Here is a 52,184-nt window from a genome sequence, read left to right as displayed (position 1 = left end):
TTCGCCATAAAAAAACCCCCAATAAAGTAAACAGATTTTTTATTATTTCATCTGTCTACTTTATCGGGAGCATATCATTTTGACTCACGCTATTTTCTTTTTTTAGTTTAATTGGCATTCGAAAGGACACACTTATTTACTATGATAATACTTGTTTGTACAGTTAAAATATGTTTTCAATTTTAATTTCAAATCGAATCATTTTTAATGCATTAAACCACTTAAACTTAAAGCATCGGGTGCGGTTTCCAAAGGTAAATTCCATCAAGTCCAGTCCGAATAACCGCTGGATTCGGACACCCCAAGGTAATATCATGGAAGTCCAGTCCAAATAGCCACTGGATTCGGACATCCCAAGGTAATATCATGGAAGTCCAGTCCGAATAACCGCTGGATTCGGACCCCCCAAGGTAATATCATGGAAGTCCAGTCCAAATAGCCACTGGATTCGGACATCCCAAGGTAATATCATGGAATTCCAGTCCGAATAACCGCTGGATTCGGACCCCCCAAGGTAATATCATTGAAGTCCAGTCCAAATAGCCACTGGATTCGGACATCCCAAGGTAATATCATGGAATTCCAGTCCGAATAACCGCTGGATTCGGACCCCCCAAGGTAATATCATTGAAGTCCAGTCCAAATAGCCACTGGATTCGGACATCCCAAGGTAATATCATGGAATTCCAGTCCGAATAACCGCTGGATTCGGACCCCCCAAGGTAATATCATGGAAGTCCAGTCCAAATAGCCATTGGATTCGGACATCCCAAGGTAATATCATGGAATTCCAGTCCGAATAACCGCTGGATTCGGACACCCCAAGGTAATATCATGGAAGTCCAGTCCAAATAGCCACTGGATTCGGACACCCCAAGGTAATATCTTGAAGTCCAGTCTAAATAGCCACTGGATTTGGACCCCCCAAGGTAATATCTTAGAATTCCAGTACGAATAGCTTATGAACTACAGCCCTTGACTTAATAACCGAGCCTCCTCGCTGATCTCAACTGTATCCTCCAGTGGCGTTCTAAAAGAAGATGTTTGTTGAACAATTGAGTTAGAATTATTTCCTTGGAGTTTTTGAATTTCTGTTTCGATTTGCTGGATTTGTTTTTCAAGCTGTTGTATCTCTTTTTGCTTTTTGTCCTCGTCTTCTTTAGATGCTTTTACTTTTTCCATTTGATTTTGTAGTTGTTGCTTTTGCTTTTCTAATGCTGCAATGGAAGTACTTGATTGATTCATAGAATTATATGCTGTAGAACTTGAAGCAATGGAAGATACTTGCATAATTTTGTACACGCTCCTAAAACAATAATATTAAAAATTAAATAGGGATTTTATCCAGTCCCAAAATGACCCTGAATTTTCTGTTGATTGATCAGACGTTTGCATTGCTTGTTTATATTGTCCTTGTTGATTTTCTGACATGGTTGACTGAGCAACATTAGAATCGGTGGTTTTTGATACAGAAGCTTCGGTAGTTTCATCAGTATTTGAGGTTTCAGTAGTTTCTACTTCTTCTCTCTCTTTATCAAAAACTAAAACATATGTTTTACGGTCATCTCCGTTTGTAACGGCTACGGAGATCGCAGTTTTTGCTTGATCCGGTAGAGCAACTGTCGTACTCGTGCTTCCTTCGATTTCAACCTCTGCATCACTTTCATCAGTTGTAGCCGCAATCGTAACACTAGTTACGTCTGTACCGACAGCTATATGATATGTGTAGGTATCTGAATCAAAGGTTTTATTCCATTTTCCTGATGAAACCGTTAGTGCTGATAGATTAGCAGTAGTTGGAGTTTCCGTTTGTGCTCCTGAACTACTTGTTAAAGTTCCCTGAGCAGTCGATGATGTTCGAGTAGAACTAGACACCGTTTGTGCAGTTGAAACAAGATTGGTAATAGTCGGTTGGTCCTTAGTTGTTGTAGTTTGATTGGTATTGGTTTTTGTATTGTCAGTCGTATTAGTATCAGTAGAGCTGTTTACCATAGCCGCTCTTGTGATCGTAACAGTATACTTAGACTGATTTCCATTTTCTGCTATGCTAACGAATGACACGGTGGTTTTACCTACTGGGAGTTCAATGGTATGGCCATTCTTTGGATCCACAGTAATCTCTCCCACTTTAACAGTAGATGTGTCGACTGAGGTTTCAGGTTTAATAGTTATCGAGCTTATGGAATTTTCAACATCGACTGAGTAACTTGTAATAGAAGGTGAAAAATTAAGACCTCCACTAGAAACAGTAAGATTAGATAGGTTGCTATTTTCATTTAATGCTCGAAAAATTGTTAGTGTATATGTAGTTACTTCACTCCCATTTGTGAGCGTTATTGTAAAAATATTTTCACCTGTATTAAGTGAGTAGATCAACTGTTCTTTGCTTGTAACTTCCTCTCCATTTACCGTTAAAAGGGTGCCATCGATTTCAGTGTCCAGAAGTAAACTCATGCTATTTATCTCATTTGAAACAGTTGCTGTGTATGTGGTTACATCTTTCGAAAAACTTTGATCGAGCTCAAACTCAGAAGTTTCAAGTGCTGATAATCGTGTTGTGCTTTCTGCTGTTATGTTTTCCTCGGCACTAACGTGATTAATAGGGGAAGCAGAAAAAGTAGCGAAGGTAATCATGGATCCAACAATTGCTACGTTTAGCCCTTTTTTTATATGCATGTTGCACCTCATTTCGTAGTTTCTTTTAAAATATCATCTGGCCATGATATTCACGGCCAGTGATAAGTTATTCCTGACGAAGCGCTTGAATCGGATTTAGTTTTGATGCTTTGTTAGCTGGGAACACCCCAAAAACGACTCCTATTAATAGGGAAAATAAGAAAGCAAGTAATGTAACGGATGGGGAGTAAGAAATGGTGATGCTAGAGAATACTTCCATTAGCTTTGATACTCCTAATCCAATTACCACTCCGATTAAACCTCCGAGTGTACTTAAGACAACTGCCTCTATTAAAAATTGTAATAATATTGATCTACGATTAGCTCCAATGGCTTTTCGTATTCCGATTTCTTTCGTTCGCTCAGAAACTGAAACGAGCATGATATTCATGATTCCGATACCGCCTACAAGCAAGGAGATGCTTGCTATGCCACCAAGCATAAGGGTCATTGTATCGGAAACAGAGGTCATCGTCTCCATTAAATCCTCTTGGCTTGATACAGAATAATAGTCACTTGAATTCGGGAAAAGGGTAGTCATCACACCTTGTACTTGGAACATGGCACGATTTACATAGTCTTCGCTCTCAGCTTGAAAGTAGACTGTTCCAATTGCTGTACTCTGAGTTATTCTCTGGGTGGTTGAAAGGGGAGCGATAATAACATTATCCCCATTCGTACCGAGAGAGGTACCAACAGACTCAAGGACTCCCACTACTTGGAATGATACACCTTCAATTTGTACACTCTGTCCAACTGGGTTTTCATATGGAAACAAAGTGTCTGCAGTAGTTGATCCAAGGACGACCACCTTCTGTCGTAGTTCATCATCCATATCGGTAATGAATTGACCTTGACTCAGTGTTAAATTTCTAACGGATAAGTAAGAAGAGGTTGTACCTGTTATTGACACCTGTGCAGTGTTTTCCTGATTTTTTGCATTTATGCGCCCAGTAACAACAGGGGCCACCTCTGAAATAACGTTCAATTCCTGGAATTCTAGAATTTGGTCGTCCTTCAATTGGACTAATTCCGTATCATTCACACTCAAGGTAATCAGGTTCGTCCCTAAGCTTCCGATTTCATCCGTTACAGACTGCGAGGAGCCTTGTCCAACCCCGACAAGTGTGATAACTGAGGCAACCCCAATAATAATTCCTAACATCGTTAAAATGGCTCGGATTTTATTGCTCTTGATACTCTTGAGTGCCATTTTGATAGATTCGACTAGGTTCAAACCAATCACCTCCATTTTCGTAAAGCTGTCCATCATGGATTCGAACGATGCGATTGGTTTCCTTTGCAACCTCTAAGTCATGGGTAATAATGACAATCGTCTGTCCGCGTTTGTTTAATTCTTTTAACATCTGCAATAACTCTTTACTAGTTTTGCTGTCAAGTGCACCAGTAGGCTCGTCAGCAAGAAGTACAGGAGGATCTCCTGCTAAGGCTCTTGCTATGGCAACCCTTTGCTGTTGTCCACCTGAAAGTTGTGTTGGCATATGGTGGATTCGTTCACCTAGGCCCACTCTTTCCAGACTATTAATTGCTTTTTCTCTACGTTCCTTTACAGTTAATCCTCTATATACCAGAGGAAGTTCGACATTTTCAAGGGCTGTTAATTTATTTAGTAAATTAAAATTTTGAAAAATAAATCCAATTTTCACATTCCTTATGGCTGCAAGCTCATGATCCTTCATATTATTGACCTTTTTTCCGTCAAGCAAATATTCACCCGAGTCTGGTTTGTCGAGGCATCCGATCATATTCATAAACGTAGATTTACCTGAACCAGATGGGCCAATGATAGAAAGGAAGTCCCCTTCATTAATTTGAAGGGAGACCTCTTGTAGTGCTTTAACCGTTTCGCCGCCCAGTTCGTATGATTTGGACATTTGATTGATTTCAATGACTGGTTTTTTCATATTACTCGCCGCCTCTTCCTGCTCTATCAGTAGGAGGTGTGCCCATTCCACCACTTGGGAAGCCACTTGCACCGCCAGTTCCAGAGAAATCTTTCATTGCACCTCGATCGGTAGCTGAGTCAATGCTCGAAGAGATTGTAATAGCTAATTGAATAATTTGTCCTTCCTCTAGTCCGGAAACAATCTCAATATTTTGGTCATCATTGATTCCTGTTTCTACAACTTGTTGGGTTGTTACAGCTTCTTCATTTTCACTCGTCTCAGACTCTTGGATAGTTACATATTTTTCATTACCATTTATTTTTACAGCTTCAATCGGAACATAAAGAACACTTTGTTTGCTCTCGGTTGTGATATTTACTTCAGTTGACATTCCTATTAAGAGATCTTTTGGATCATCAAATTGGACAGTTACCTCAAAGCTAGAAACACCATTTGTAGAAGTTCCTTCTTTAGACACCTTTGTAACCGTACCAGTAAATGTCTCATCAGGATAAGCACTTGCAGTGATTTTTGCTACTTGTCCTTCTTTAATACTTGCAATATCTAACTCATCTACCCCAATCACTGTTTGAAGAGTTACATAATCGGTCACATGTGCAACAACTTGTCCGTTCTGTAGGTTGTCTCCAGCTTCCACATCAAGGGTGGTAACCGTTCCGGCATGTGGGGCAGTAATCGGATCACTTCCATCCGTAAAAGTAACTAACTCAGTTCCTTCTTCGACGACATCATTCTCACTAACAAGAACCTCGTCTACTTCTCCACCAGAGCCTGCTGTCACGTCGCTGCTATTAATGGAAGCAACGGTGCCAGAACCACTAACTTGTACCTCAATATCTCCTCTTTGTACGGTAGAAGTCATGACTTGTGCTTCCGCAGTAGCAACTGTTTGGTTGCTTTTATAAAACCAAAAGCCCCCTCCAGCTAACAGAATCACAACAACTCCAATAGACATCCATTTCTTCAAACCTTTTACCTCCTCAATATGAAAACATTGTTATGAATTCATTATTAAGAGGAAACCTTAAAAAAACCTTAAAGATTTGAAAAGGGAGAATGGAATTATCAAGAGTAAGGGGGATTTCAGTTAATAAAAAGGGAAGGTAATTATTTGAGTGGAATATGAAAATACCACAACATAAAGCTAATAATACCCGTTGATAACACATAGGTTAAAATTGGGCGTGAATAATGTAATCGAATCATGCTATACATGATTGGATAAAAGAAAAAATCCATCCAATAGTAATAATTGTTATGTAAAAGAAGCCTGTCGAATTTATAGAAAACATACTCGATTGCCATGGAGGAGATGACCCATTGGCCAATAAAACGGATTTGTCTAAACAATGGCTTAGCAAACGGATAGTATGATAAGTACAAAAGTGTAATTGCGGGCAAAGCAATAAACGTATATAAAAGATCAATGATAATGTGTGACTTAAGGATATAATCCGGCTTATATTCCCACAGCAATTTGTCATGACAAAAGAAGTTATATAGTAAATTGCATGTGATTACATAGAAAATAGTGTGGTTATATCTCAACCATTCTCGCCAATTGCCGAATCCGTAGGCAAGCAAGAATAATAGGGTAAATAATAGTAAGTGCATAGTTGTCTCCCTACAAATAAAAATGATTGTTTCGACTTTACTTTTTCCAATTAATTTACAAAATATGTTGAAAAAGTGTTGACGAAAGGGAAATTATTCTATATATTATCTAATAAATTACAATTTATTTTGCGATGAAAAGGACATGAATGCTACTGTACGGTTAACAGAGAGGGAAGACAAAGGCTGGAATCTTCCTAACGCAGCTGTCGCATTTACCACCTTGGAGCTGTATTGGTGAAGTCATAGTAATCAATACCGTAGCTGCTACGATACAGCAAAACGAAGCCGCCTCTTAATTTTTTAGAGGTGGGAAGTTGGGTGGAACCACGAGACAAACACACTCGTCCCTTGTTAGAGGGATAGGTGTGTTTTTTGTTTTTTTTAAGTAAATAATTCATGCAATGAAAAGGACATGAGTGCTACTGAAAGGTTAACAGAGAGGGAAGACAAGGCTGGAATCTTCCTAACACAGCAGTTGCATTTACCACCTTGGAGCCGTATTGGTGAAGTCACAGTAATCAATACCGTAGCTGCTACGATACAGCAAAACGAAGCCGCCTCTTAATTTTTTAGAGGTGGGAAGTTGGGTGGAACCACGAGACAAACACACTCGTCCCTTGTTTGAGGGACAGGTGTGTTTTTTTATTTTATAAAGGAGGCCATATTAATGGAAGTAAATATTCAATTCCCTGATGGAAGTATGAAAAGATATAAAGAAGGTGTAACTTTAGAGGGAATCGCTCAGGGAATAAGCCCAAGTTTGCGGAAGAAAGTGATCGCCGGAATGGTGAACGGAATGATGTTTGATCTTAAAAGAGAGATTTATAACGATGCAAGTATTCAATTGCTTGAAAGAAATTCAGAAGAGGGTATTAAGATTATGAGACACTCAACTGCCCATGTGTTAGCTCAAGCGATTAAACGGTTGTATAATCATGTCCATTTATCTATCGGTCCAGTGATTGAAAATGGATTTTACTATGATGTTGATATCCCAGAAAGTATTACAGTAAAAGACCTAGTAAAAATTGAAAAAGAGATGAAAAAGATCGTTGCTGAAAACCTAAATATTGAAAGGGAAGAGTGGTCACGAGAAGAAGCGAAGCGAGTTTTTGCTCATGACCCTTATAAGCAGGAATTGCTTGAGGCCATTCCAACTGAAGAAAAAATAACTGTGTATCGTCAAGGTGAGTTCTATGATTTATGTCGTGGCCCACATGTACCGTCCACTGGATATGTAAGAGAGTTTAAATTAACTCATGTTTCGGGGGCCTACTGGCGAGGGGATAGCAATAATAAGATGTTACAACGTGTGTATGGGGTTGCTTTTACTTCAAAGGAAGAACTCGATGAATACTTCCACTTTTTAGAGGAGGCTACTAAGCGTAATCATCGGAAGCTAGGAAGTGAGCTTGAACTGTTCATGTTTTCGGAAGAAGCACCTGGAATGCCATTTTACTTAACTAACGGACAATTGATTCGAAATGAACTGGAAACATTTTTAAGGAAGATTCAAAATTCCTTTGACTATAAAGAGGTTCGAACTCCTTTTATGATGAATCAGCGCCTATGGGAGCAATCTGGTCATTGGGATCACTATAAAGACAATATGTATTTCTCAGAAGTGGATGAACAAAGCTTTGCTTTAAAGCCGATGAACTGTCCAGGACATATGCTGATATTTAAGGATAAGCTTCGATCTTATCGTGACCTTCCGATTCGTATGGCGGAGTTTGGTCAGGTGCACCGGCACGAATTTAGTGGTGCACTAAATGGGTTGTTACGGGTAAGAAGCTTTTGCCAAGATGATGCACATATCTTTGTAACACCCGAGCAAATAGAAGATGAAATTTCTTCCGCTCTACAACTAATTGACTATGTATATAAAGTATTTGGGTTTGATTATAGCATCGAGTTATCGACAAGACCGGAGGATTATATGGGGGAGAAGGCGTTATGGGATCGAGCAGAAGGGTCTTTGATAAATGTTTTGAATAAACTTGGTCTACCTTTTCAAGTTAATGAAGGGGACGGGGCATTTTATGGGCCTAAGATCGATATTCACATAAAGGATTCTTTAAAAAGGAGCCATCAGTGTGCTACAGTTCAGCTCGATTTTCAAATGCCTGAAAAGTTTGATCTTTCCTATATTGATGAACAAAACAAAAAGGTCCGACCTGTTGTTATTCACCGAGCTGTATTTGGATCTATTGATCGCTTCCTAGGTATTTTAATAGAGCATTTTGGCGGAGCTTTTCCTGCATGGCTAGCACCAGTTCAAGTCAAGGTTATACCAGTTTCGAATGATGTTCATCTCGAGTATGTGGAGAAATTAAAACAGCTACTTCAAAAGGAAGAAGTTCGCGTGGAGGTTGATTTCCGTGATGAGAAGCTAGGATATAAAATAAGAGAAGCACAAATGAAAAAGATTCCTTATGTGTTAGTAGTAGGTGATCGTGAAGAGGAAAATCAATCGGTTAGTGTGAGGCAGTATGGTTCAGAGAATTCGGTAGATATGGATTTTGAACAATTTACTAACATGCTTCGCAAGATGATTGTTGATAAGACGTTATTAACATACTGAATAACTTTAAGAAAGTACTAAAAACGAATTGTAAAATGGAAGAGAATAGTATAGTATTTATGTTGGATACAGGGATTAACGCCTTGATCTATTGAATGATAAATGTAGGAAAATAATAATGTAGGTTAACGGACTCTAGATATATACGCTAGATTTTATAGCCACCGTAAGCAATAGGAATCTCTCCTATTGCTTACGGTGGCTTTTTATATGTTGTTTACAAAAATATATATAAGAAAGGAGAGTATCCTGCCCAATGGCTAATATTGGAGATGAAACTAAAAGCATTCTATTGAAGGAATTCATAGATATCAACATAAAAAAAGGCTTTTCTATCCTCTCAAAGAGCAAGGATACCTTTTTGGTAATCTGCTCTCAAGGAAATATTGAATATGCCAGCCAGCCTTGTGAAGACCTTTTTGGTTATTCAACCAATCATTTGCAGCGGCTAGGATTAAAAGACCTATTCGATACAGAGGTATTAAATGAAGGTCACTCTTTTTATGAAGGAAAATCACAGGGAAAACGAATGACCTTTGAATCAAGGGTAAAGGGGAAGGGCGACAAGACTACTGATGTAACCGTAACACTCATGCCGATTTACTTGAATGATCAATGGATAGGCTCATATATCATTCTCGAGCAGTCTATCAACAATAAAGATAGTAATGATGTCATCGACCAGTTAGCACAATTGTCAGAAAAGCGTGCAACTGCTGGACACTTAGCAGCTGGTATAGCTCATGAGATTCGTAATCCTATTACAGCAATAAAGGGATTTCTACAGCTATTAAAAGATGAGTATGAAGGAAATGAAATTTATTACGGAGTTATTGATTCTGAGATCGAAAGAATAGAACTTATCCTAAGAGAGTTGATGGTTCTAGCAAAGCCAAATACGCAAAAGTATGAAAAGGTGAATATTCAGTTACTACTTGATCAGGTGCTGACCCTAATGGAACCACATGCGCTATTAAACAATATTCAGCTACAGAGAAATTTTTATTTTGAAAACCCATTCCTCTTATGCGATAACAATCAATTAAAACAAGTGTTTATTAATTTTATAAAAAATTCTATAGAGGCAATGCCGGATGGGGGAAATATTCGTATTGAAGGTGGAGTATTAACAGACATGAGCATAGAGGTGTCAATTGTTGACGAAGGAAGTGGAATACCCAAGGAAGTTCTTGATCGGGTAGGGGAGCTATTTTTTACTACAAAGGAAAATGGAACGGGCTTAGGGATGCTTGTTAGTCAACAGATTATAAAGGAACATAAAGGAACAATTCATATTAAGAGCGACTCTAAGGGTACATGTGTGAAAGTACGATTTATGCCTGGAGAGAACCTCTTAGGAATTTGAATTAAATCTTGTGAACCGATGAGAAAAATGGTATGATAATCCTTGTCTAATGTCTTGCTGTCATTAGTTTTATAAGGAATAATACATTTATATACAATTTTATTATGACTTTTTATTTAAAATGGTAAATGGTAGAAACTATTATATAGTCGTCTTAACCGTGGCCTAACTTCTTTTTTGAGAAGTTAGGCCTTTTTATTTATGTAAGGGGGATTTGAATGCTGGCTACGCAAGATGATTTGCATGCTCTCAGTAGTTCATTTAGCAAGCTGCTTAAGAGAGGATTCGGGAAAGGACCAGAGACCTGTTTTACTGTTTTTAAGGGGAACAAGCTATACGTTTATATACGGAATTTTATGACACCTGCTGAAGAAATTCTTTATAATGATCACCAAAATAATTTAATCACAGAGTTTCGAACCTCTGTCATTAGATCACTTTCCGACGAGCTCTTACAAGAATCGTCCAGGTTATTAGGGATGCCATTCCATTCCTTTTATCAAGATTGGAATTATGATACGAATTCAGGTATGCTACTTCTCGTTTCTAATTCTGTTAACCTTGATTTAAAAACAGAGGAAAAGGGTAGTGATGGAGTGAACAAGGTGATTCGAAAAATTGGTACTCAGTTTCATAAAATCCCAGTTACTTTACGAACCGTCCCTTCCCCTACTAATAGCTATGCTGTTGAATCAAAAGGGGTGTTGCTACCACTTGAAAACTTCATTTATGAAAGAGGACAAATGGAGCTATTGCTTACCCAAGCTAGAAACGTTAAAAAGGGATATATGACACACAAGAACATAATTGAAGAAGCATTGAATCGCTCCATTGAAGATATATTTATGATGTGGGATTATGTGGAAAATAAAAATTATCTAATTTTTATTTTTGGTAGAATAAATTAACTATTACAAAGAAAGAAGTGGACGCAAGTATCCACTTCTTTTTGTTTTGAATGAAAAGATAAAATAAAAAAGCACTGGGCAACCTAATTCTACCTAAATAAATTTAATAGCTAAATAAGAAAGTGAGGTTAACCAATATGTCTACTGAACCCTTTCATGAAAAACTCATGAGCATAAGTAGTTTAACCAGTAAGATGTTACGGAAGAATTTTGGACGTGGTCCAGACTCTTGCTTTGCATTTGCTAACGGTCCATATCTTGTTCTTTACATAAGAAGGTTTCTTTCCCCAATGGAATCTGTATTGCTTGAAAGTGGAAACTCAGACAAGATAGACATGTCCCGCACAATAGTCATGGATAAAATTTTAACTCAACTGAAGGGAATGCTCGAAATCGAATTTGGGGCTGATGTAAAATCAGCTTATCATGATTGGAATTATAATCAAAATACAGGTATGATCACAATTGAATTTGAGAGTAATGTAACAGGGGCAGTTGCAAAAAGTGAAGAAAATCCTATCTTTAAAAATCTAATCGATGAGGTAGACCGAATAAGCATTATCGTACAGAAAAAACCGGAAAATACAGAAGCGTTTTTTATCACGCCAAGGGTGTATTTGGTCAAGAGAAAGGGAATTTTGGTTGAAATTGAAAAGTCTTTAATTGACAAAGGCTATGAGCAAACTCTACTTGTTACAAAAGATGAATTAGAAAAATCATTTTTGCATCATAATGGACATTTTGAAGAAATCTTTAGCCATCCAGTCGCGGATATTTTTGTGGATTGGAACTTGCATGATGATAACAGCATCATATGTTTTATACTAAAGAATTGAACAGAGGTAGATGACTTAGAGAAGTTATACCTTCAGAAATAGTAAGTCAAACAATCTATGTTTAAAAGCGATTCGGTTCGTTCATAAAGATAGTAGTATATTCTTCAAAGAGGTGTCTTAATGATCGAGCTTTTGCAAGAGCTTTTCCATTCCAATAATCAATTAGTGACTTTTATCATTGGTGTAGTCTTTATATTTATAATCGTTTCAATCGTTCGCTCTGTATTTCGAATGGTACTTCCATTTGTTGTCATTGGACTAGTAATGGTTGTTTTTCTTGGACATTCTCCTGATGATGTGATGAATAAAGGGAAGCAGTTTATTGCTCAAGGCTCAAATTTGATTCAAGACCTTTTGCCTTTTATTCAGTCAGGTGAAGGGGAAAAGGATGGGGAACTTTCGGAAACACCTCCAGGGTTTGCTCCCTTTTCTGAGGAAGATGAAAACAAAGAGATTTTTAAAAATGATGAGAATGACCTTGAGATAAATAAGTTTTAATTAGTCGTTATCGATGCCCCACAAACTGTACACAAAGAAAAGAAATCCTTTTTTCCTCCATAAGGTTTCATTATAATTAGTGAAGAGGTGAAAGCTTATGGCACGTGAACGGAAATTTTCCAATGAAGAACTGTTTCAGTTAGTAAAGAAAATGCTTCTTCAACATGGATATGAAGGATTCCATTTTGGCCTGTTAGCAGAGCAACTGGATGTTTCAAGAGGAGCCTTATATAAATATTACGAAAACAAAGATGAGTTAATTACGGATTTTATGCTGTATGAAATGCAGTTATTTATTGGAGATTTAGCTCAGATAGAAAATCAGGGAGACTTTGAAGCCCGGTTTGATTTCTTAATGAAGCTTATTTTTGATAAAGCAGAAGTTCATCAACTCATTACGGTTGTCCAACAAATGGGATCTAGTTCAAATGAAAAAGCAAAAGAAAATAAAGAACAGTTAGAAAAGCTTCCACTAGAAATGTATCGCTATCTGCAAAACTTTATTTCATTTGGGAAAAGGGAAGGTAAACTGAAGGAACATATTCCTGATAGTGTCATGCTCGGATTGATATTTCAATCCATAGCCATTCCAAATCATTTTGGTTTACCAAAGTCGGTTTGGGTGGATTCAATCAAGGAAATCATTAGTAAAGGAATGTTTGCACATTCATAATTGACACAACTGTCACTTACGCTTGATAATAAGGGTGGCAATTGTGTTTTTATTTTTACTCAAAGTTACACTTGTGTCACTATAAATTTTAATTAAGGGGAGAAAAGCATGAAATCAATACTCAAGAGAATTACTGACGGAGTTTCCACCCGAAAAGGAACATGGGTTACGTTAGGTGTTTGGGTCATAGTAACAGTCCTTCTTGCCATACTTGCACCGAGTGCGAAAGATTACGAATCATCCAATATTACTTCATTACCTAGTGATGCAAAGTCAGTTATTGCTCAAAATAAACTTGATCAATATTTTAAAGACAATGACGGAACTCCGGCGATTCTCGTTTTTCAATCAAGCGACTACAAGATAGTGAATGTATCTGAATTAGAGTCATTTATCAAGGAGGTTCAAAAGGTAGAGGGAGTTAAGGAAATTGTTCCAATAACCACTTTGCCACCACAAGCCACAGAAAGCTTCTTTTCCAAAGATAGAAGTACAGTCATCCTGCCAGTTACTTTTGAGGCTGCCTTTGAAGCGAAAGAGATGCGGACCTCTCAAGAAAAGATGATGGAGATTGCTGAGGAATCTACGGATTTAACGTTAACGATAACCGGACCTGGTGGTATTGCTGTAGACGCTCTTGATTTGTTCTCGCGAGCAGATGTTGTGCTCCTTTTATCAACTGTTGGCCTTATCCTTGTATTGTTAATAGTGATCTACCGGTCACCTCTACTTGCTTTAATCCCACTTCTTGCTGCCGCATTTGTATATGAAGTGGTGAATCAAGTGCTTGGTCTAATGGGGAAAGCGGGTTTACTTATTAACAACCAAACATTTTCGATCATGACGATTTTATTATTTGCAGCAGTCATTGATTATTCATTATTTGTCTTTTCTCGCTATCGTGAGGAGTTGAAAACATACGATAGTAAGCATGAAGCCATGAAAGAAGCAATGAGGGAGACGGGATTACCAGTATTCTTCTCTGGTGGTACAGTCCTTGCTGCGATGTTGGTATTATTCTTCGCAGAATTTGGAGATTACCGAAATTTTGCACCTATTTTTGCAACAGCAATGCTTATTATTATGTTAGCTTCGGTCACATTAGTTCCTGCCCTTTTTACACTATTCGGAAGAAAATCGTTCTGGCCTAAGATTCCTAAAGTTGGGGAGGAATCAGTTAAAGCAAATTCTTTCTGGAGTAAAATTGGTCGAAGTGTAGTGAAGAAGCCAGTTGTTTCAACTGTAGCGATTGGGATTATCTTGGTGATATCGGCATTAAATATGTTCAATCTGAAGTACGAGTTTGATACAATGAAGTCCTTTCCAGAGGATATGCCATCTAGGATAGGGTATGAAATCTTAGAAGAAAAGTTTGAAAAGGGAGATTTAGCTCCCACGACTGTCTTGTTAGAAGCTTCTGAGCAAGTCACGATGGAGCAACAGGATGCAATCATGAAAGAGCTACAGAAACAACCCCTTGTTAGCAGTGTTCGTCCAAGTGGTGTAACAGATGACCAAAAAGTTGTTCAATTTTCGCTTACCTATACAGAAAGTCCATATGATAGTGAAACGATGGATGCGTTGGAGAAAACAAGAGACAATTCGCAGCAAATTGTAAAGGATGCAGGTCTTGAGGGTGAGCTTTACTTCGCTGGCGAAACAGCGAATCGAATTGATGATCGTGCAACGAATAACAGAGATCTCATCGTAATTGTTCTGTTAGAGTCTATTCTCATCTTTGCTATGCTCATTGTAATGACAAAGTCGTTCAAGCTACCTTTATATATGATGGGGACCATTTTATTATCGTTCCTGGCAGCTGTTGGGCTAGGGATGTTCCTGACAAACCTATTTTTTGATATTGATACAGTTAGTAACCGCGTCCCACTTTACTCCTTCGTCTTCTTAGTGGCGTTAGGAATTGATTATAATATCATTCTTATTTCAAGGTTTATGGAAGAAAGAAAAATTCACCCAGTCAAGAAAGCAGTTGAAATTGCTGTAGCCAATACTGGTGGTGTCATCTCTTCAGCAGGAATCATTCTTGCTGCTACCTTTGCCGTGTTAATGACTCAACCGATTCAACTATTATTTGTATTTGGCTTTATTGTTGCGGTCGGGATTTTATTAGACACCTTCTTAATACGAGGGATTTTATTACCAGCATTGCTTGTTTTGTTTGAAAAAGATTCGTCTATGCAAAAAGGTCAGCAATAAGGAAAAGAGCCAGTCACAAGTTCCGGTGACTGGCTTTGTTTTATGCTTCCATACTTTGTTCGTTTGCTAATTGTGTTCGTTGTTTCTTAGACTTTTTGAAATGTAAAAGCTCATAAATCACTGGTATGACAACAAGAGTAAGTAGGGTTGCTGCTGCTAATCCACCAATAACAACAACAGCTAAGCTTTGTGACACAAGGGCACCTGTCTCTGCTTTTTTAAACAAAAGTGGGAGCATAGCACAAATGGTTGCAACAGCTGTCATTAAAATCGGACGCATTCTCGTTGCAGTTGCCTCCACAATCGCTTCCCGAATGATCATTTTTTGTTCGTTTTGTTTAATACGGTCTAACAATACAATTGCATTCGTCACGACGATACCAATCAGCATAAGGGCACCCAATAGAGCCGTTACATCCACAGGAATTCTGCTAATCACTAGTCCAAGCACAGCACCAATCGCTGCAAGTGGAAGTGAGAATAGAATAGCGATAGGAGCTCTTACTGTTTTGAAAGTAATCACCATGATTAAGAAAACAGCTCCGATGGAAACAATCATTGTCATAAATAAATCAGAGAAGTCATTCGCTTGTTGAACACTAGCTCCTCCAACAAAAATTTCTATATCATCAGGAAGTTTGATTCCGCCCTTTCCCTGAACACCAAATATAGCTTCATTCATTTCTTTTGAGATTTCCGAAATGCGTGCAGAATCAATATTTGCAGTTACTCGAACATATTGGTCCCCATCTTTATGGAAGACACTCGTTGATTCTTCGCGTTTCGTAATCGAAGCAACCTCAGAAACAGGGACTAAGCCAGTTTGAGTAATAACAGGGATATCATTAATCTCATCAGCTGTAGCTGGAGATAGCATTGGTTCCAATAATACAGGCGTATCTTGTTGATCTAGTTGTATCATGCCAATTGGTATAGCATTCAGCATGGCAGCCACAGCTTGAGCTGTTTGTTCAGAGTTTACTTTACTTGAGTCCACTTCAAGTGAAAAGACCGTTTTCTTTTCTTCAAAATTGGTAGAAACTTTTTCAACACCATCAATACCCGAAATCTCATCCTTCACTATTAAAGCTGTTTCTTCTAGATTAGATAAGTAATCACCCATCACATCGATGGTGATTTGGGAGGATGAGCCAGACATCATCGAACTAGCTGAAACTGTAAGCTCAGCATCGCTATAATTCTCTTTTTCACCTTCAATCAGTTTGATCACTTGATCCGTATCGTTTTTATCTTTAAGAATAATAGAAAAGCTTGTTGCTGTTGGTGATTTTACATCTCCGTATTGAGCAGCTTCAGCAGAATTCCCCATTTGAGTAAAGTTATGTTCAACCTCTTCTTGCTTAAGAATGAACTCCTCTAGTTTGAGGGAGCCTTCCTTTACCTCGTCAATAGGAGTATTATTCGGGTACGTTAGATTGGCCACGATGAAATCGGAGCTTGAGTTATCAATGGCACCTTTCGGCAGCGTTACGTAGGTTACAATCGATCCAGCAAAAACAAATAGTGCTAGGAGAAGGACTGCCCATTTATGATTGAGTGACCAAGTTACTAGCTTAATGAATCTTACCGCTGGCTTATGTTCAGGTAGCTTTGTATTTTTCAGCAGTCCTGCGCTCATGAGTGGGACAACGGTTAAAGCTACTACTAATGAAGCGAGCAGAGAATAGGTAATCGTTAATGCAAATGGAAGCATTATATCCTGAAGTGAGCCACTTACAAGACCGATTGGTAGAAATACTGCCACGGTTGTTAAGGTTGACGATGTGATGGCTGTTCCTACTTCTTTTGTTGCCTCTATTACTAAAGGTACTGAGAATTTTTCTTTTTGCATTTTGCGGAATATATTTTCGATCACTACGATACTATCGTCTACTAGACGGCCAACAGCTACTGCCACTCCCCCTATAGTTAGAACATTAAGTGTAATTCCTGAGCGTGACAGGAGGAATAATGTAAAGGCTAGGGACAATGGGATAGACACAATTGTAATAAAGGTCGAGCGAATGTTTCTTAGGAAAAGCATAATAACAATCGTTGCAAACAATGCCCCTAGTAACACTTCCTTCATCATTGTGTGTACAGAGTTTTCAACCATATCCGTTAAGTCTAAAACCACTGTAGTCTCCGATTGGCTAAACTTCTCGTTTAGTTCCTTGATTGATTTATCGAGCTCTTTACTGATAGATACGGCATTAGATGCACTATCCTTTGTCACTATTAGGAAAAGACCATCTTCACCATTAATGTGGTTCAACGTATCATTGGGTTCTTGTTTATTAACCGTTGCGATATCTTTTAAACTTACCCCTGGAGATACTTGTAGGTTTTGTAACTCCTCCAGACTATCGATACTGCCAATAACCTTAATATTACTTGATTTACCATCTATCGTTTGCTCGCCTACAGCCATCGATGAATTCTGTCCTTGTAACACGGTCATGATGGTTTGAAATGGAACCTGTGTTTGAGCAAGCTTTGCATTATCTATTTTCACAGATACATAGGAATTCGCTTCTCCCATGGTTTGTATATTAGCAATACCGTCAATATCTTTTAAAACGGGAACAATTTCTTTTTTGGCAAACTCTACATTTTCAGCCGTTAATCCGTCCTCGAACGTAATTGAAATCTGTGAGATTGGAATCATATTCGTATTTAGTTGAATAATATTTGGTTTTGACACGTTTGGTGGAAGGGTAAGCGTGCTCAGTGCATCTTGTACCTCTAGCTTCGCATCCTTCATATTGGTTTTGGAGTCGTAAAAGATATCAAGCTTCGAATATCCGTCTCCTGTAGTAGAATAGATATTCGTTTTTCCTTTTACTCCTTCGAGTACCGTTTCCATTGGATTCGTCACTTGCTTTTCCATCGTGTCAGAGTCTGATCCTTGACCTAGCACAACGACTGAAACTTGTGGCTGGTCAGCTGCAGGAAAGAATTCCATAGGTAATGTTGTGTAGCTTAGGATCCCTAAGCCGAGGACCAAGATCGTAAGAATGGATACAGCAGCTTTGTTACGAAAGGCCCATCTTGTAAAAATAGACATTGTAAAATTTCTCCTCTCATGGTAAAAACTAATATAAACACAAGATGTATCTTAACACAATTTGTTCATGACTAAGAACAGTCTAGAGACCGATACCGTAATACTTACAAAGACTTAATATAAGAGTTTTCATGAAGTTAATGAAAATTTTTTGTTAAGATTGTTCGTTTTATTGAATGTTTGCGCCTTTTGAAGATAAAGGATTCTCATTTAAAACAGAAGGAGGAGAAATAATGTTTGTACTAGAGACAGATCGATTACGATTACGTGAGATGAATTTTTCGGATGTACCTCATTTAATGGAGATATTCTCCGATCCTATAGCGATGAAATACTATTTATCTACCAAAACAGAGGAAGAAGCGGAGAATTGGGTTAGATGGAATCTTACTAATTATAACTCCATTGGGGCAGGTCTCTGGATTTGTGAATTAAAGGACAGTTGCAGGTTTGTTGGTCAATGCGGGATTGTACCACAAGTGGTGGACGATAAGGTAGAAATGGAAATTGGCTATTTATTTTCTCGATCCTTTTGGGGGCAGGGTCTAGCGACTGAGGCAGCTAATGCAGCTAAAGAGTTTGGATTTCATCAGTTACATTTACATAGGCTGATCTCGATGATTTATAAACCAAATACACCTTCTATTCGAGTAGCAGAGAGAATAGGAATGTCATATGAAAAAGAAACAATGATAAAGAATCGAGAAACTTTCATTTATTCTATAAATATATAACTTTATATAAGTGTAAAAAAAGGCAAGCATTGAATGCTCGCCTTTTTTTATGCTGTGGTTTCTTCCTTAGCAAATTCTATTTCAAATCCAAGATCTTGAAGCATTTTGTGGTCTGCCGTTGTTTCTTGCCCAGCTGTGGTTAAATAGTCACCCACAAAAATAGAATTAGCTGGGTACAATCCGAGAGGTTGAAGACTCCGAAGATTAACTTCTCGGCCACCAGAAATCCGAATCTCCTTCGATGGATTAATAAAGCGCATTAAGCATAGAACTTTTAAGCAATAACGCGGATTTAACTCATTTACTCCTTGAAGGGGTGTACCATCAATTGCATGAAGGAAATTAACAGGGATAGAATCAGCATCCAATGCTTTTAGGCTTCTCGCCATTTCAATAACATCTTGTTTCGTTTCCTTCATTCCAATAATGACTCCAGAGCATGGAGAGATGCCTGCGTTTTTTACTAACTCGACTGTGTTTACTCGGTCTTCATATGTATGGGAGGTAGTAATGGATTCATGGTGACTCTCTGACGTGTTAATATTATGATTGTATCTGTCTACTCCCGAGTCCTTTAATCGTTTTGCCTGTAGTGGGTTGAGAAGACCCAGGCAAGCACAAACCTTTAGACCGTATTTTTCCTTTATCTCCTCGACGGCAGAAGTGACAATATCCACTTCTTTGTCGCTTGGACCTCTGCCACTTGCAACAATACAGTATGTGCCGGCGTTTAGATGGTAGGCACGTTCGGCACCTTGTAGAATCGTTTCCTTGTCCATCATTCGGTATTTTTGGATAGGTGCGCTTGAGATGCTGGACTGGGCACAGTAACCACAATTTTCTGGACATAGTCCTGATTTGGTGTTGATGATCATGTTAAGCTTTACTTTGTTGCCGTAATAATGACTTCGTATCACATAAGCTGCCTGAAGGATCTCAAGCAGCTCATTGTCAGGACAAGTAAGGATACTTAACGCCTCATCATTCGTGATCTCGTGGCCATTTAATACATCAAGAGCAAGTTTTTTCCAGTTATTCACCATGTATCCTCTCTTTCCGCTATTAAGCAGTTCTTTTTAAATGTTTGAAGCTACCCTTTGATAAAACAGTTTTTTCTAGTCTAAAAGCAAGAATTCCAGCTAGAACTGTAAGAATAATATCTTTTGGCATTGGGACGACCATCCAAGACCAAGCCATTTGGTAAGTGAAGCCTTCAGGGGCTGCCGCCCAAAGTTTGTATGCGCCATACATCCAATTTGTTCCGAATATATAATTAATAACAAGTCCGACCATAGCAGCTGTGATGAAGCCAGAAAGTGATCGGTTCTTTTCTACGATTTTTCCTACTACAAAAACAGCAATCACATATGAAACGATAAATCCAAAGGTAGGACTCAAGAGAGTGGAGAAACCAGCTCCGAATTTGGCGAAAACAGGAACGCCCACTAATCCTACAAGTGCATAAACCGTCATGGAAATCGTTCCTAAACGACTACCAAGAATCAAACCTGCTAAAATAGCAAAAAAAGTTTGTAGCGTAATTGGAACTCCACCTACCACCAAAAATGGAACAAATGAGGTAATGTTTGCACCTACAGCCATTAATGCAACAAACATTGCGGCTAATGTAAGTTCAATTGTTTTTAACTTCATAAAAATATCCCCTTTATTTTTTTATATAAGTAAAGAATAAATTTTCAGAGTGTTTTTTGTCAACTAAATATTTTTTAGGTTAACAAAAAGTTCTTCTTACCTATACAAAAAATGGACATTGGAAACAAAGTGAAATGTATAAAAATGGTATTTATAAAAGCTCAAAAAATTGTCATAATCCTTTTGTTAAATCATGTTTCTTTTTCCTTATAACCGTAGTAAAATACGCTTATAAAATGGAAGGGAAGAGAAGAGAAAGATGAAGTTTCCTAAAGATGTAATACTTGATTCTGTTGTTGAACGAAAAAACCACGACGCCTATGGATTAGAATTTGTCCAAGAACTTGGAAATGATGATGCTGGTTACTCAGAAATGGTCGTTATCATTTTTAAATATAAAGATAAATACTACAGTGTAGATATCCAACATGTGAATGGTGAGAATAACTACGATCATTGGGACAATGAGGTTGACTGCCCGGAAGTTGTTCGAAAGGAAGCCATACAATATTATTGGGAAGAAGTTAAACAATAAAAAATCGAAAGGCATCAAGATGGACTCTCATCTTGATGCCTTTTATTAATCCTTGACGGCAATGACACGAATTCTTTTATAATCCAAAATCCATTGATTATTGTGAAATAAGCTGGATTTTAGTTGATGTTCAACCTTATTGATAATTTCCTCTTGCTCCTCCTCATCTAATCCACGAAAAAAACTCAGTGCGAACATCTTAATCCAGTTCTTTAAACCGTTCGGCCCTTCTAGTGGAGTAGGTCTGTCATAGTGTTGGGCAAAAGTAACTCTAAAACCTACTTCCTCCATTAACGAAGAATATTCACCAATACTTGGATAATACCAAGGGAAATCAGTTCTATGGATATCTTTTCCTAATTGATGGCTGATTTCATCAATGATAGTTTGTACATTCCCTTTACCACCAAATTCTGCTACGAATCTTCCGCCTTGTTTTAAGCTTTTGTATATACATTCTAAAGCTTGCTTAGGTTGTGTTACCCAATGAAGAGTAGCATTAGAAAAAACAGCATCAAATTCATTTGTATAAAGTAGTTCTGTTGCATCTTGGACGACAAATGGTATTTCAGGATATTTTTCTAATGCTTGTGCAATCATATTATTTGATTTATCTACCCCTATCACTCGGGCCCCTTGTTCAAATAATCTTTTCGCCAAATCACCGGTTCCGCATCCTAAATCAAGGATTCGCTCTCCTTTGCGGGGTGCTAACAATTCAATGAGACTATTCCCGTATTTCGAGACAAATGAGTGATTTTCATCGTATAAGTTCGCATTCCATTGATCCGTTTGATGTGAAACGTTCTCCATTCCCAACTCTCCCTTGTTTGAATTATCAAAATTTTAACATATTTAAGCATTTAAGAAAAAGTTTCCAATTGGAATGTGATATGGTATAGATAAGCGGTCGAAATAAGGGGAAATTAATATAACCTAGTAAGCAATGATATAATTATTCAAATAAAGGAGGAAAATCGATGTGAGTGATACTACAAAAAAGGAAGTTTATTCGTGGTTTAAATCAATTGTGTTTGCATTTATTGTTGCTTTTATTTGTCGTCACTTCCTATTCTCACCTGCTATCGTTTATGGGGAATCTATGTTACCAACCTTTCAAGAGCATGACCGGCTGTTGTTAAGTAAAGTATCGGATATTCAACGATTTGACCTAATAGTATTTAATGCACCAGATTCAGATGAGCGGTATATTAAAAGGGTAATTGGATTGCCTGGAGATCAGGTAGAAGTAAAAGATGATACCCTTTATATCAATGGGAACCCAATGGAAGAACCGTATTTAGAGAATATAAAAAAAGATCTTTTATTCGATAAATTGACAGGAGACTTTACACTTGAGGAATTAACAGGGAAATCAGTCGTGCCTGAGGGAGCGTTATTTGTTATGGGAGATAACCGGCTACATAGTAAGGATAGTCGATTTTTTGGCCCAATCCCTGTTTCTTCTTTAATAGGAGAAGTGAAATTACAGATTTATCCTTTAAGAAAAATAGGTATGCCTGAATAACTGTTTAGTAAAACAATAATCTGAAGATAACCTACTTCGAGCTTGAAGTACGGTTATTTTTTTTCTAATGAGTTTGTAAAAAAGGTACTCTAGCCAATAAGAGAAGTACCGCGCATATGAAGTGCTTCTTTTATGTGAATTTGGTGGAAAATAAAAACTGTGTTAGAAAATGTAACACGAGTGTTGGGGGAGTTTTGTAATCCATATATACTTAAACCAACTTAGATCATCAAAATTACATAAAGGCTCTCTAAGCAGTATCGGTGAGAGCAAAAAGCTGTCTAGGGTTCCGTTGGTTTTGTGTATGATCCACCCTTATCTGGGTATTTACACTAAAATCAAGTCTGGTCCAAGAGAGAGCGTATAGAAATTTTTTCTATATACACGGAAGGATAAAAGCCTGGGAGATTCATTCTCTCATTCTTTTATCCTTCTTTTATTTTTTCAAAAACAAAATCTAACAATGAGGTGAAGAGAATGAGAAAAATGAAGCATGTATTTTTAGCAGTCGTATTGGTTGGAACAATGTTCTTAAGTGCTTGTGGAAGTTCAACAAAAGAAACCTCTGGAAGTGAATCCAGTGGCAATACCGTTAAAATTGGTTTTAGTGCTCTACCTAGCTGGTACTTATGGCATCTCGTCGATCAAAAGGGATTCTTTGAAAAGTATGGTGTTGATGTTGAATTAGTCTGGTTCCCAGTCTATGCGGACTCTTTATCTGCCTTAAATACCGGGAAAATTGATGGAAATACTCAAGCTTTGTTAGATGCAATTCCACCTTTAGACAAAGGAATTGATTTAAAAACAATTTTTATTACGGATAATTCAATCGGTGGCGATGGAATTGTTGCGACAAACGATATTCAATCGGTTGAAGATTTAAAAGGAAGGTCTGTTGGTACTGAACTAGGAACGATTGAACATTTCTTCCTACTTACAGCTCTTGAAGATGCAGGTATGAAGGAATCTGATGTGAAATTCACAAACCTGACTGTACCTGATGCAGGGAATGCTTTCCTATCAGGAAATATTGATGCAGCTGGACTTTGGGAGCCATTCTTAAGCAAAGCAGTTGCCAAGGAAGGAACACATAAACTGGTTACTTCTGCTGATTATCCTGGGTTAGTATCTGATGTGTTTGTTGTTCGAGAAGAGGTTACGAAAGAGAAGAAAGAAGAGTTACAAAAGATTGTAAATGCTTGGTTTGATGCAGTTGACTACTTGGAAAAGAACCCGGAAGAATCAATTGACATTATTGCCAAAGAGGCTGGTATTACTAGTGAAGAGTTAACAGAAGGATTTAAAGGGTTCAAAATGTTTACTCCTGAAGATAACCTTGCATCTTTTAAAGAAGGAAACAGTTATGATTCATTCTATTATACAGCAGAAAAAAATGCAGAGTTCTTAAAGAGACAGGACTATGTAGATGAAATACCTGACTTCTCCGATTTTGTTGATTCTTCCTTTGTTGAAAATGTTTCAAAATAATAAGAATAGAAAGGATGAGTGAAATGAATCTACCAAAAAATAGAACAATTAGAAGCTTAACTTCTATACGTGAAGAAGTACCGAAAAAATGGTATTTGTTAGGAGTATGTATTACCTTTTTATTACTCTTCCTTTTCTGGGGTGGCTTTAGTTTTATTAACATAGTTGATGAAGTCTTCCTCCCAACTCCAAATGCAGTGGTATTTTCGTTAGCACATTCTTTTGGAAGCCCAGAGTTTTGGGAGCATATTGGAATAAGTGTGTATCGCGTATTTATGGGATTTTTACTTGCTTGTGTGATTGGTATTCCGCTTGGAATATTGGCCGGAACCTTTAAATTCGCAGAATCATTTATTTTACCAATGTCAGAGTTTATTCGATATATGCCTGCAGCAGCCTTTATTCCTCTTATCATGGTATGGGCAGGAATTGGAGAGACAGCTAAGATTTTGGTTATCTTTATTGGTTGTTTCTTTCAGCTCATCTTGATGGTGGCCGATGATACAAATCGTATTAGCAAAGATTTGCTTTACGCATCTTATACACTTGGTGCGAACCGAAAGCAGGTGATTTTTAAAGTCATCATTCCCGCGTTACTACCAAAACTCATGACAACCCTACGTCTGATTATGGGGTGGGCTTGGACATATTTAGTCGTTGCTGAGCTGGTGGCAGCGAATAATGGACTTGGCTATTTTATCATGAAGGCACAGAGATTCCTAGATACAGAGTCTATCTTTGTGGGGATTATTGTCATTGGTTTACTAGGGCTAATCATTGATAGAGCATTTGCGATTGCGAATAAAAAGTTATTTCCTTGGGTGGAAGGTGGGAATTAAATGGTTACTATTGTACAGCCAAAAGTGGTAGTTGACCCGGTTGATATCGAAATTGAAATCAATGGATTATCAAAAATCTACGAAACGAAAAACAGTACGTTCCAAGCTTTGGAGGATGTTTCATTATATGTGAAAAATGAGGAGTTTGTTTCCATTTTGGGACCATCTGGCTGTGGGAAATCAACGATTCTTCGTATATTAGCTGGTCTAGAAGAAGCGACGTCTGGGTCAGTCAAAGTATCGGGTGAGGAAGTACAAGGTCCAAGCGTCAAGCGGGGGATGGTCTTCCAATCTTATACCCTTTTTCCATGGTTGACCGTTCGTGAGAATATTGAATTTGGTTTGAAGTTAAAAGGTATTAGTGCAAAGGAACGGAAAGACATTTCCGATAAATACTTAGAACTTGTTGGTCTTGAGCGGTTTGCCAATTCTTATGGAAAAGAATTATCAGGTGGTATGAAGCAGCGTGTTGCCATTGCCCGTTCGTTAGCAAATAGCCCAGAGGTATTGTTGATGGATGAACCGTTCGGGGCGCTCGATGCACAAACGAAGCAGTCAATGCAGCAATTGCTATTAGATATTTGGAAAAAAGAAAAAACAACCATTGTCTTCATTACCCACGACATTGATGAATCTATCTTTCTCTCCCAACGAATTTACGTAATGGACGCTCGCCCGGGAAAAATTAAAGAAGAAATTAATGCAGATCTTCAACTATTTAAAAATGGTGAACTAGTTGAAGTGGACCGATTTATGAAACTAAAGAAACATATCATTACACTACTAAAGCATTGATGGTGCGGGTCAAAAGGAGGGAATAGAGGATGACACACGTTTGGTCGACCATTCTTTCTCCAGGTGGAAAATGGTCAGGGTTTATTAAACGAGGGAAGATTATTCGTTTTACTGCACTTGAGGAAGGTGCGAATGTATCAATTCTTTTTTATAACGCGAGGGACTTAACTGAGCGCTATGTTATGTCTGACACTCTAAAGTCTCAGTTTACAAGCCATTTAACAAAAGGTCATGTTCTTTTAAGTGATAATGGCCGAGTGTTGGCAAGTATTGTAGAAGACAGTGTTGGCTGGCATGATCCGATCGCTGGATGTACAACCCGTGAGAAAACGGATGCTAAATATGGAGTAACCACCTATCAAATCCAGCGAAATGAGTGGTTTCGAAGTGGGCGAGAAAACTTGATTACCGAGCTTGCACGAAATGGCTTAGGGGCACGTGATTTAGTACCAGTAGTCAATTTATTTTCTAAAATAGCTACAGATGAAAATGGTCAATTAACATTCCAAAAAAATCATTGTCCAAAAGGTGCTACCGTGACCTTGAGAACGGATATGGATCTGTTAGTTGTCCTTTCCAATACACCCAATCCTCTAGATCCAAAAACAGAGTATCCAGCTGTACCTGTCAAAATGGAGGTTCAGTCTTCACCAAAAGTAGAAGAGGATGACATATGTGTTAATAATCGCCCTGAAAATCGTCGTGCATTTGAAAATAATTGGGCTTATTACGCTTTATACTGATACTTTTTCCTGAAGGAGGATCTAACAAATGCCTGTTTTAACAAAAGTGGGAAGTCCACGTAAGGCTAAGGATGCGATATATAGTGAAACCATCTTGGCTGGAAAAGGATTTATGCAAAAGCTTCTACCCGGACAAGTAATAAGAATTGAAGACATAGAAGGAAACCAATCAGTTGATGCTTTGTTTTATGATGCGGAGAATCCTGATGATCACTATAGTACAGTTTTAACTATTGCTGAGCAGGAGAATATGTACCTAAAAACCGGTTCGACCCTACTTGCGGAATCAGGTAAAGAACTCATCACCATAGTTGCGGATACGGTTGGTTGTCATGATGCATGGTTTAGCTTTTGTTCTGCACAAAGCAATACGGTCCGATACGGACATGACAAGATTGATATGCATAACTGCCGTGATACCTTTTTGCTTTTAATGGAAGAAAATCATGCGGGATATACAAAAAGGGATCTACCGCCAAGCGTAAACTTCTTTTGTATTGTACCCTTTACTCAGGATGGTGCCATTGAATTTGTTGATGGTATTTCTGCACCTGGAAGCTATGTTGAGCTAAAAGCTAAATGTAGCACAATGGTTCTTCTTAGCAACTGCTCGCAGTTAAACAACCCATGTAATGACTATAACCCTACACCTATTAAAGTCTATATCTGGGAATCGTAGACTGTGAGCTTTCTCAAATGAACTTTTTAATTCATCAAAGGGAGGAATTGTTCTGGAGAGATTGATTGATTTAAACTGTGATATGGGTGAAAGCTTTGGCCTGTATAAGTATGGTGCCGATGAAGAATTAATGCCATTAATAAGCTCTGCTAATATTGCGTGTGGTTTTCATGCAGGGGATCCACATGTCATGCGGGAATCTGTCGAGTTGGCAACTCAATATGGTGTGAGGGTTGGAGCACATGTAGGATTACCAGATAGACTAGGATTTGGACGTCGTGAAATGAAAGTTAAACCACAAGAGATATACGATTATACTCTTTACCAGCTCGGAGCTCTTGCTGGTTTTTTACAAAAAAGTAATACATCATTGTCTCATATTAAACCGCATGGTGCTCTTTATATGATGACATCTGAAAATAGAGAGTTAGCGGAAGTAACGGTGGAAGCCGTGTTGGACTTCAATCGTGAAATTGAGATCTATACATTGCCTAATTCAGAGCTTTATTATGCGGCAAAAGAAGCAAAATTAAACGTAGTGAGCGAATATTTTGCTGATCGACCGTACGTAAATAATTATGTGAAAATGTTCGGCTGGACGTTAGAGGAAATTGGACAGCCAAACACGATGGCCAAAAGAGCTTTGCGGTTGTTGGAGGAAAGCCCAGTTGAAACGATTTGTGTGCATAGTGATACACCTAATGCACCAGCAATTATGAGATCGGTTCGAGAAGCCTTATTAGAAAATGGTTGGCTAATCGGAAGGAAATCGTTAATAGTTAAGTAAGTTGAAAATTCCCTCTATATGAAGATAATAAATAAATAATAAGCACCAAAGTATGATTGCTAATATGAGAAGTGAGTGTTTAAATAGTTTCATCATAATATTAGTTTGGGAAGTAATGTTTGAAATATTCCATGCTACATGCGAAATTTTCTGTTACAAAACTTCAATATAAAAAGGTGTCAGCTAGAGATTCTGACACCTTTTTATATTCATCTATTTTTTCACTTGATTAAATACCCATTCAATCATTTCTTTGTTTTCATACGCTGGTACCCAAGAACCATGGTTATATCCAAGCTCAGCTGGATACTCCGTATAAATTGGATTCCCACCAGCATTCTGAATCGCTGCTACAATGTTTTGTGAGTAAGATACCGGGATGATAATGTCATCTACTGCATGGAATGCCCAGATTGGTTTATTCACTAGCTTAGAGGCTTGAGCTGGATCTCCACCACCAGCAATTGGTACCATGGCAGCAAATAGATCAGGATATCTTATGTTCAGATTGAACGTACCAAATCCCCCTTGAGACAATCCAGTAGAGTATAGTCGATTGCTATCAATATTGTATTCATTTTTAACTTTTTGAAGAATATTATAGGCAGTTTCTAAGTCTTGGGAAAACTCGAACACTCTGCTTAGACTAATATTATTATTTGTGTCTCTAGTGATTCCAAATCCGCCATCATGTACATTACGTGCTTGAGGGGCGAGGACAAAGGCTGGATGCTTTTCTTGATTTTCAGGAGCCGCCCAGATTACAGCACCATCATTGGCTAGGATTTGCTTTTCGTTATCAGTCCCTCGCTCTCCACCTCCATGTAGGAATAGGACTAGCGGGTACGATTTTGATGGATCATAATTTTCAGGTACATAAAGGCGATAAGGCATATCATTGTAGGTAAAACTTAAGAATTTTGAAGCAATGGCTTCTTTTGTTGTGAATGTATAAGTGAACGAGGATACCGCACTTATCGTTTCTCCGTTACTAACTTCTAATGCTTTGCTATTTGCATTCCCACGAATGGCAATGGCTTTAATAGTGGTATTCTTGTTAACTGTAATGGGTGCAGAATAAAAGTTACTATCTTTTGAAGGTGTCGATCCATCCATTGTGTAATAGATATTTACACCTGGTGTTGAGGATTGTAGTTCAACTGTTTGTGATTTGTAATATGTACCTGATTCAATAGAGGCTTCTGGTGAAGCAATTTGACCGTTTGAATTTAGTTGCTTTGCTTTACCTATAGGTGCAAACGCTTGAAATGCGAGGACGACTAAAAGTAGTGCGCAAATGCCTTTTGTTACTAATCTCTTCATGAATTCTTCCTCCTGTTAACATAGTAAAATACAAGGCTAATCATAAAATATAAGCGCTTTCATAAAAAGATAGCCTTTTTCCTTTTTTCTTAGGAAAAAGTTTGCAAATCCTTTTAAAACAAGAAAGAGCTACATTTTTCATGTAGCTCCTTCATAAAAAAGGGTTCTATTTTCCTGGTAGTTAAGCCTTAATTTAGTATGGATACGGGTATGATTGGAGTTTGGAAGATGGATGTTCATTGGGAAAAGGTTTTCGCAGACTATATAATTGCAGACTTACAGGAGCTAATTGATTTGGTCGATACTTTGAATATGGAGAAAAGAAGGGACGTTTAAAGATCCCTTCTTTTCCTTTATTCTACTTTGACCATTATCTTGTCGATTGCATGATAGCCATAGCCTTTCCGATTCCAAAAAGGCTTTTTGGGTTGAACGCGATTATCCGAGTCGGTAGCTCTAGACATAATGGTGTATTCACCTTTTTGCTCAGCTCTCCAGTGATAGTACCAAGTAGTCCAAGAATAACCAGTATGGTCGATGGTCTCTATGTTTGCCTCGTTCCAGGATCCTCCATTGTCAGTACTAATTTCCACCTTTTTTATATATCCTTGGCCAGTCCAAGCTATTCCCCTTATTGTGTGTGAGCCCGTTTGTAAAATGTCTCTATCCAGTGGCTGCTGAATCGTTGAATTTACATGGACCGTGGTCACTGGAACAGCTTCTTTGTTGCTTTCTTTGTACGGATAATATACATAATCAATCGTTTGAAAGGGACCTGTAAAAGGAAAATCAGTAACGATTATTTGCTTAATCCATTTAACCGAGGCCATAGCATACCACTGTGGAACAATTAGTCTGAAAGGAAAGCCGTGCTTAAAAGGGATGGGTTTGCCGTTAAATTCATAAGCAATAATCGTGTCTGGATGAAGTGCTTTTTCTAAAGGCAGACTTCGAGTGTAAGAGACTAATTGATCAGTGTCTTTACGCTCCCCGTAATCATATCCTTCAACAACTACTTCTAAAGCACTTTCTTTTATACCTGCAAGTTCTAGTACATTTCTTAATGGTACCCCTTTCCAAAGTCCTTGGGTCATCGCCCCTTTTTCCCACTGCTCACCAAACACTTTCGGCTCGAAAAAGCTTCGCTTATTCCCTGAACATTCAAGAAATACCTTTACCTGTTTTGAGGGCAATTGGGTTAGTTGTTGTAATGAAAAAAACATTGGCTTTTTCACATGACCACTAACGGGAAGCCAGTAGCTAGAGTATGAGAGTGATGGATAGGAAAAGTGATTGCGTCTATAAAAAAGTCGAGAAGAAATGGTGTCGTTGTCTAGAAAGGAGATGGGTGACTCTTGATTCTCAGGATGAAGGCTTTTGGTAATTAAATAAGGTTTTGCACTAGGTTGGAAGTGATTAATCATCTGTCTCCTCCAAATTTGAAGATTGTTTTGTAAAGAATATGTGGCTACCGGATGAAATAGTCTTTTGTGTCTGTAAAGAATGCTTGTTTTTACGAAGACAATTTGGCAGTATAAGAGAGGGTTAAAACTAGTTTGATCGGAGGAATACGAATGGCTAACTTGCCAAATTGTCCAAAGTGCCAATCGGAATACACATACGAAGATGGTACTTTATATATTTGTCCAGAGTGTGCACATGAATGGACAGCAGAAAGTGAAATAAGTGAAGAGCAAAAGGTAGTGAGGGATTCAAACGGAAATGTACTAAACGATGGTGACACTGTTTCAGTTATTAAAGATCTAAAAGTAAAGGGATCGTCATCAGTGATTAAGATCGGTACGAAGGTGAAAAATATTCGTCTTGTCGAAGGCGATCATGATATTGACTGTAAAATTGATGGATTTGGTGCGATGCAATTAAAATCGGAATTTGTAAAGAAAATATAGCATAAGAACTTATTATATTCGTAGTGAGTGTCATTTCGTCCGAAGGCTTCCTTAGTGTGAATTGTCTATTTCTACTGAACTTTTTTGATTGATTAAAGCCGTATAATACATATTTGTGGTATTTACTGGATATAAAAGGATATACTAGTAAGAAGGGAACATCCATATGGTCTTCTAGTTCTCATTTGTAGAAGGCAAGAGACCCTTAGGAAGGATGGCCAAAAATGACTGTAGTCGGTTACCAAGCTCAAGTAGCAGATGGAATTAGAAAAAAAGGAATCAAAAGAGTGAACTCCTTTTTTAAAACACCTGAAGAAGCAGTAGAAGAGGCTTTTTCCTTAAAGGAAAAGTTGGATTCAAGATACAAAAATCAAATCAAGTGGGATTATAGTAAGAAAATTACAGGCACACTTGAAAAAATGAAGATCCTAAAGGGGTACTTAGATGGAGATGAAGATTCCAGTGCTTTTTATCTTCAGATTACTACCTCAGAGATTCAGAGAAATTTAAAATTATCTACACCAAGTAAGCCCAAAAAGTTTACTGCGAATGACAAAAAAGTGATGACTAAAGTAGCTAAAATATTTGTATAATTTACTTCCTATGTGGTTGGAGAATTTATGTAATTATTACTTATCATTGTTTTATTGCTCATAACCTGTTATTCTTAGATAGAATTATTTTTGTTCGGTCTGTAAGGAAAAAATAGTGAAAGCTTTTTCGCCTTTGATATCTCATTGAGCAATGATAGTATTAATTGTGGAGTATTCCACGCAGGAGGAAACAACATGCAACAAGGTACAGTAAAATGGTTTAATGCAGAAAAAGGCTTCGGTTTTATCGAGATTCAAGGTGGAGAAGATGTATTTGTTCACTTCTCAGCGATTCAAGGCGAAGGATTTAAATCTTTAGACGAAGGTCAAAAGGTTACTTTTGATACAGAGCAAGGTCAACGTGGACTTCAAGCTACGAACGTAAAAAAAGCTTAAGTTAAATATACGTAAAAGCAGATGGTCAAATGGCCATCTGTTTTTTTATGCCTAATTAAGATAAAAGAAATGGTGCTAAAACCTTTGAGGTTTTAGCACCATTTCTATTATTATTCATGCACTTTGAACGTATTTACCATTGCTTGAAGATCTTCAGCCATTTTAGCTAATGAATGAGCAGAAGCGGTGATTTCTTCCATTGAAGCAAGCTGTTCCTCAGCTCCAGCAGCCACAGTTTGAGAACCTGATGAAGATTCTTCGGTTTTCATAGAGATATCAAATATCCCCATGGCAACCTGCTCCACGCTTGAAGATAACTGCTTAACTGCAGCAGATACTTCAACCGATTGTCTTGATACATCCGAAGCAGAATGAAGAATTTTCTCAAATGATTTACCGGTATCATTAATTAGTACAAGACCAGTTTGTACTTCTGTTGTACATTTATCCATTGATACAACTGCATTGGCAGTACTGCTTTGAATATCGTGTATTAAGTGTGTAATTTGTTCAGCAGAACGTCTTGATTCTTCTGCTAATTTTCTTACTTCATCAGCCACGACAGCAAAGCCTTTTCCATGTTCTCCGGCTCTTGCTGCCTCAATCGCTGCGTTTAAAGCAAGTAAGTTTGTTTGCTCTGAAATACCAGAGATAACTGCTAAGATTTTTTCAATCTCAGAAGATCGGTCTCCTAAGTCCTTAATAATACTAGATGATGTTTGGACGGTTTCATTAATGGATCCCATTTGGTCAATAGTTTTCTTAAGTGCGATATTTCCTTTTTCTGATTCTTCTGTTGTTACATTTGAATGATCTGAAACTTGCGTAATAGAATCTGCGATATTTGTAATGCCGATTGCCATTTGTTGTGTAGAAATGGATACAACTTCTGTACCCTTTACAGATGCTTCGCCGTTAGCTGCCATAATAGAACTAGCTTCAGCAATTTGTTCTGCGGCTTTATTTGTTTCTTCAGCACTAGCCATTAGCTGCTCAGAAGAGGCGGCAACTTGGTCTGAAGATTCACGAACCATCATAATTAGTGATTTAATTTGGGTAATCATTTCATTAAATGATTTTGAGAGAGACCCGATTTCATCCCTTGACTCATAGTCACTATGAACGGTTAAGTCCCCATTTTTTGCTTTTTGCATTAGGTATTCCATTTGCTTTGCCGGTCCGTATATCAATTTTGAGATTGTCCAACTAACTGCTACGGAAACAATTAAAGCAATTACAATGATAGATAACATGATCAAAGAGGATGTTTTAATAAAGTCTTTATTATCTGAATTCACGCTTTTGGCTTCACTACTGTTAATTTCAATTAACTGTAAATATAGTTCGTCAATTTCTTTTAATATTGCTTCTGTTTCTTCGGTGAAAATTTCATATGCTTCAAAGTTTTCATTTTTTAACGATAAAGCTACAATTTTTTCTTTAGATTCTTGAAGATTCTGTGCAAGGTCATTTACTTGTGAAATAATTTTAATCTCTTCCTGATTATTTGTATTATAGTTTTCTCTTATTTCACGATTCGCTTGAAGCTTTGCATCCATCTCATCAATTAGTTCATTCTTTTTACTTGTGTCTCTAGTAGTCATTAATTCTATTAAGTAGGTTTGAACATATTGAGCATTAGATTGCAATGTACTAACCGTTTGTATAGGCTGAAGATTCTTTTCGTACATGAAAGAAAGTTTATCTCCCATACTTGTAAGCTGAAAAAATCCAATACCTCCTACGATAAGTAGACTTACAAAAGTGATTGATGTTAGTAAAAGCATTTTTTGTACAATCTTTAAATTCTTAATCCATTTCATCGATGGTTGCTCCTTTGTAGTTTAGTGTTTTTCGATGAATTATCTGTCCTCACTTTCTATTATCGGCTCGTAATTGGAAAATTTAATACTATTTTCCTAGATCTTTTGTCGAAATATTTAACAAAAAAAGCCTCAGCGTGAACTGAGACTTATTTTTTATTTCTCTTCATTAAACCACAGTGGATCTTGATTATCTTCTTCACCATTGTAGTTTATTAATACTTCTTCTCCAGCTTTAATATCTTTGTAAGCATAAAAGTCAAAGGTATGATTTGGAAAGTTAATTTCATACGTTGCATTTGGCTCATACGAATGGTTGAAGAGCATACCGTACCCAAGTAGGAGGGCGGAATGATTAATTCCATATTCGAATGCATAATCAGCAAGTAGTGTTTTTTCAATATGTTCATGCTGGTCATTCGGATAAGGAATAACAGGTGCCTCATGGATTAGTTCACCTTTTTTTATATCTCTTGTTGCAAATACGCCTCTATTGAGCTCTCCATCACTGAGTGTTGAGGTTCTTATTTCAATCACATTTGTCACCTTCGCCTTCGGATGTCTTATTTTATTTGATTGTAACAGTGTTTAATTCAGATTGGAAATAAAACATGTTCTTTTGTAAATTACGAACATATTGTTCTTAATAGTGCACATTTACCTATCTTATTAAAAATAACATGCTCGATTTTCCCTGAAAAAGTCCTGAGAAAATTCCTAAATGTTAAGGAAATCATACCCTATTCAATAGGAGTATTTCTAGTCTAGAATTTATTGGTAATGTATACAGAAAAATACAATGTGGGATTTGAAAAAGGAGAATAGTTGATGAAAGGGAGACAAAGGAAAGAATGGATGAAAAGAGCAATGAAGGTGTTGCTCGTGCTCCAATTTGTATTTATCTACATATTAGGAGGGTTGCCTCTGCCTAAAGCATCGGCAGGGTCACAATTTTTAATGTGGACTGAGGATGGTCGAACCTTTGCTTCGTTTGGACCGAATCAAGAGATTCGAATTCATACAGGGGCGATAGAGTTTACGAAAGGGTGTTCAAAGGACGGTGTGGATGACTTAGATGTTCCTTTTGCTGATATTTATGTTGTATCAAGCGGTCAAGGGAATCCAGGTGAAAAGCTACAGGATGTTTCTGGAGCACCGAATACTGTACAAGGGGCACATGGAGGGCTTTTTATATCGGAATTAATTGGTGCTACAGCGCCGGGAGGCTCAATAGGGCCTGGAACTTACACGGTTGTATATGACGAGTGTCAAGATGGGATGGTATCACCTGAAGATAAAGTATTTCCAGAAGCTTTTGAGGTAGTTTTCCCTACCGATATGCCAGACATTATGGCAGACCCAGCCATTGCAAAGTTGAAGCAAGCAGCAGGTGAGTCACAGGAGGAATGGGAGAGCATCCATACTTCTTACGAGATGTTGTTTACCATGCAAGCTAATCTTGGAACCGTCGGAAAGGTTTGGCAGTGTAGTGGGTTGAAGGAGATGGCTCTTTCCGTAAGCACAAGCTTTAGCCTTACACTTGTTTGTCCGAAGGTAGGTGGCGGACCTCTCCCTGGCCCAAACCCATGGGACATTAAGCATAGTGGGATTATTGATGGTTTCTTTACTGGGCTAACAAAAGGCGTAGAGATCATGACGGGTGTTAATCCAAAGCAGATGGCGTTAAAGCATATTTTATCTACAGCTTCCCATTATAAAGGGATTCATGCGGACCCGCCAAACCCTGACTTTCAAAAGCTTACACCCCTTGAAACCCGGGACCTGATTGAAACAGATAGTAATGACCCAGAGACAATCGCTTTTGTTGGATTAGGAAATGAACTTAGCAATGAAGCGCCGTTGTTAAAGTCTTTTTTAACATCGATTGAAAGATACCAAGGAAGCGCTATAGAAAAGAATGGAGAATGGTCACTTATTCATGCAAGAGCAGTGCAGGATTATTCTTCACAGCTAAAGCAGCAGATCGCTCGTACGAATACTGCCATTGATATTGCAAAACAAGTACTTGAAGCCGATCCACGTCCGTTTGACGAAATGGCTGAGGAGCTACAGGCATTTCGGGATGAAGTGGCGGTACAAGGATTTCCTACTGACCAGGTACGTGAGTTGAAAAACTTAGGTTTTTCAGATACTCAAATTAACGAAATGAAAACTGAACTGCTTTCTAAAAACCTCTCATTTAACAAAGCTGATGTACTGAGTCAGCTTGATCAATTAAAAAGCACGAACGAAGTTTTAATTAGTTCGTTTTCGGAGCTAGAGAAAAATATGAAGGAACATTGGATTGAATATATAAAGGTGTTGCCTTCAGTAAATGATCAAGCACCAATAGTCAACCCGGGAGGTCCTTATACAGGTCAGGAAGGAAGTATTATCAATTTTGACGGATCTCTATCAACAAGTCCAAGCGATATTGTTTCCTATGAATGGGACTTAGATGGTGATGGAGAATTTGATGATGCGACGGGAGTGGCACCAACCTATAAATATGATATTAATGTAAATAAATTAGTAGGTTTAAAGGTTACGAATAAAGGCGGTTGGTCGAATATTGGCTATGCAACTGTGTTTATTGAAAATAGCAATAAGGGGCCTTCTATCACTGCGATGGTACCAGACAGGGCGTCGACAGAAATTGTGGTTGGTGATTCGAAGGAGTTTTCCATTGAAGCAGCTGATCAGGAAAATGATCAAGTGAACATTGAGTGGTATCTTGACCGAATACTTGTTAAAAAGGGAAGTGGATATACGTTCACCCCAACGGAAGGCCAAGTTGGGAAGCATATTATTGAAGCAATCGTGTCGGATAATTCCACTCATAGTGGATACGAGACAGTCAGTTGGCCTGTATCAGTTCTTATGCCAGACAATGATGAGGATGGATGGAATTCTAATACCGACTGTGATGATTCTGATTCGAATGTTTATCCTGGTGCAACAGAGAAGCCTGGGAATGGAAAGGACGACGATTGTGACCGAGAGACTTCCGATATAAGCTTAAAACCAACTGCATCTTTCTATCCTGAAGGTTTCGGGAAAAATGTAGCTTTATTTGAATCTGGTGCAAGGGTAGAAGCCTTTTCAGGTCAGTATGATTCAAGCCACTCTCCACAACAAATGATTGATGCAAATATTAATTCCAATCCTTGGGCAACACGTTCAAAGGATAATCAATGGGTAAAAATCAGGTTAGCTGAGGGGAAGACGTATCTTATTGATCGAATTGAATTGATGCCTCGGCCGGGTTTTCCGGGTCAACGTGTAAAGGATTTTGAGGTAGCTGTATCTACTGATGGGGAGGAATTTACTACAGTCTTAGAGGCAACAGCTGAAAACAATGGGAACTTGCAAGAATTTAAGCTATCAAAGCCGGTACTAGCGAAATATATTATGTACCGTCCACTTAACGCACAGGATGGTGGAAATGTGATTTCTACCCAACAGTTTAAGGTGAAAACAGGACTAATCAGTACTCCGAAAGTTACGTTCAACAATCAATCGACAGACCCGGAAAACGATATCGTTTCATGGGAATGGAATTTTGGAGATGACATGCCCGTCAGTACGGAGAAGAGTCCGACACATGTTTATTCAGAACCTGGAACGTACAACGTCACCTTAAAGGCAACAGATGCTGCAGGCAACATTGACACATACTCTCTAGAGCAGACGGTCGAAGCGGCTGACTTTGCCTTCTTGCCAAAAGCTCCAAAAGAAGGAGAATTTGTGACTTTTTATAATACGTCTGTAGGTCTTGATGAAGGTGAAATCGTATCAAGTACGTGGAACTTTGGAGACGGAACCCCATCCGTTACAACAGCGAGTGGATCATACACCCACACATACAGAGACAATAAAACGTATCCCGTTACGCTAGAAACCGTTGATAAGAGCGGTAAAAAACAACGTATTACGAAAGAAATTACACCAGTAAATGTGGATCCAACGGTAACGGTTGGTATGGATATTACAGTGCGGTCTGGAAAGAAAGTGGATTTCATACCAAGCATTTATGATCCAGGTACAGATAATCGAACATGTCGTTGGGAGTTTGGGGACGGAAAGACAGCAGATACATGTAATAGCAGCTATACGTATCCAGCTTTGGAAAAAGATGCTCCTGACCAAAGTTATACAGCAACATTAACTGTGACAGATGATGACGGGGGGGTTAGCTCCGATAGTAAAATTGTGACGGTCCGGGCGGAGCGGGATCCTAAGCTTGTTGCGCTGTACACCTTTGATAATGATTTCAAGGATTATTCAGGCTACAACAATAACGGTACTCCTGTAGGAACCATGAGCTTTGCTGATGGAATAAAAGGCAAGGCTGCTAAATTTGATGGAAAAAGTGGAATTACTGTTCCAGATGCAGACTCTCTTGATCTATCAACCGCATTTTCTTTCTCCATGTGGCTATATAAGGAGGACGCAGGAGCAGGAGGCTGGGCACCGATTCTTTCGAAGGGGGATAAGTCAGAATACGGACCGTATGCGTTACTCCATAGCTCTAATGGAGTGTCTCCGGGTGTGAGATTGACAGGAGGAGCAACGACTTCACCATCACACATGCTTACATCTGTTAATACGAATTTTAAAGAATGGTATCTGTTTACTACTACATGGGACGGAAGCACCATCAAATATTATGTGAATGACATTTTGGTAGATTCACAGCCTTGGAATGATGTGTTCAAGAATGATAGTAGTCAGTTATTAATCGGGTTCGACCCACCTGGAGTGACGGAGTATTTCCGTGGTTTAATGGATGATTTTAGAGTGTACAGCTACTCGTTAAGTCCGGAAGAAATCACTGATTTATATCAGCAAACTCCTTCACAAGACGATCAGCCGCCAGTTACGACAGCTGAAGTAACCCCTGCTGAACCGAATGGAACAGACGGATGGTATACAGAGGATGCTAGTATCACTTTAACTGCAACAGATGAGGATTCTGGTGTGGAGAAAACAGAGTATCGGATCAATAATGGTGAATGGAGGATATATAACGAATCCATTCCTGTAACCGATAACGGTTCCTACTCGTTAGAATACCGTAGTACTGATAAAACAGGAAATATTGAAGCAATTAAGTCTCTGACCATAAAGTTGGATAAAACGACCCCAGTTTCGATTGCTGAAGTTGCCCCAGGTGAACCGGACGGAGCCAATCAATGGTATAAGAGTGACCTAGGCATTACTCTTTCGGCAACTGACGAAGACTCTGGTATGGAGAAAATAGAATACCGTATTAATGAAGAGGATTGGCGAGTCTATGAAAATATAATCCAGATAGATTCAGAAGGTATTCATAAGATCGAATACCGAGGCATTGACAAAGCTGGTAATACAGAAGAGGTAAAATCGATTGACCTAAAGCTAGACAAAACAAATCCTACCACAACAGTAAAGACAACTCCAGGCGAGCCAAATGGCGACAATGGTTGGTATACTTCCGATATCACACTTGAACTTGCATCGTCCGATGAGGAGTCTGGTGTAGCAAAGACGGAATATCGAGTAAATGGTGTCGAATGGACCGCATATGAATCACCCATTGTGTTGTCAGAGGATGGAGCTTACCAAGTTGAATATCGAAGTGTGGACAATGCGGGGAACATCGAAGGGATAAAAAACATTGAAGTGAAGCTCGATAAAACGAAGCCAGAAACCACAGGAAAAGTAGGTGAGCCGAACGGTGATAATGGTTGGTACACAGCTGATGTTACTCTTGAACTAACATCAACCGATGAGCATTCAGGATTAGCGAAAACAGAATACCGAGTAGATGAGGGCGAATGGACTGCATATGAATTACCAATTGTATTGTCAAAAGACGGAGTATATCAAGTACAGTATCGCAGTATTGACAAAGCGGGGAACATTGAAGAGCTGGAAAAATTTGAAGTGAAAATTGATAAAACGGCTCCAAATCTTTCAATCAGCTTGGGTGAAAACAATCTGTGGCCTCCAAATCATAAGATGGTCACTGTCAAAGCTGTTCCTGTAACAGTAGATATGTCTGATATACAGTCCATCATATTAACCTCAATTACTAGCAGTGACCCTGAGGATGATTTGGGTGATGGAAGTACGGAACTTGATATTCAAAATGCTGATTTTGGCACATCTGATTTTGAATTCGATTTACGGGCAGAGAGATCTGGTACCAATGAGACGCGCATCTATACCATTACCTATACGATTACAGACATGGCAGGAAATAAACAAACAGAAATTGACACAGTTACCGTAGTTCATGATCAATCAGGGATAGATGTAATGAAATTTAAGAAATAGAGATAGAAGTAGGGACCATCCATTGGGGTGGTCCCTGTTTATTATAAAGGACTTGTGCTCGAATTTGCCCAAACGTTCGTCCCTCTTTATGAATACAGTAGAGAAGGTTGGACAATAAATGAGTGAAAGAGGTAGATTCTAATATGGAAAATAATCGGAATGTATACGGAGGAGGACACCATCACGGTGGACACCACCATGGAGGATTTGGAGGGGGCTATGGAGCTGCTCCATTAGCTGTGGGTCTGCTTGGTGGGCTTGCGGCAGGAGCTTTAACTCAAGGAGCGGGTTATGGATATGGCTATCCAGCAGCCACACCTTATCCAGCTTATAATCCATATGGTGGATATCCGTATTATTAATAAAAGGAAGCGGCTGTTTATTGAACAGTCGCTCTTTTTATGTGAAAAACAAATTGAATAAAATTTCAAATAATTCCTGTATACAAATTCTCATAATATTGATATCATGTAAGGAAATATAACATTAATATGTTAGGAGAATTTACGTGATTGTTCGAGATGAATTGAATCGGTACTTCCATTTTTCTTCTTCTGAGATTACGAGCATACTTCAACGAATATTGTTGACGAAGGAACAAGAAATCCATGAGTTAAAAAATAAAATCACAAAATATGAAGAGAAAAGACGAGCTGAGGATGCGTTTTATCAATCCTTGTCTCCTGTACGAAAGTTTTTTGCAAGCCGTCCGCCGAGTCATCACCAAGCGGTCGAATACATTGTTCATGTGAAAGACCGCTTAAAGCAGATTGACACACTGAAACAACGAATCTATGAAATTAACATGGCCATTCGTCAATGTAAAGAAATAACGAGTGGTGATGAACTTGAACTATCAAGTGTGATTACGGAAGACATCATCAAGCAGAAGAAAGTCGAGGAGTAGTAGTGATGACTATTGAAACATTGAGCTCAGGATTAGATACGATATGGGTCGTGTTAACTGCTGCAATGATTATCCTCATGGAGGGTGGCTTTGCTCTTTTAGAGGCTGGCTTTGTTCGGCATAAAAATAATGTAAATATTATAATGAAAGTATTTGTTGATATTACAATAGGTGCACTATGCTTTTATCTAGTTGGTTTTGCTTTTATGTATGGGAAAGATGCGTGGGGAATGATCGGAACCAGCGGCTTTGCATTGTTAGGAGACCTGTCTCATATCCAGCTTTCCATATCTCTTGATACGTTCTGGTTATTTCAAGCCGCCTTTGTTATTGCTGTAATTTCCATTGTTTCAGGTGCAGTGGCGGAGAGAATTAATTTTCGTGCTTATATTCTTTATGCGATGATCATGACGGCGGTTATTTATCCAATTGCAGGACATTGGGTATGGGGTGGAGGCTGGATTAGTCAGCTTGGAATGCTTGACTTTGCAGGAAGTGCTGTTATACATGCGCTCGGTGGTTTTTCGGCTTTGGCGGCAGCCATGTTTATCGGTCCGCGTAAAGGGAAATTCACTCCTTTGGGAACTAGCACAATCGCGTTACCGAGTAATATTCCTTTAGCTTCAGTAGGAGCGTTTCTTCTTTGGTTTGGATGGTTTGGTTTTAACGCAGGAAGTACATTAAGTGGTACAGATGCAAGAATTGGACATATTGCGATTGTGACCATGTTATCTGCAGCTTCTGGAGGGGCAGCAACGCTTTTATATACGCTTTTCCGTTACAAGCGTTCGGACGCACCGGCAGTTATTAACGGTTCATTGGCAGGACTAGTCGGAATAACAGCAGGATGTGCGTTTGTTAGTGATCAAGCAGCTATTTTTATAGGGGCAATATCTGGTTTATTGATGTTGTTTGCTACCAATTGGCTAGAGTCACGAAAAATTGACGATCCGGTTGGAGCGTTTCCGGTCCATGCTGTATCTGGTATGTGGGGAACAATTGCACTTGGCTTGTTCTCAACAGAAGGGGGCCTTTTTTATGGTGGGGGCTGGCATCTACTGGGAGTTCAAGTGTTAGGATTAATCGTTTTATGTATATGGGGATTTGCAATGACCTGGCTAGGCTTATCGCTCATCCGTCTTTGGATACCTGTTCGTTCCACAGAAGAGGAAGAAGAGATGGGATTAGATATTAGTTACCATGGGGTGCTAGCTGCTTATCAGGAACATGAATTTATTAATTATCAAGATCACTACACAGATTTTTCAAACAAGAACGCTGATTAAACAAAGGCTCTATTACATTGGTAATAGAGCCTTTGTTTATGTTAGTTATTGGTCAAGTAACATTTTCATATATTGGAAAAAAAGAGAGGTGAATGCTTTGGCCAAGAACTTTCGTCAAGAAGCACTATTTGAATTGAATTTTTGGTTACAGGTACTTGGAGACCACGCACGATTTATCCATGATTCTTTAGCAACTTCGGAAACTCAGTACATCAGCCAAGCGAAGAACTTCATTTCGTTATTTGATCAACTATTAACGATATCACGTAGACAGCCTGCTGGTGAGGAGCTTATGCAGCTTCTACATAGAGCCAATCAAGCGGGGACAGAAATTAGAGAACTGAAACTCACCTTGGTAAGAGAGCATTTGGTGGGGGAAGTGAAAATTACTTTACCACCATCTTTTCTAAGTCATATGGTCAATGAGCTAGAAGAGGCATTGAGAGTATTCTCATTTTTTCTTAAAGGAGAAATTCCTCCAACCGTTCATCCGTTACATCATGATTTATTGTGGTTATTAGATGCGGCAGGACATGCAGGGGCCATAGATGCCAATTTAGATCTTGTGGAAAAGAAGCTCAAAGAAAAAGGGCGAGAGTTCACAAAGGACTGGGAGGATTTTTATTTAAAGGCTGTCGAGATGGCGGGTTACTTGCGTGCGAATGTGTACTCTTTCCCTGCATTAAGTCGTTTTCACAAAGAAATTGAATTAGAAATGGAGATTTTCAAAAGTTTTTTAAGAGAGTTAGAGGAAATGGAGTTAAACAAAGAAACACTCGGAGTATTAACGCCTCTTATGGCAGATCACATGGCTCGAGAGGAATGTTATTATTTAATGAAGCTTGCTGAGACAACAGAAGTGAAGGATCCTAATTGCGATCCAACCAAACCAAGGACAACAAGTTAGAATGATTGAATCCAAAGTCTCTAGTCTTTGACTGGGGGCTATTTTTGTTTTTATAAAATTCTATTTTTGAAAATAATGGGTGCGCTTTCATAATGTATAATAAAAATATTCAACCATGGAATATTTGTATATCCTGCTGTTTTGTGTGCTTCTTTTTATAGGGATGATTGTTATTGTTCAAATTACAGCAACAGTAAAAAAACTACCTCGCTCAAGGCACTCTGCTATGGTGCTTTCAGGAGTATTTATGAACAGTGGGAACTATGGTGTTCCCATTATCTTACTTGCTTTTGGTAACGTGGGTGTTGATTATGCTGTTATCATGATGGTCATACAATCCTTCCTTATGAGTACAATCGGGGTGTATTATGCTGGAAAAGGAAGCGAGAGAGGATATTCAATCAAACAATCAATTTTAAATATTTTAAAAATGCCGATGATATATGGCTCTGTCTTGGGAATAGTTCTTCAACTCTTAACCTTGCCAGTACCAGATATGATCATGAAGCCTATCGATCTGATTGCCGATGCAACCATTCCAACCATTATGCTTGTACTAGGTATGCAACTGGGCGCCATTACAAAGAAGAATGTTAGTATCGGAGACGTTTCTACTATTATGATCCAACGTATGCTTATTTCTCCTGCCTTGGCTTTACTCTTAGTAGGGCTACTACCCATAGAAGGAATGCTTGCCCAAGTTCTTATTGTTCTATCAGCAATGCCTTCAGCAGCAAATACAATGATGCTTTCGCTTGAATTTGGAACAGAGCCAGATCTTGTTTCTTATAGTACGCTAGTTACGACCTTGTTAAGTATATTATCGGTTCCGGTCATGTTGATGTTGGTGATGTGAAAGGTAAAACCATAATTTGGTTAATTAAGGGAAGAATGAACATAACATAGGACATTAAGAATAAAGGATTGTTACCATGGAGTTCTTTAAAAAGTATAAATTTTTTGGCGGAAGAATTATCAAAACAGGGATTGCTGTGTTCCTTACTGCTCTTATATGTGATCTTTTGTCTTGGCCTCCAATGTTTGCAGTTATTACAGCGATAGTAACGATAGAGCCCACCGCAGCTCATTCGATTAAAAAGGCGCTCGTCCGGTTTCCGGCATCAGCACTAGGAGCTGCTTTTTCTGTTTTTTTTAACTTTGTCTTTGGAGATAGTCCTTTTACGTACATGCTAGTAGCAGTACTGACGATTATCGTGTGTTACAAACTTCAATTGCACGATGGAACACTGGTAGCTGTTTTGACAGGAGTAGCGATGATATCAACGGTTCATGATCATTTTTTAAGTTCGTTTTTTGTTCGGCTTGGAACAACGGGAATTGGACTAACTGTATCAGCGCTTGTGAATTTTCTAGTCATAAAACCGAATTACTCATTGACCATTAAATCAAAGCTTCATCAATATATTATTGAAACAGGCAAATTAATTGAAGAACGAGGAAAGGAAATTGTGCTTCAACAGCCAATACATCAAAACACTAAAGTGAAGTTTGAAAGACTGTGGAAGGATATCGAGACTGTTGATACATTATGTGAATACCAAAAGCAGGAATGGAAGCTGCACCACAACATCAACCGGAAGGACACCAAGGAATTTCATTATGAATATAAGAAGTTAAGTACCTTACGCCAAATGATTTTTCATGTAGCGAATCTCATGGCAATTCCTCCCCTCGATGCGCCAATTTGTAAGGAAAAGTCCGTCGAGCTGATGTTTCATTCCATTAAACAAACATTGCATGAAAAGGAGTACCAGATGGATGAAGAGCATCATCAAGTGGTGAAGGAGATTCGGTCTATCTTTAAACATTGTGTACAAGAAGATAAGATTAACCAGGCGCATATTGCTCTACTGTATGAGCTTCTTTCCATACACGATCTAATAGAGGAGTTGCATCAAATACAATTATTGAAACAAAAGCATCAAAAGTTAATTCAGTATAAAGGCGCTAAAGCCGATATGTAAGGAATGCTGGTATATAATCAGCATTTTTTTATTTTTAGAGGGGTGTACTATTTTCTAAAAATACATATTGTGAAAAAGAGGGAGCTCAAAATATTGGATGGAGGTGGAAAAATGGGAGTTCCGCCAAAGCATATTGTGTCAGCCATCGCTTTCGTACGGAATGATGATAATGAAATACTCTTAATAAAAAGTCCACGGAGAGGTTGGGAGTTACCAGGAGGGCAGGTTGAAGAAGGGGAGTCCATTAAGGCAGCTGCGATACGAGAAACAAAAGAAGAAAGTGGGATTGATATTGAAATTGTAAAGTTCGGTGGTATATTTCAAAATGTAAAACACTCCATTTGCAGTACTTTGTTCATCGGGAAAGTAGTTGGAGGTCAACTGACTACGTCACCTGAGAGTTTAGAAGTGGGGTTTTTTCCGATAGAAAAAGCACTTGAAATGGTCACGTGGAAACATTTTAAGAAGAGAATAGAGTATTGTTTAAATGATGAGGTCCAGCCTTTCTTTGTTGAGGTTTGATTAGTCTTGTCATCAATCCTATAAATGTAAAGGAGCTGCCTTAATAAACATTAGGCAGCCCTTTTATTATTTAAGGAACGGTTGAATTCTTGGAAAAACCTTTAGTGCGTTTTCATAAAACACCTGGCTATGGTACTCTTCCGGAATTAAATTCTTGATGAACTCAATATACGGGGCGATCGGCACTAATGGCCAATCCGTACCGAATAGAAGTTTGTCATATGAGTCTGCAAATACCAATGCGTGACGCAAATGATCAAGGAAACGACCTTCGCTTTTCGCTGCTAGTTCCTTCTTTGTTCCGACAATTAATCCAGATAAATCTGCAAACACATTTGGATTTTTATAAACAATTTCTGCACCTGTCAGTGTCCACGGGTCCCCGAAATGAGCCATCATAAAATTTACATCACGGTTGTCAACGGCAACCTCATCAATGGTGAGTGGGTGGGAGTATTTTAAATAGCCCCTTTCTGAATACGTGTCGCCTGTATGAAAGACGACAGGAAGATGGTACTTTGCCGCAAGTCTATAAACAGGTTTATAAACAGGATCGTAGGCATAAAACGGATAATAGCCAAGGTAAATTTTAATTCCAACCGTTTTCGGATGTAATAACATCTTTTCTAAACGGGTGAGTGCCTCCTCGCCTAAGTTGTACGGATTGATTCCCGCACAGGTAAAGATAGAAGGTGGCAGCTCCTCGGTTAAATCCAGCCCCATCGGAGTTTGCGTTTCGTAATCAGGAAACCCCATTTTAGCTGTTTCTGTTAACCCCATCCCTATTCCAAGTACTACTCCTGCTTCCTCGAATTCTTTGAGGATACCTGAAGGTGAATAATCGACAAATGAAATTTTTTCAGCTGTTTCATGAAATGATTTTATGTGTGATAGATGGATGTGAGCATCGATGATTTTCATAAGAACTCCTTTTAAAATTGGATGTTTCGTAGTTTTTGAACAGCCTCTGTTGGAAGAACTCGCTCATCAAACAGAAGGAATAGGGGAGCAGTCTCTTTCTTCTCCTTATTCGCAAAACCTAGCTGAGCCGCAACTAGTTGAAAGGCTTCTTTATTCATATATGCCTCGGTTTCTTCTATATTTAAACTTGGAATCACATAAAGCTTTTCTTTTTTTGATTGTGATTCAATATAGGATTCTTGTGGCAGGTACATTGGTAATTCCTGTTTACCAGCACGATACTCTGTAGTGCCACCTTTGATAGAAAGGTTCGGTAATGCTTCTCCACCGAGGAACAGGTCGGTCAACCATTTTTCTCCATCCAGCCATTTCCCTCCATCATGCATGACCTGTAAAAATGTTGCTAAAACAGGAATGCCTGGAAGCATTAAATAATGCTGAATGTACTCGACATTTTTCCATTGTGAATGTTCCTCGAATTTTGTGTGAATCGCAATTCCTCTCCAAGTATTTCCTTTACGATCACAGATATTTGTCGATGAAATAGTTGTTTTTTCTTTTAAAAGAGAGAAGGTGGTAATTCCTTGCGGAGACCATTTCATTCCTCCTGCCCATGGGTTCCACCAGCTTTTGGCGGTTCTTTCAGGATACTGAGTATCTAACCATTCAAGCCCGTTTACTTTCAAGGAATATAAACCTGGATAAAAATCAGCATTTGCTTTAATCGATAAACAACCATTCTCAACAACTATTGACCCATCTGACTCTGTACTAGATGAAATGTCTCCTCGTGGTGATAATAGTAGATCCTCGAAATTTGTCCGGATTCCCTCTTGTTGAAAATGTGCCGATAGATGAGAAACAGGGTTATTTAATGAGAGCTGTTGTTCAAAAGTAATAGAGTTTTTCTCTTCTTTTGCATGAATACTCCAGTTACTGACAGGAGTTTGGTCACAAGCTACCTCAAGCGTTCCATTCAAATAACTGTTTCTATAAGTCTTTAACGTGAAGGTAGAAGATGAACTAGATGGCACAATCATTTTATTTGCCTCGAGCTGAAGTTCGTTGGTTATATCATACCGCTCAAGCAGATGTGTTTTCTCGGCATAAGTCTGAAATTGAGTTACTTCGTGGAATGAATCCAGTGCTACAATGATTTTTTCTGTAGTAGCCTTTGCTCCAGGTTTCATCTCACCAATTTTTTGCTCGATGACAAACTGCCAACCTTCTGGTGCTGCATGGCTATTCTTTGGCCAAGTTACCCCAACCGTTTCCCCTTCAGTCTTGGAAAAATACCAGTTACCCGTTATCATGGCTGGATTTAGGTCTCCGAACTCAAGTGGACGATCTTTCGAAAAATAAACAATTCTTTGATCAAGTGGGAAATACGTGTTGCCAAGTTCTTGGTATACAGGCTGACTGATAGCAATATTTTGATAAGTAGTTGGATGCACATTTTCAAGCTCAACCCACTGGTGAACGATTCCATCTCCAAAGAGCTGCAGACACTCCGTTAAGTAGATTCCTGGAAATTCGCTCGACTGTAACACGAACTTAATCAAGATAGATGAATCATCAGTATCCCAGGTTACTGATGTTGGCTTCTTTTTATTAAATTCGTTTGTATATGGTTTTCCAAGCTTAGGTGCAAGAAAGGAAAATGATGGCTTTTTCCTTCTAGCATTCTTTTTTATTTGGACATTAAGATCAAGCTTTCGAATATTTAACTGACTATGGCCATTGTATACGTGCCAGAAAAGCGTTGATTCTCCACCAAATTTCTTCCCTTCACCTTTGAAAGCAACCGAAATTTGCTGTTTAAAAGCGAGTACATGATTGGCAGTCTTAGTTTGAACATGAATAATTGGATCGTAAAAGCCGTGCTTTTTAACAGTAATAGGTATGGAAATCGTTTTTCTTCCTTTAGCAGGAACTGTAACTTCGTATGTTTTTTGTTCTAGACTGACTAGGTCATTCTCAGGGATGGTAAGAACAAATTCTGTTGTGTTAGATAGATTATTCTTTAGCTCAAGATGAAACTCTGATTTTGTATCTAAAAAAGCAAAATGTCCTGCATTGAATGCTTCAAGCTTAGCTGGTTGCATAGGAAAAATTCCAAGGCTCATATCGCAGGAAACACCATTAATTTCTACGGTTATTTGGATGCTCGAGTGAGTTCGCCAAATACTAGGCTCTTCGCCTTTTCGTATAGTAAAAGTCTCTGAGAGTATAATGTCCTTTTCTATGTTCAGTTTTCCGGTGTTGAGTTGATATTCGACTCGAGCATTCTTTGTACCAGTGGCTTGAAAGGAAAGAGGGATACCGGTTTTGTTCACAACTTTTAGTTGATAGGTATGTTCCATTTCCTCAATCACTTCATGGTGATCCATTGTAAGCTGAACGAGGAAGTCATCGGTTTCAATTAGGGTAATGCCTCGACTCGTCCGCTCGAATTGCACTTTAGCGTTCGTCTCTGGAGTACTCCAGCTATATTCATAGAAGGTAAACCCGTTGTCTTTCATTCCATCTGGCTTCACGTCAATTTGTCTGGTACTGGCTTCATACCAATCTATTTTTTCAAATAGTGGCTGAAGCAGTGGCGTATTTAATACCTGAGGAATGAAGTTCATCAGATGGGTAATGTCGTCACGATCCTCCCAAAAGAAGCCGCATTTTTTATAAAGTGGAACAGCTTTTGTGTTACCTGGCCAGGTGTACAAATCAAGACGAGGCCAACCGAGTTCAATCGTTTTTTCAAGAGCTTTCATGACAAGCATTTTGCCGATTTTCTTTCCATGATAACTTGGAAGCACATTGAGTAGAGGGATGTATAAAGAGTCAGTATCCTCCTTATATTCAGATAATCCACAATAGCCAACGACTTCGTTTTCATCTAGCGCTAGATAAAGCTCAATATTTTCGGAATTGGCTTCCTTTGTTTTCACTTGTTCTTCTGTCATGACACGAGTGTCGCCGCCCCAACTGTCACGGCTTAAATTCCACATTTTTGCTACCCCTGCGGCTAATCCTTCGTGATAACTTACAATTTGGATCCGATTTTTTACAGATGGCATATAGTTTCTCCTCTCACTAAGTAGATTCTTCCTTTTTTATTTGAACTTGCTTTTCTTTTATTCTTACTTGAATCATCTCGTATCTCCTCCTTGTGTATGTAGTAGGAATGTTTTTCCATTCTAATTTCAATCGTAACCGCTTAAATTTTCAAAGTAAAGAAAATTCAGACTACAAATTATGTGCAAATACTATGACTGTATTAAGATCGTGACAGGAAAAAAAGCGAGAGTCTCAGACTCTCGCTTTTTTCATTAAGTGTCCACCCCACACGGACAAAACGAGCAAATCTGTCCACGAAGGGTGACAGACACCACCAAAAGACAGAAGGGGGTGTTTTGTCCACGGAGGGTGTCTGACACCGCTTTTTTACCGCTTTTTATGGGTTGGTGGACCAGAGGCCGGCTGATTTTAGGAATACTCGTGGGTGCAGCTTTAGGCCGGATACGATTAGGTCGGCTAAGTCTTCTGGGTGCATGACATTTTCTGGATTTCCAGAGATTAAGTTCGCTTCCGCAGCGAGGTCTGTGACAACTGTGCTAGGTGTTAGACCGACCACACGGATGTTGTGCTTACGAACTTCTAAAGCTAAGGACTCTGTTAAACCTAGTACACCAAATTTAGAAGCACTGTATGCACTTGTTACAGGAGCGCCTTTCTGTCCAGCGCTAGAAGATATATTTACAATATCTCCAGCTTTTCTTTCAATCATCTCTGGTAAAATCGCACGTGTAGTGTTGTACACACCCATAAGGTTCACTTTTATGATATTTTCCCATTCTTCAGGAGAAAGGTCTAAGAAACCGCCAAATTTAGCTGTTCCTGCGTTATTAATTAAAATATCTATGACTCCAAGTTCTCCTCTTATTTTCTCTACTGCAGTAGTAATCGAGTCAAGGTCTGCCACATCAGCTGTTGCAACAGCTACTTTCACTTGAAACTCGCGCAACTCCTCAGCTACTTTTTCTAGATTAGAAAGAGTTAATCCTACTAATCCAACATTTACTCCTTCTTTTGCAAGAGCAATGGCTGTAGCACGGCCAATTCCTCTTCCTGCACCAGTTACAATCGCAGTTTTTCCACTAATAGATTGCACGTTTACCACTCCTTTTCTTATGTAATGTAATTAAATATATCAGGAACCATTCAATCTAGCCATTGAGACAACTTTTTGATTCCAAATGGTAAAGACAGACTTACTTTTTACAATTCTTGACGCATTTAGTCGGTTCACTATGAGTAAATTGGCGAATAAAGTCGAAAGAATTATCTGAAAATTCCGTTGACGAAGTAGATAGGCTAGGATATAGTAAGACTATAATATAACAATATATAACGTCCTATAATGTTGTATATTGAATGAAGGGAGGATAGGCAGTACCCCATACTAAAAAAATACTTAGGAGGCTTTATAAAAATATGAGTACTGAACTAATCGTAGATGTGAAAAATCAAATCAAACATGCGCTTGAGGAAGTAGAGAAGAAACAAATTGATAATGTCTTTTTTGTAGCTTGTGGGGGTTCATCTGCTTTAATGTACCCAAGTAAATACGTCGTTGATCGTGAAGCGAAAAAGCTAGATGCACATCTTTATAGTGCGAATGAATTTATTCATCGTAATCACTCAAAGCTAGGGGATACATCTCTAGTAATCCTATGTTCTCATTCTGGTACAACACCAGAAACAGTAGAAGCTGCTAAATTTGCTCGTGCAAAAGGTGCTTTAACGATTTCTCTAACAAATGAACCAACTTCACCTTTGGCTCAAGCTTCAGAAGTTGTCCTAAAATATGAGTGGGGCCCAACAGCTAATGCATTTGCTACAAACTACTCTGTCCTATATCAACTAGTCTTTGGAGTCCTTAAGGTTGTAGAAAACAACGAAAAATTTGCAACGATCGAGAAGAGCCTAGAAAACCTTCAAACTGTTTTTGAAAAAGCTGCTTCCAAATATCATGATGCTGCTGTAGAATTTGGAAAACAGTATAAGGATGAGAAAATCATCTACACGATGGCTAGTGGTTCAAACTACGGTGTGGCATATTCTTTTGCGATTTGTATTTTA

At 38.5% G+C, this 52,184-nt stretch carries 45 protein-coding genes, 1 riboswitch and 1 other annotated feature; of the genes, 28 read left to right on the top strand and 17 right to left on the bottom strand.

Annotated features, from left to right (window positions below):
- Nucleotides 1-966: 966 nt before the first annotated feature.
- From ACRX5O_RS22180 to ACRX5O_RS22155, 6 genes are all read right to left on the bottom strand, one after another.
- Entirely contained in the window at nucleotides 967-1,302 is a 336-nt protein-coding gene (locus tag ACRX5O_RS22180) for a FlxA-like family protein (protein WP_433907943.1), read from the bottom strand.
- Between the two features lie 18 nt (nucleotides 1,303-1,320).
- On the bottom strand, nucleotides 1,321-2,676 hold the full coding sequence (locus ACRX5O_RS22175; protein WP_433907942.1) for a cadherin-like beta sandwich domain-containing protein: 1,356 nt from the start codon (nucleotides 2,674-2,676) through the stop codon (nucleotides 1,321-1,323).
- Between the two features lie 67 nt (nucleotides 2,677-2,743).
- Complete coding sequence (locus ACRX5O_RS22170) at nucleotides 2,744-3,922, bottom strand: ABC transporter permease (RefSeq protein ID WP_433907944.1); 1,179 nt, start codon at nucleotides 3,920-3,922, stop codon at nucleotides 2,744-2,746.
- Nucleotides 3,861-4,601: an ABC transporter ATP-binding protein gene (locus tag ACRX5O_RS22165; protein ID WP_433907941.1), complete on the bottom strand. Its 741-nt coding sequence runs from the start codon at nucleotides 4,599-4,601 to the stop codon at nucleotides 3,861-3,863. Before ACRX5O_RS22165 ends, ACRX5O_RS22170 begins: the two co-directional genes overlap by 62 nt.
- A 1-nt stretch (nucleotide 4,602) precedes the next feature.
- The gene (locus ACRX5O_RS22160; protein WP_433907940.1) at nucleotides 4,603-5,571 is read right to left on the bottom strand and encodes an efflux RND transporter periplasmic adaptor subunit; all 969 of its coding nucleotides are present in this window, start codon (nucleotides 5,569-5,571) and stop codon (nucleotides 4,603-4,605) included.
- 140 nt (nucleotides 5,572-5,711) lie between these two features.
- Nucleotides 5,712-6,218 carry a CBO0543 family protein gene (locus ACRX5O_RS22155; RefSeq protein WP_433907939.1) on the bottom strand — a complete coding sequence of 169 codons (507 nt, stop codon included), beginning with the start codon at nucleotides 6,216-6,218 and terminating at the stop codon, nucleotides 5,712-5,714.
- Between the two features lie 395 nt (nucleotides 6,219-6,613).
- Nucleotides 6,614-6,842 (top strand) — a binding site (T-box leader).
- A 46-nt stretch (nucleotides 6,843-6,888) separates the two neighbouring features.
- Between ACRX5O_RS22155 and thrS the strand changes: the two genes are divergently transcribed.
- The 7 genes from thrS (at nucleotide 6,889) to ACRX5O_RS22120 (ending at nucleotide 15,303) form a co-directional block, all read left to right on the top strand.
- Nucleotides 6,889-8,805: a threonine--tRNA ligase gene (gene thrS / locus ACRX5O_RS22150; protein ID WP_433907938.1), complete on the top strand. Its 1,917-nt coding sequence runs from the start codon at nucleotides 6,889-6,891 to the stop codon at nucleotides 8,803-8,805.
- Between the two features lie 256 nt (nucleotides 8,806-9,061).
- Entirely contained in the window at nucleotides 9,062-10,171 is a 1,110-nt protein-coding gene (locus ACRX5O_RS22145) for an ATP-binding protein (RefSeq protein ID WP_433907937.1), read from the top strand.
- Between the two features lie 218 nt (nucleotides 10,172-10,389).
- On the top strand, nucleotides 10,390-11,079 hold the full coding sequence (locus ACRX5O_RS22140; protein ID WP_433907936.1) for a Na-translocating system protein MpsC family protein: 690 nt from the start codon (nucleotides 10,390-10,392) through the stop codon (nucleotides 11,077-11,079).
- 137 nt (nucleotides 11,080-11,216) lie between these two features.
- The gene (locus ACRX5O_RS22135) at nucleotides 11,217-11,915 is read left to right on the top strand and encodes a Na-translocating system protein MpsC family protein (protein ID WP_433907935.1); all 699 of its coding nucleotides are present in this window, start codon (nucleotides 11,217-11,219) and stop codon (nucleotides 11,913-11,915) included.
- A gap of 120 nt (nucleotides 11,916-12,035) precedes the next feature.
- Complete coding sequence (locus ACRX5O_RS22130) at nucleotides 12,036-12,413, top strand: hypothetical protein (protein WP_433907934.1); 378 nt, start codon at nucleotides 12,036-12,038, stop codon at nucleotides 12,411-12,413.
- Nucleotides 12,414-12,510: 97 nt separating this feature from the next.
- The gene (locus ACRX5O_RS22125; RefSeq protein WP_119706961.1) at nucleotides 12,511-13,086 is read left to right on the top strand and encodes a TetR/AcrR family transcriptional regulator; all 576 of its coding nucleotides are present in this window, start codon (nucleotides 12,511-12,513) and stop codon (nucleotides 13,084-13,086) included.
- 108 nt (nucleotides 13,087-13,194) lie between these two features.
- Nucleotides 13,195-15,303: an MMPL family transporter gene (locus ACRX5O_RS22120; RefSeq protein WP_433907933.1), complete on the top strand. Its 2,109-nt coding sequence runs from the start codon at nucleotides 13,195-13,197 to the stop codon at nucleotides 15,301-15,303.
- Nucleotides 15,304-15,343: 40 nt separating this feature from the next.
- Here the strand turns inward: ACRX5O_RS22120 and ACRX5O_RS22115 are convergent, their stop codons facing one another.
- A complete protein-coding gene (locus tag ACRX5O_RS22115; protein WP_433907932.1) occupies nucleotides 15,344-18,370 on the bottom strand; it encodes an efflux RND transporter permease subunit in 3,027 nt (1,008 codons plus the stop codon).
- Between the two features lie 233 nt (nucleotides 18,371-18,603).
- On the opposite strand from ACRX5O_RS22115, the gene ACRX5O_RS22110 reads away from it, so the two are divergent.
- On the top strand, nucleotides 18,604-19,104 hold the full coding sequence (locus ACRX5O_RS22110) for a GNAT family N-acetyltransferase (RefSeq protein WP_433907931.1): 501 nt from the start codon (nucleotides 18,604-18,606) through the stop codon (nucleotides 19,102-19,104).
- Nucleotides 19,105-19,151: 47 nt separating this feature from the next.
- Here ACRX5O_RS22110 and bioB read toward each other — a convergent pair whose 3' ends face one another.
- Both bioB and ACRX5O_RS22100 read right to left on the bottom strand, forming a co-directional pair.
- Nucleotides 19,152-20,144 carry a biotin synthase BioB gene (gene bioB, locus ACRX5O_RS22105; RefSeq protein WP_433907930.1) on the bottom strand — a complete coding sequence of 331 codons (993 nt, stop codon included), beginning with the start codon at nucleotides 20,142-20,144 and terminating at the stop codon, nucleotides 19,152-19,154.
- 22 nt (nucleotides 20,145-20,166) lie between these two features.
- Nucleotides 20,167-20,757 carry a biotin transporter BioY gene (locus tag ACRX5O_RS22100; RefSeq protein WP_433907929.1) on the bottom strand — a complete coding sequence of 197 codons (591 nt, stop codon included), beginning with the start codon at nucleotides 20,755-20,757 and terminating at the stop codon, nucleotides 20,167-20,169.
- A 259-nt stretch (nucleotides 20,758-21,016) separates the two neighbouring features.
- Here ACRX5O_RS22100 and ACRX5O_RS22095 point away from each other — a divergent pair, with 259 nt between their 5' ends.
- A complete protein-coding gene (locus ACRX5O_RS22095; RefSeq protein WP_433907928.1) occupies nucleotides 21,017-21,292 on the top strand; it encodes a hypothetical protein in 276 nt (91 codons plus the stop codon).
- Between the two features lie 45 nt (nucleotides 21,293-21,337).
- On the opposite strand, the gene ACRX5O_RS22090 is transcribed toward ACRX5O_RS22095, so the two are convergent.
- Nucleotides 21,338-22,105 (bottom strand): class I SAM-dependent methyltransferase, encoded by a 768-nt coding sequence (locus ACRX5O_RS22090; protein WP_433907927.1) that lies wholly within the window; start codon nucleotides 22,103-22,105, stop codon nucleotides 21,338-21,340.
- Nucleotides 22,106-22,274: 169 nt separating this feature from the next.
- Between ACRX5O_RS22090 and lepB the strand changes: the two genes are divergently transcribed.
- The 7 genes from lepB to ACRX5O_RS22055 all read left to right on the top strand — a co-directional run bounded on the left by lepB (nucleotide 22,275) and on the right by ACRX5O_RS22055 (nucleotide 28,151).
- On the top strand, nucleotides 22,275-22,820 hold the full coding sequence (gene lepB / locus ACRX5O_RS22085) for a signal peptidase I (RefSeq protein ID WP_433907926.1): 546 nt from the start codon (nucleotides 22,275-22,277) through the stop codon (nucleotides 22,818-22,820).
- A gap of 270 nt (nucleotides 22,821-23,090) precedes the next feature.
- A riboswitch (guanidine-I (ykkC/yxkD leader) is annotated at nucleotides 23,091-23,229 on the top strand.
- Nucleotides 23,230-23,297: 68 nt separating this feature from the next.
- Nucleotides 23,298-24,308: an ABC transporter substrate-binding protein gene (locus ACRX5O_RS22080; protein WP_433907925.1), complete on the top strand. Its 1,011-nt coding sequence runs from the start codon at nucleotides 23,298-23,300 to the stop codon at nucleotides 24,306-24,308.
- A gap of 23 nt (nucleotides 24,309-24,331) precedes the next feature.
- The gene (locus ACRX5O_RS22075) at nucleotides 24,332-25,147 is read left to right on the top strand and encodes an ABC transporter permease (RefSeq protein ID WP_433907924.1); all 816 of its coding nucleotides are present in this window, start codon (nucleotides 24,332-24,334) and stop codon (nucleotides 25,145-25,147) included.
- Nucleotides 25,148-25,942: an ABC transporter ATP-binding protein gene (locus ACRX5O_RS22070; RefSeq protein ID WP_433907923.1), complete on the top strand. Its 795-nt coding sequence runs from the start codon at nucleotides 25,148-25,150 to the stop codon at nucleotides 25,940-25,942.
- A 29-nt stretch (nucleotides 25,943-25,971) separates the two neighbouring features.
- A complete protein-coding gene (locus tag ACRX5O_RS22065; RefSeq protein ID WP_433907922.1) occupies nucleotides 25,972-26,685 on the top strand; it encodes an urea amidolyase associated protein UAAP1 in 714 nt (237 codons plus the stop codon).
- 28 nt (nucleotides 26,686-26,713) lie between these two features.
- The gene (locus ACRX5O_RS22060) at nucleotides 26,714-27,364 is read left to right on the top strand and encodes a DUF1989 domain-containing protein (protein WP_433907921.1); all 651 of its coding nucleotides are present in this window, start codon (nucleotides 26,714-26,716) and stop codon (nucleotides 27,362-27,364) included.
- Nucleotides 27,365-27,425: 61 nt separating this feature from the next.
- Nucleotides 27,426-28,151: a LamB/YcsF family protein gene (locus tag ACRX5O_RS22055; protein WP_433907920.1), complete on the top strand. Its 726-nt coding sequence runs from the start codon at nucleotides 27,426-27,428 to the stop codon at nucleotides 28,149-28,151.
- Nucleotides 28,152-28,364: 213 nt separating this feature from the next.
- Here ACRX5O_RS22055 and ACRX5O_RS22050 read toward each other — a convergent pair whose 3' ends face one another.
- On the bottom strand, nucleotides 28,365-29,474 hold the full coding sequence (locus tag ACRX5O_RS22050) for a chitobiase/beta-hexosaminidase C-terminal domain-containing protein (protein WP_433907919.1): 1,110 nt from the start codon (nucleotides 29,472-29,474) through the stop codon (nucleotides 28,365-28,367).
- Nucleotides 29,475-29,827: 353 nt separating this feature from the next.
- A complete protein-coding gene (locus ACRX5O_RS22045) occupies nucleotides 29,828-30,898 on the bottom strand; it encodes a sulfite oxidase (protein WP_433907918.1) in 1,071 nt (356 codons plus the stop codon).
- 150 nt (nucleotides 30,899-31,048) lie between these two features.
- Between ACRX5O_RS22045 and ACRX5O_RS22040 the strand changes: the two genes are divergently transcribed.
- The 3 genes from ACRX5O_RS22040 to ACRX5O_RS22030 all read left to right on the top strand — a co-directional run bounded on the left by ACRX5O_RS22040 (nucleotide 31,049) and on the right by ACRX5O_RS22030 (nucleotide 32,373).
- Nucleotides 31,049-31,384: a zinc ribbon domain-containing protein YjdM gene (locus ACRX5O_RS22040; RefSeq protein WP_433907917.1), complete on the top strand. Its 336-nt coding sequence runs from the start codon at nucleotides 31,049-31,051 to the stop codon at nucleotides 31,382-31,384.
- 224 nt (nucleotides 31,385-31,608) lie between these two features.
- Nucleotides 31,609-31,977, top strand: a complete 369-nt coding sequence (locus tag ACRX5O_RS22035) for a hypothetical protein (RefSeq protein WP_433907916.1) — start codon at nucleotides 31,609-31,611, stop codon at nucleotides 31,975-31,977.
- 195 nt (nucleotides 31,978-32,172) lie between these two features.
- Entirely contained in the window at nucleotides 32,173-32,373 is a 201-nt protein-coding gene (locus ACRX5O_RS22030; RefSeq protein ID WP_066056568.1) for a cold-shock protein, read from the top strand.
- A gap of 110 nt (nucleotides 32,374-32,483) precedes the next feature.
- Here the strand turns inward: ACRX5O_RS22030 and ACRX5O_RS22025 are convergent, their stop codons facing one another.
- Nucleotides 32,484-34,196, bottom strand: a complete 1,713-nt coding sequence (locus ACRX5O_RS22025) for a methyl-accepting chemotaxis protein (protein ID WP_433907915.1) — start codon at nucleotides 34,194-34,196, stop codon at nucleotides 32,484-32,486.
- Between the two features lie 156 nt (nucleotides 34,197-34,352).
- Nucleotides 34,353-34,742, bottom strand: a complete 390-nt coding sequence (locus ACRX5O_RS22020; RefSeq protein ID WP_433907914.1) for an SET domain-containing protein — start codon at nucleotides 34,740-34,742, stop codon at nucleotides 34,353-34,355.
- Nucleotides 34,743-35,024: 282 nt separating this feature from the next.
- Between ACRX5O_RS22020 and ACRX5O_RS22015 the strand changes: the two genes are divergently transcribed.
- From ACRX5O_RS22015 to ACRX5O_RS21980, 8 genes are all read left to right on the top strand, one after another.
- Nucleotides 35,025-40,517 (top strand): OmpL47-type beta-barrel domain-containing protein, encoded by a 5,493-nt coding sequence (locus tag ACRX5O_RS22015; RefSeq protein WP_433907913.1) that lies wholly within the window; start codon nucleotides 35,025-35,027, stop codon nucleotides 40,515-40,517.
- 143 nt (nucleotides 40,518-40,660) lie between these two features.
- Nucleotides 40,661-40,879, top strand: a complete 219-nt coding sequence (locus ACRX5O_RS22010) for a hypothetical protein (RefSeq protein WP_433907912.1) — start codon at nucleotides 40,661-40,663, stop codon at nucleotides 40,877-40,879.
- A gap of 146 nt (nucleotides 40,880-41,025) precedes the next feature.
- Nucleotides 41,026-41,424 carry a hypothetical protein gene (locus ACRX5O_RS22005; protein WP_433907911.1) on the top strand — a complete coding sequence of 133 codons (399 nt, stop codon included), beginning with the start codon at nucleotides 41,026-41,028 and terminating at the stop codon, nucleotides 41,422-41,424.
- 5 nt (nucleotides 41,425-41,429) lie between these two features.
- Nucleotides 41,430-42,710, top strand: a complete 1,281-nt coding sequence (locus ACRX5O_RS22000; protein WP_433907910.1) for an ammonium transporter — start codon at nucleotides 41,430-41,432, stop codon at nucleotides 42,708-42,710.
- A gap of 97 nt (nucleotides 42,711-42,807) precedes the next feature.
- Complete coding sequence (locus ACRX5O_RS21995) at nucleotides 42,808-43,617, top strand: DUF2935 domain-containing protein (RefSeq protein WP_433907909.1); 810 nt, start codon at nucleotides 42,808-42,810, stop codon at nucleotides 43,615-43,617.
- A gap of 247 nt (nucleotides 43,618-43,864) precedes the next feature.
- Nucleotides 43,865-44,473, top strand: coding sequence for an AEC family transporter (locus ACRX5O_RS21990; protein ID WP_433907908.1), 609 nt, complete (start codon nucleotides 43,865-43,867; stop codon nucleotides 44,471-44,473).
- A 76-nt stretch (nucleotides 44,474-44,549) separates the two neighbouring features.
- Nucleotides 44,550-45,602: an aromatic acid exporter family protein gene (locus ACRX5O_RS21985; RefSeq protein WP_433907907.1), complete on the top strand. Its 1,053-nt coding sequence runs from the start codon at nucleotides 44,550-44,552 to the stop codon at nucleotides 45,600-45,602.
- A 111-nt stretch (nucleotides 45,603-45,713) separates the two neighbouring features.
- Nucleotides 45,714-46,124: an NUDIX hydrolase gene (locus ACRX5O_RS21980; RefSeq protein WP_433907906.1), complete on the top strand. Its 411-nt coding sequence runs from the start codon at nucleotides 45,714-45,716 to the stop codon at nucleotides 46,122-46,124.
- Between the two features lie 66 nt (nucleotides 46,125-46,190).
- On the opposite strand, the gene ACRX5O_RS21975 is transcribed toward ACRX5O_RS21980, so the two are convergent.
- From ACRX5O_RS21975 to ACRX5O_RS21965, 3 genes are all read right to left on the bottom strand, one after another.
- Nucleotides 46,191-47,045 (bottom strand): amidohydrolase family protein, encoded by an 855-nt coding sequence (locus ACRX5O_RS21975; protein WP_433907905.1) that lies wholly within the window; start codon nucleotides 47,043-47,045, stop codon nucleotides 46,191-46,193.
- A gap of 11 nt (nucleotides 47,046-47,056) precedes the next feature.
- A complete protein-coding gene (locus tag ACRX5O_RS21970; RefSeq protein ID WP_433907904.1) occupies nucleotides 47,057-50,119 on the bottom strand; it encodes a GNAT family N-acetyltransferase in 3,063 nt (1,020 codons plus the stop codon).
- Between the two features lie 377 nt (nucleotides 50,120-50,496).
- Entirely contained in the window at nucleotides 50,497-51,213 is a 717-nt protein-coding gene (locus ACRX5O_RS21965; RefSeq protein ID WP_433907903.1) for a 3-ketoacyl-ACP reductase, read from the bottom strand.
- Nucleotides 51,214-51,536: 323 nt separating this feature from the next.
- Between ACRX5O_RS21965 and ACRX5O_RS21960 the strand changes: the two genes are divergently transcribed.
- A partial coding sequence (locus ACRX5O_RS21960; RefSeq protein WP_433907902.1) for an SIS domain-containing protein occupies nucleotides 51,537-52,184 on the top strand: 648 nt, incomplete at its 3' end.

Source organism: Robertmurraya mesotrionivorans, assembly GCF_050971805.1.
GTDB lineage: Bacteria > Bacillota > Bacilli > Bacillales > Cytobacillaceae > Robertmurraya_A.
Note: the sequence above shows the minus strand (reverse complement) of the source record. Positions and strands in the feature narration are given on the sequence as shown.

Bases quoted from the DNA above. Each gene is read 5' to 3' on its own strand.
- ACRX5O_RS22030 (WP_066056568.1), top strand. From the start codon at position 32,173: ATGCAACAAGGTACAGTAAAATGGTTTAATGCAGAAAAAGGCTTCGGT.
- ACRX5O_RS22000 (WP_433907910.1), top strand. From the start codon at position 41,430: ATGACTATTGAAACATTGAGCTCAGGATTAGATACGATATGGGTCGTG.
- ACRX5O_RS22155 (WP_433907939.1), bottom strand. From the start codon at position 6,218: ATGCACTTACTATTATTTACCCTATTATTCTTGCTTGCCTACGGATTC.
- ACRX5O_RS22090 (WP_433907927.1), bottom strand. From the start codon at position 22,105: ATGGAGAACGTTTCACATCAAACGGATCAATGGAATGCGAACTTATAC.
- ACRX5O_RS21985 (WP_433907907.1), top strand. From the start codon at position 44,550: ATGGAGTTCTTTAAAAAGTATAAATTTTTTGGCGGAAGAATTATCAAA.
- ACRX5O_RS22130 (WP_433907934.1), top strand. From the start codon at position 12,036: ATGATCGAGCTTTTGCAAGAGCTTTTCCATTCCAATAATCAATTAGTG.
- ACRX5O_RS21990 (WP_433907908.1), top strand. From the start codon at position 43,865: ATGAACAGTGGGAACTATGGTGTTCCCATTATCTTACTTGCTTTTGGT.
- ACRX5O_RS22060 (WP_433907921.1), top strand. From the start codon at position 26,714: ATGCCTGTTTTAACAAAAGTGGGAAGTCCACGTAAGGCTAAGGATGCG.
- ACRX5O_RS22045 (WP_433907918.1), bottom strand. From the start codon at position 30,898: ATGATTAATCACTTCCAACCTAGTGCAAAACCTTATTTAATTACCAAA.
- ACRX5O_RS22010 (WP_433907912.1), top strand. From the start codon at position 40,661: ATGGAAAATAATCGGAATGTATACGGAGGAGGACACCATCACGGTGGA.
- ACRX5O_RS21980 (WP_433907906.1), top strand. From the start codon at position 45,714: ATGGGAGTTCCGCCAAAGCATATTGTGTCAGCCATCGCTTTCGTACGG.
- ACRX5O_RS22015 (WP_433907913.1), top strand. From the start codon at position 35,025: ATGAAAGGGAGACAAAGGAAAGAATGGATGAAAAGAGCAATGAAGGTG.
- ACRX5O_RS22095 (WP_433907928.1), top strand. From the start codon at position 21,017: ATGAAGTTTCCTAAAGATGTAATACTTGATTCTGTTGTTGAACGAAAA.
- ACRX5O_RS22115 (WP_433907932.1), bottom strand. From the start codon at position 18,370: ATGTCTATTTTTACAAGATGGGCCTTTCGTAACAAAGCTGCTGTATCC.
- ACRX5O_RS22175 (WP_433907942.1), bottom strand. From the start codon at position 2,676: ATGCATATAAAAAAAGGGCTAAACGTAGCAATTGTTGGATCCATGATT.
- ACRX5O_RS22125 (WP_119706961.1), top strand. From the start codon at position 12,511: ATGGCACGTGAACGGAAATTTTCCAATGAAGAACTGTTTCAGTTAGTA.
- ACRX5O_RS22140 (WP_433907936.1), top strand. From the start codon at position 10,390: ATGCTGGCTACGCAAGATGATTTGCATGCTCTCAGTAGTTCATTTAGC.
- ACRX5O_RS22110 (WP_433907931.1), top strand. From the start codon at position 18,604: ATGTTTGTACTAGAGACAGATCGATTACGATTACGTGAGATGAATTTT.
- ACRX5O_RS22050 (WP_433907919.1), bottom strand. From the start codon at position 29,474: ATGAAGAGATTAGTAACAAAAGGCATTTGCGCACTACTTTTAGTCGTC.
- ACRX5O_RS22120 (WP_433907933.1), top strand. From the start codon at position 13,195: ATGAAATCAATACTCAAGAGAATTACTGACGGAGTTTCCACCCGAAAA.
- ACRX5O_RS22080 (WP_433907925.1), top strand. From the start codon at position 23,298: ATGAGAAAAATGAAGCATGTATTTTTAGCAGTCGTATTGGTTGGAACA.
- ACRX5O_RS21975 (WP_433907905.1), bottom strand. From the start codon at position 47,045: ATGAAAATCATCGATGCTCACATCCATCTATCACACATAAAATCATTT.
- ACRX5O_RS22040 (WP_433907917.1), top strand. From the start codon at position 31,049: ATGGCTAACTTGCCAAATTGTCCAAAGTGCCAATCGGAATACACATAC.
- ACRX5O_RS22065 (WP_433907922.1), top strand. From the start codon at position 25,972: ATGACACACGTTTGGTCGACCATTCTTTCTCCAGGTGGAAAATGGTCA.
- ACRX5O_RS22070 (WP_433907923.1), top strand. From the start codon at position 25,148: ATGGTTACTATTGTACAGCCAAAAGTGGTAGTTGACCCGGTTGATATC.
- ACRX5O_RS22035 (WP_433907916.1), top strand. From the start codon at position 31,609: ATGACTGTAGTCGGTTACCAAGCTCAAGTAGCAGATGGAATTAGAAAA.
- ACRX5O_RS22100 (WP_433907929.1), bottom strand. From the start codon at position 20,757: ATGAAGTTAAAAACAATTGAACTTACATTAGCCGCAATGTTTGTTGCA.
- ACRX5O_RS22145 (WP_433907937.1), top strand. From the start codon at position 9,062: ATGGCTAATATTGGAGATGAAACTAAAAGCATTCTATTGAAGGAATTC.
- ACRX5O_RS22075 (WP_433907924.1), top strand. From the start codon at position 24,332: ATGAATCTACCAAAAAATAGAACAATTAGAAGCTTAACTTCTATACGT.
- ACRX5O_RS22165 (WP_433907941.1), bottom strand. From the start codon at position 4,601: ATGAAAAAACCAGTCATTGAAATCAATCAAATGTCCAAATCATACGAA.
- ACRX5O_RS22135 (WP_433907935.1), top strand. From the start codon at position 11,217: ATGTCTACTGAACCCTTTCATGAAAAACTCATGAGCATAAGTAGTTTA.
- ACRX5O_RS21970 (WP_433907904.1), bottom strand. From the start codon at position 50,119: ATGCCATCTGTAAAAAATCGGATCCAAATTGTAAGTTATCACGAAGGA.
- ACRX5O_RS22025 (WP_433907915.1), bottom strand. From the start codon at position 34,196: ATGAAATGGATTAAGAATTTAAAGATTGTACAAAAAATGCTTTTACTA.
- thrS (WP_433907938.1), top strand. From the start codon at position 6,889: ATGGAAGTAAATATTCAATTCCCTGATGGAAGTATGAAAAGATATAAA.